This window comes from Betaproteobacteria bacterium, from assembly GCA_009377585.1.
Lineage (GTDB): Bacteria > Pseudomonadota > Gammaproteobacteria > Burkholderiales > WYBJ01 > WYBJ01.
The window spans coordinates 1-41317 of the sequence record WHTS01000051.1; the positions used below are offsets into that span (position 1 = coordinate 1).

The 41317-nt window shown below is 64.4% G+C and carries 35 protein-coding genes, 1 tRNA gene and 3 pseudogenes; 16 read left to right on the top strand and 23 right to left on the bottom strand.

What is annotated here, in order from left to right; translation table 11 throughout:
* Positions 1–180 precede the first annotated feature (180 nt).
* The 4 genes from GEV05_16495 to GEV05_16510 all read right to left on the bottom strand — a co-directional run bounded on the left by GEV05_16495 (position 181) and on the right by GEV05_16510 (position 3984).
* Positions 181–1017 carry an amidohydrolase family protein gene (locus GEV05_16495; protein MPZ44964.1) on the bottom strand — a complete coding sequence of 279 codons (837 nt, stop codon included), beginning with the start codon at positions 1015–1017 and terminating at the stop codon, positions 181–183.
* Between the two features lie 139 nt (positions 1018–1156).
* Positions 1157–2341 (bottom strand): hypothetical protein, encoded by a 1185-nt coding sequence (locus GEV05_16500; GenBank protein ID MPZ44965.1) that lies wholly within the window; start codon positions 2339–2341, stop codon positions 1157–1159.
* A 125-nt stretch (positions 2342–2466) separates the two neighbouring features.
* A complete protein-coding gene (locus tag GEV05_16505; GenBank protein ID MPZ44966.1) occupies positions 2467–2907 on the bottom strand; it encodes a hypothetical protein in 441 nt (146 codons plus the stop codon).
* Positions 2908–2967: 60 nt separating this feature from the next.
* Positions 2968–3984, bottom strand: a complete 1017-nt coding sequence (locus GEV05_16510; protein ID MPZ44967.1) for a tripartite tricarboxylate transporter substrate binding protein — start codon at positions 3982–3984, stop codon at positions 2968–2970.
* Between the two features lie 86 nt (positions 3985–4070).
* Here GEV05_16510 and GEV05_16515 point away from each other — a divergent pair, with 86 nt between their 5' ends.
* The 3 genes from GEV05_16515 (at position 4071) to GEV05_16525 (ending at position 6630) form a co-directional block, all read left to right on the top strand.
* Positions 4071–4730, top strand: coding sequence for a peroxidase-related enzyme (locus GEV05_16515; GenBank protein MPZ44968.1), 660 nt, complete (start codon positions 4071–4073; stop codon positions 4728–4730).
* A 198-nt stretch (positions 4731–4928) separates the two neighbouring features.
* Positions 4929–5822: a TauD/TfdA family dioxygenase gene (locus tag GEV05_16520; protein MPZ44969.1), complete on the top strand. Its 894-nt coding sequence runs from the start codon at positions 4929–4931 to the stop codon at positions 5820–5822.
* A 112-nt stretch (positions 5823–5934) separates the two neighbouring features.
* The gene (locus GEV05_16525) at positions 5935–6630 is read left to right on the top strand and encodes a hypothetical protein (GenBank protein ID MPZ44970.1); all 696 of its coding nucleotides are present in this window, start codon (positions 5935–5937) and stop codon (positions 6628–6630) included.
* Positions 6631–6775: 145 nt separating this feature from the next.
* On the opposite strand, the gene GEV05_16530 is transcribed toward GEV05_16525, so the two are convergent.
* Positions 6776–6985, bottom strand: coding sequence for a hypothetical protein (locus GEV05_16530; GenBank protein ID MPZ44971.1), 210 nt, complete (start codon positions 6983–6985; stop codon positions 6776–6778).
* A 305-nt stretch (positions 6986–7290) separates the two neighbouring features.
* Entirely contained in the window at positions 7291–8547 is a 1257-nt protein-coding gene (locus GEV05_16535) for an amidohydrolase family protein (protein MPZ44972.1), read from the bottom strand.
* A gap of 294 nt (positions 8548–8841) precedes the next feature.
* On the opposite strand from GEV05_16535, the gene GEV05_16540 reads away from it, so the two are divergent.
* The gene (locus GEV05_16540) at positions 8842–9936 is read left to right on the top strand and encodes an extradiol ring-cleavage dioxygenase (GenBank protein ID MPZ44973.1); all 1095 of its coding nucleotides are present in this window, start codon (positions 8842–8844) and stop codon (positions 9934–9936) included.
* Here the strand turns inward: GEV05_16540 and GEV05_16545 are convergent.
* The 6 genes and pseudogenes from GEV05_16545 to GEV05_16570 all read right to left on the bottom strand — a co-directional run bounded on the left by GEV05_16545 (position 9933) and on the right by GEV05_16570 (position 17156).
* Positions 9933–11093, bottom strand: coding sequence for a hypothetical protein (locus GEV05_16545; protein ID MPZ44974.1), 1161 nt, complete (start codon positions 11091–11093; stop codon positions 9933–9935). The genes GEV05_16540 and GEV05_16545 overlap by 4 nt on opposite strands.
* Positions 11000–11942: pseudogene (locus GEV05_16550) on the bottom strand (IS3 family transposase). The gene GEV05_16545 and the pseudogene GEV05_16550 overlap by 94 nt, the downstream one beginning before the upstream one ends.
* A 12-nt stretch (positions 11943–11954) precedes the next feature.
* Entirely contained in the window at positions 11955–13082 is a 1128-nt protein-coding gene (locus GEV05_16555) for a hypothetical protein (GenBank protein ID MPZ44975.1), read from the bottom strand.
* A 43-nt stretch (positions 13083–13125) separates the two neighbouring features.
* Positions 13126–14052 (bottom strand): hypothetical protein, encoded by a 927-nt coding sequence (locus GEV05_16560; GenBank protein MPZ44976.1) that lies wholly within the window; start codon positions 14050–14052, stop codon positions 13126–13128.
* Positions 14053–14156: 104 nt separating this feature from the next.
* Positions 14157–15494: an amidohydrolase gene (locus GEV05_16565; GenBank protein ID MPZ44977.1), complete on the bottom strand. Its 1338-nt coding sequence runs from the start codon at positions 15492–15494 to the stop codon at positions 14157–14159.
* Between the two features lie 99 nt (positions 15495–15593).
* The gene (locus tag GEV05_16570; protein MPZ44978.1) at positions 15594–17156 is read right to left on the bottom strand and encodes a hypothetical protein; all 1563 of its coding nucleotides are present in this window, start codon (positions 17154–17156) and stop codon (positions 15594–15596) included.
* Between GEV05_16570 and GEV05_16575 the strand changes: the two genes are divergently transcribed.
* The 3 genes from GEV05_16575 (at position 17155) to GEV05_16585 (ending at position 19927) form a co-directional block, all read left to right on the top strand.
* Positions 17155–17874 carry a hypothetical protein gene (locus GEV05_16575; GenBank protein MPZ44979.1) on the top strand — a complete coding sequence of 240 codons (720 nt, stop codon included), beginning with the start codon at positions 17155–17157 and terminating at the stop codon, positions 17872–17874. The two genes, GEV05_16570 and GEV05_16575, sit on opposite strands and share 2 nt — an antisense overlap.
* Positions 17875–17999: 125 nt before the next feature.
* A complete protein-coding gene (locus tag GEV05_16580) occupies positions 18000–18986 on the top strand; it encodes a hypothetical protein (GenBank protein ID MPZ44980.1) in 987 nt (328 codons plus the stop codon).
* Entirely contained in the window at positions 18983–19927 is a 945-nt protein-coding gene (locus GEV05_16585) for a hypothetical protein (protein ID MPZ44981.1), read from the top strand. The genes GEV05_16580 and GEV05_16585 overlap by 4 nt, the downstream gene beginning before the upstream one ends.
* A 108-nt stretch (positions 19928–20035) precedes the next feature.
* On the opposite strand, the gene GEV05_16590 is transcribed toward GEV05_16585, so the two are convergent.
* A complete protein-coding gene (locus GEV05_16590; GenBank protein MPZ44982.1) occupies positions 20036–21121 on the bottom strand; it encodes an amidohydrolase family protein in 1086 nt (361 codons plus the stop codon).
* Here GEV05_16590 and GEV05_16595 point away from each other — a divergent pair.
* Positions 21120–22055: a hypothetical protein gene (locus GEV05_16595; protein ID MPZ44983.1), complete on the top strand. Its 936-nt coding sequence runs from the start codon at positions 21120–21122 to the stop codon at positions 22053–22055. The genes GEV05_16590 and GEV05_16595 overlap by 2 nt on opposite strands.
* A 362-nt stretch (positions 22056–22417) precedes the next feature.
* On the opposite strand, the gene GEV05_16600 is transcribed toward GEV05_16595, so the two are convergent.
* Both GEV05_16600 and GEV05_16605 read right to left on the bottom strand, forming a co-directional pair.
* Entirely contained in the window at positions 22418–23353 is a 936-nt protein-coding gene (locus GEV05_16600) for an LLM class flavin-dependent oxidoreductase (protein ID MPZ44984.1), read from the bottom strand.
* A 149-nt stretch (positions 23354–23502) separates the two neighbouring features.
* Complete coding sequence (locus GEV05_16605; GenBank protein MPZ44985.1) at positions 23503–24471, bottom strand: tripartite tricarboxylate transporter substrate binding protein; 969 nt, start codon at positions 24469–24471, stop codon at positions 23503–23505.
* Positions 24472–24690: 219 nt separating this feature from the next.
* Here GEV05_16605 and GEV05_16610 point away from each other — a divergent pair, with 219 nt between their 5' ends.
* Positions 24691–25653 carry a tripartite tricarboxylate transporter substrate binding protein gene (locus tag GEV05_16610; GenBank protein ID MPZ44986.1) on the top strand — a complete coding sequence of 321 codons (963 nt, stop codon included), beginning with the start codon at positions 24691–24693 and terminating at the stop codon, positions 25651–25653.
* Between the two features lie 63 nt (positions 25654–25716).
* Positions 25717–26628, top strand: a complete 912-nt coding sequence (locus GEV05_16615; protein MPZ44987.1) for a hypothetical protein — start codon at positions 25717–25719, stop codon at positions 26626–26628.
* A gap of 129 nt (positions 26629–26757) precedes the next feature.
* Here GEV05_16615 and GEV05_16620 read toward each other — a convergent pair whose 3' ends face one another.
* From GEV05_16620 to GEV05_16630, 3 genes are read right to left on the bottom strand one after another with little or no spacing between them, the layout of a single operon-like run.
* Positions 26758–27876 carry a tripartite tricarboxylate transporter substrate binding protein gene (locus GEV05_16620; GenBank protein MPZ44988.1) on the bottom strand — a complete coding sequence of 373 codons (1119 nt, stop codon included), beginning with the start codon at positions 27874–27876 and terminating at the stop codon, positions 26758–26760.
* Entirely contained in the window at positions 27848–29122 is a 1275-nt protein-coding gene (locus tag GEV05_16625; protein ID MPZ44989.1) for a hypothetical protein, read from the bottom strand. The genes GEV05_16620 and GEV05_16625 overlap by 29 nt, the downstream gene beginning before the upstream one ends.
* Positions 29123–29140: 18 nt before the next feature.
* Complete coding sequence (locus tag GEV05_16630; GenBank protein ID MPZ44990.1) at positions 29141–30298, bottom strand: patatin; 1158 nt, start codon at positions 30296–30298, stop codon at positions 29141–29143.
* Between the two features lie 246 nt (positions 30299–30544).
* Between GEV05_16630 and GEV05_16635 the strand changes: the two genes are divergently transcribed.
* On the top strand, positions 30545–31336 hold the full coding sequence (locus GEV05_16635; GenBank protein ID MPZ44991.1) for a chitinase: 792 nt from the start codon (positions 30545–30547) through the stop codon (positions 31334–31336).
* A gap of 6 nt (positions 31337–31342) precedes the next feature.
* Here the strand turns inward: GEV05_16635 and GEV05_16640 are convergent, their stop codons facing one another.
* The 4 genes from GEV05_16640 to GEV05_16655 form a co-directional block, all read right to left on the bottom strand.
* Positions 31343–31924: a hypothetical protein gene (locus tag GEV05_16640; protein ID MPZ44992.1), complete on the bottom strand. Its 582-nt coding sequence runs from the start codon at positions 31922–31924 to the stop codon at positions 31343–31345.
* Between the two features lie 185 nt (positions 31925–32109).
* Positions 32110–34113, bottom strand: a complete 2004-nt coding sequence (locus tag GEV05_16645) for a response regulator (GenBank protein ID MPZ44993.1) — start codon at positions 34111–34113, stop codon at positions 32110–32112.
* Positions 34114–34293: 180 nt separating this feature from the next.
* Positions 34294–36267 (bottom strand): alpha-amylase, encoded by a 1974-nt coding sequence (locus tag GEV05_16650; GenBank protein ID MPZ44994.1) that lies wholly within the window; start codon positions 36265–36267, stop codon positions 34294–34296.
* A gap of 136 nt (positions 36268–36403) precedes the next feature.
* On the bottom strand, positions 36404–37054 hold the full coding sequence (locus tag GEV05_16655) for a hypothetical protein (GenBank protein ID MPZ44995.1): 651 nt from the start codon (positions 37052–37054) through the stop codon (positions 36404–36406).
* A gap of 152 nt (positions 37055–37206) precedes the next feature.
* Here GEV05_16655 and GEV05_16660 point away from each other — a divergent pair.
* A tRNA-Arg gene (locus GEV05_16660) sits at positions 37207–37283 on the top strand.
* Between the two features lie 12 nt (positions 37284–37295).
* Here the strand turns inward: GEV05_16660 and GEV05_16665 are convergent.
* Positions 37296–38066 (bottom strand): annotated as a pseudogene (locus GEV05_16665) (tyrosine-type recombinase/integrase).
* A gap of 1089 nt (positions 38067–39155) precedes the next feature.
* Between GEV05_16665 and GEV05_16670 the strand changes: the two are divergent.
* The 4 genes and pseudogenes from GEV05_16670 to GEV05_16685 all read left to right on the top strand — a co-directional run bounded on the left by GEV05_16670 (position 39156) and on the right by GEV05_16685 (position 41229).
* A complete protein-coding gene (locus GEV05_16670) occupies positions 39156–39413 on the top strand; it encodes a ribbon-helix-helix protein, CopG family (protein ID MPZ44996.1) in 258 nt (85 codons plus the stop codon).
* Entirely contained in the window at positions 39343–39795 is a 453-nt protein-coding gene (locus tag GEV05_16675; GenBank protein MPZ44997.1) for a PIN domain-containing protein, read from the top strand. The genes GEV05_16670 and GEV05_16675 overlap by 71 nt, the downstream gene beginning before the upstream one ends.
* 492 nt (positions 39796–40287) lie before the next feature.
* A pseudogene (locus tag GEV05_16680) lies at positions 40288–40508 on the top strand (cupin domain-containing protein).
* Positions 40509–40773: 265 nt separating this feature from the next.
* Complete coding sequence (locus tag GEV05_16685; GenBank protein MPZ44998.1) at positions 40774–41229, top strand: hypothetical protein; 456 nt, start codon at positions 40774–40776, stop codon at positions 41227–41229.
* The last annotated feature ends 88 nt before the right edge of the window (positions 41230–41317 follow it).

Below are 41317 nucleotides of genomic sequence, written 5' to 3' on the forward strand. Positions count from 1 at the left end.
AATAGATCGAAGCGCCGTTGTGTTCGAGGGTTGGCATGGCGTGCTCCTTCGTTGCAATGTTAGTCGAGTAAAGCTGGACCACCCCGTCCGCGACTCAGTCGCGTCCCGCCCTTCCTTGTCAGGAGGGGAAACTCTTGCTCTCCGCGCTGCGTTCGTGACGCAAGCATCAATGCATCCGGCTCAGGCTTGCGCCGGGCGCTTCCAGCCGAGCCAATCCACCACCGCCCCGCCCATCACCCGCTCCAGGTCGCGGCCCTTGAGCCACGGCAGCTCCTCGGTGAACATCGTCACGCACTGCCGGTACGTGCAGGGCATGCGCGTGATGTCCGTTCCCCAGAAACAGCGGTCGGGCCCGAATGCCTCGAAGATCCGTTGCAAGTGCTTGTGAATGTTCTTGTAGGGATACGGGTCGGACGAATAGCTCGGGGCGCCCGACATCTTCACGGCGATATTGGGATGCTTCGCCAGCGCCAGCATGGCGTCCAGATTCGCGAACACCGCGTCGTCCTTGACGCCGCGCCCGCCGCCGCCGCGCCCAAGGTGATCGATATGGAGCTTCAGCCCCGGATGGCGCTCGGCGATCTTCGCCAGCGCGGCCATGTTGTCGCCGCCCGCGAGCAAGCCGACCCGCAGCTCCTCCTTCTCGCACGCGGGCCAGAACCAGTCGAGCGAGCCGTCGGTCCACCGCGCCTTCTCGTGCGGTTGGTTGAAGGTGAAGCGAAAGCCGAGCATGCCCGGCCGCTGCCGCCAGTTGGCGACGATGCGCTCGCGCTCCAGGCTCTGCAAATCGAAATGGCCGAGGATGCAGAACTTGTTCGGATGCAGCCGCACCGCTTCGACGGCATATGCATTGACGGCCTCGCCCAGGCTGCTCGGCGGATGGATGACGGCGCAATCGACGCCGGCTTCACGCATCTCCGCGAGCGCATCGTCGATCGAATAGGTCGGCACCTGGCGATGGTGCGCGCTCATCTTGCCGTTCTGCCAGATGTGGATCTGCGAGTCGACGATCAGCATGAAGCCTCCTTGCAATACAGAGAGAACGGCGGCGTCGGGCGAATCAGGATTCGGAAATCAGAATACTCTGGCATCGATTCCCGGCTCACGTCGCAGTCTACGAGGGATTCTATCCGGAGCGGGAACGACGTCGCTTCAGTCAGTACGGCTCCCTCGCGAAGATGAACGTGGTCCCGGTCACGATCGGAGCGCTCGCGCCGACGAAGGAGACGTTCGCGTCCTTCACCTGCCGCTCGCCCGCGCGGCCCGCAGCCTGCAGCGCGCCCTCGATGATATGCCAAAGCCCGTGGATGCGGCCGGTGCCGAGGCTGCCGCCGAAGGTATTGAGCGGCAGCTCGCCGTCGAGCTCGATGCGGCCATCCTGTATGAAGTCGAGCGCCTCGCCTTCCTTGCAGAAGCCGTACGACTCGAGCCCGTAGATGACGGAAGCCGAGAACCCGTCGTAGATCTGCGCAACGTCGACGTCCTTGGGACCGAAGCCGGAGCGCTCCCAGGTGAGCTGCGCGGAGCTGCGCCCGCCCAGCATGTAGTCGGCGAGGCTGCCGATGCGACCCGCCACTTCGAAGTGCAGGCGCTGGCCGTAGCCCGCGAGATACGCGGGCCGGGGCTTCAGATCGCGCGCACGCTCGGCGGTCGTGAGCACGATCGCGACCGCGCCCTGCACCGGAAGATCGCAGTCGTACAGGCAGAACGGATAGGCCACCATGCGCGAATTCAGGTAGTCCTCGCGCGTCAGCGGAATCTGGTAGAAGAACGCATGCGGATTCATGTGTGCGTGGCGGCGCTGGGTCACGGCGAGTGTCGCCATCTTCTCGCGGCTCTGATTGTGCCGCTCCAGCCAGCGCGTGTAGGCGACCGCCATGCCCTGGCCCGGGCCGCCGAACCCATAGGGTGCGGTGAACTGGGTTGCGCCCTGAGCCTGCATGCCCGGAAGGTTCTGATAGGTGCCCTTGGGGTTGTGCATCGCGCGCCAGACCACCGCGTATTTGCACACCCCAGCGAGCAGCGCATTGACGGCCTGCTGGACCGCACCGCCGATATTGACCGACCCGGTCTGGATATGCCAGGCGAGATTCGGCAGCGCGAGCATCGCCATCATGCAGTTGACCGACACGACCGAGATGCCGTCGACTTCGGCGTGCCCCGTCGCCGGCAGCTCGGGATAGGTGGCGAGCCCGTCGATGTCGGCCAGCGTAAGGCCGGAGTCCTCGACCGCGCCTTTGACCGCCGCCAGCGCATGTGCCGCCAGCGGCACATCGGCCGATCGCGTGACTTTCGAATAGCCCATGCCGCTCACGGCAACCTTGCAGCGGTTCTCCCACATGATCGTTCCCTATTGATGAGCCGGAAAGTGGCTGACAAGCCGCTTTCCGCACGACGCTCCCCTCTCCCTTTGGGAGAGGGGTTGGGGGTGAGGGAGCGAGCGGTCAGCCATCGGGCGATAGCTCGCTAATTCCGAGGCGAATCGCCCGCCAGCCGGAACTGCGGCAGCGTGATCTCGTCGTTCAGAGGCTCGAACACCACCTCGACCCGGCGGCCGACCTTCGCTTCGGTGTACGGCGCATCGAGCAGATTGCCGGCGAGAAAGGCGTCGGGCGCGTCGTCGAGCTCGACGATGATGCTCGCGTAGGGCACCGCGGGCGCGAAACGCTTGTCCCCGGTGTGGTACATGATCGTGTACGCGTAGATCGCGCCCTGCCCGCGCACGGGCTCGAACGCGAGCTCGGTCGATATGCAGTTGACGCAGGTGGCGTAGGGCGGATGCTGGAAGTGCCCGCAGCGCTGACAGCGCTGCAATGCCAGCTCGCCGCGCTTGGCCGCTTCCCAGAACGGACGGGTCCATTCGTTCGGCACGGGAATGGGACGGGTCACCTTGCTCCAGTCGCTCATCGCTTGCGCTCTCGTCGGACGGTTTCGGTCGTGGCGGAACGTGCCATTCGCGCGTTGCGGCTACTGCTCGGACTTGAGGCTGCTTGCCACCTTGCCCCAGACGTTCACCTCGGTCTTGACCACGCGCGCGAGCTCCTCCGGTGAGCTCGCCAGGATCTCGGTGCCCTGCGTCGTCGCCATGCGCACGAAGTCGGAGCGCGCGAGCCCGCGCTTCACCTCCGCATTGAGCTTCTCGACGATCGCCATCGGCGTGCCTGCGGGTGCGAACATGCCGAACCATCCGAGCACCTCGTAGCCCGGCACGCCGCTCTCGGCCACGGTCGGCAGATCGGGCAGCGCTTTGCTGCGCTGTGCCGACGTGATCGCAATCGCGCGCAGGCGCCCCGCCTTGACCAGCGGCATGGAAGAAATCGTGGCGCCGATCATCCAGTTCACCTCGCCGCTCGCCACCGCCGGATAGGCATCCGCCACGCCCTTGTAAGGGATCATCACCATGCGCGTTTCGGTGAGCAGCGGCAGCAGCGACGCGCCGAAATGCGTGATGGCGCCGACGCCCGAAGTCGCGTAGGTGACGATGCCCGGTTTGGCTTTGGCCAGTGCGATGAGCTCCTTCACCGAATGCACCGGAAGCGAAGGCGACACCACGACGATGTAAGGGGTCGCCGTGAGATTGCTGACCGGCTGGAAATCGCGCACCGGATCGTAGTTCTGCGGTTTGTACGCGGCATTGGTGACGATGCCGCTGCTGCACACCAGCAGCGTGTAGCCGTCGGGTGCCGCCTTGGCCACCAGGTTGATGCCGATCGTGCCGCCCGCGCCGGTTCGGTTGTCGACCACGACCGGCTGCTTGAATACCGAATTGAGTTGCTGAGCGACGACGCGTGCCGTGGTGTCGACCCCGCCGCCCGCGCTCACGTTGACGACGATCCGAACCGGCCGCTGCGGATAAAACTGCACGGCGTCGGCTGCCGCGAGTGCGCCCGACCCGGCGCAGCAGCCGGCCATCAACGCACATTGCCATCGAACTACGGACATTCCTCCTCCTGTCGATCTTTTGTAAGCACCTGACATGCTCATTCCCTCACCCCTTACCCCTTGTTTGTCCCAATGGGTGGCTTGTCTTCCCTCTCCCTCCGGGAGAGGGATCGAGGGTGAGGGAAAACATGCGTCGTGCTCCGACTTCCCTCTCCCCCCACCCCCAGGGGGAGGGGAGCTTCCACATACTGACTACAATGGCCGTTCAGCATAACGCAGATTGGAGTGATCGCCCCATGCCGAACGCACCCTGGATCGGAATCTCACCCGCGGAAGAAGCCACCGGCGATCTGAAGCGAGCTTACGACAAGATTCTCGCCACGCGCGGCGGGCGCGTTCCGACGATACGCTCGGTGATGGCAGGCGAGCCGCTGGTGGTCGAAGGTTTCGCCTGGTTCTATCCGGACGACAACTATGCCTGCCGTTCCATCGACCGGCGGCTGGCCGAGATGATCGCCACCGTGGCGGGCGTTGCCAATGGGTCGAAGTTCGGCGGGCCCGCGCATGCGAGGCTGCTGGCGGAGGTGACCGGCGACGCGGCGTTCGCCGAGGCGATCTTGCGCGACTACGGCCAGGCCGGATTGTCCTCGAAGGAACGCGCGCTCCTCGACTACGCCTGGAAGCTGAGCCGCAATCCGGGCGAGATGACCGAAGCCGACATCGCGGGCTTGCGCGCACACGGCTGGACCGATCCGCAGATCGTCGCGACCGTGCACGTCACCGCGTTCTTCGCCTACATGAACCGGGTGGCGGAAGCGTTCGGACTGAGCCAGGCGGGCGGGCGCTGAAGCCGTGCGTTCGCGGGCGTATCGCGTCTGGAATCGGATACGACTCCGGAATCGGATACGACTCGCGGGCGCGTGCGCCCTGTTGGCTCACGTAAGAACCGAAGAACGCTGGCCTGCTACGCGCCTGCGTGCGTTTGACCATCGCGGTCCCCTGGCGCGATACTTCAAAGCTCTCCCGCCGCAACCGAGCCGCAGCCCATGATCTCCGTGCAACGAATCGGCCAGCGCTTCGCCGCCGAAATCTCCGGTGTCGACCTCTCCGCCCCGCTCGACGACGATACCTTCGCCCAGGTCGCGAAGGCGTTCTTCGACAACGAAGTGGTCGTCTTCCGCGATCAGCGCCTGACGCCGGCGCAGCAGATCGCGTTCACCCGCCGTTTCGGCCCGCTCGAAGCGCACGTGCGCAAGGAAAGCCGCCTGGCCGACCACGACGAGATTCTCATCCTGTCGAACCAGCTGGATGCGAGCGGAAAAGCGATCGGCGCCCAGGATGCCGGCCGCTACTGGCACAGCGATCTGTCGTACAAGCGCGAGCCGAGCCTGCTCTCGGCGCTGTACGCCATCGAGGTCCCCGTGAAGGACGGCGTCGCGCTGGGCAACACCTATTTCGCGAGCACGCCGACCGCTTATGATGCGCTCTCGCCTGCAATGAAGGCGCGGGTCGGGCGCTGGCGCAATGTCCACAGCTATCGCGAATACCGCCTCAAGAACTACGCCGCACAGCAGGAGGACATGCGCCGCGGCATCCGCACCGTGCAGGAGTTCGCGCCCACGCCCGAACAACTCGCCAGCGTCCCCGACATGGAAGTGCCGGTCGTTCGCGTGCACCCCGTGACCGGGCGCAATTGCCTGTTCGTCAACGAGGGCCACACCTCGCACCTGGCCGGCATGCCGCGCGCCGAGAGCGATGCGTTGCTCGCCGAGCTGTATGCGCACATCGCCCAGCCCGAATTCGTCTACGGGCACAGCTGGCGCCCGGGCGACCTGCTGATGTGGGACAACGTCGCCGTACAGCACAAGGCAACCTTCGATTACGATCCGCTGCCGCGACGGATGTATCGCACCACGGTGCGCGGTCCGGCGGTGGTTTGAGCGCAAGCGCGGCTGCAACGCCCAGGGAACTTCCGTCAAATGGCAGACGGCCTGCTCCTGCGCCGTGCGGAAAGCGGTTCGATATGAACAAGTGGTATACGGGACGATTGCGATGGACCAGGCGAACGGATTGATCACGGTCAGGCTGCACACCGCGCCCGAGCACGAGGACGAGTTCAACGACTGGTACAACCTCGAGCACGTGCCGCAACTGACCGCGCTGCCCGGGTTCGTGCGCACGCGCCGCTACTACTGCGCAGCCGCTGACATCCGCTATCTCGCCTGGTATGAAACGAAGGACGACTCGGTCGAGGGCGGACCTTACTTCCAGGGCATCGTATCCAACCCCACGCCTTGGTCGCTACGGATCCGCAAGCACTACGGCGAGAACCGTGAGCGCATGAACTTCAGGCTGATGTGCGAAGTCGGCACGGCGCCGCAGCCCGATGCGCCCTGGATGTATATCGTGCACACCGACATCCCGGAGCACATCGTGAAGGAGTACAACGCCTGGTACGACTCGGAGCACCTGCCGCGCTGCGTCGGCATTCCCGGCGTACTGCGTGCGCGGCGGTACATGGCGGTTACGTGCACCTCGGGCCACTCTGGCCCGAGGTATCTGACGGCTTACGAGCTCACTGGACCCGACGTGTGGGAAAGCCCCGCGGCGCTGCAGGCGCGCAAGACGCCGTGGACCGAGAAGATGCGCTCGCTATTCAGCAACACGCGGCGCGCGCTCTACCAGCTGGTTGCGCCGAGCGTTGCACACGACCAGGCGGTGAAGGCGCAATATCGGCCGACGCATTGAACCGTCGAACGGCACGTTACCGCCGGCCGCCACTGTGAATGGATCGCCAGGTGCTCGGCGCGACATGCCCGGCACATTCCGCGTCATTCCGGGGCAGCGGGAATCCAGGGTAGGTCAATTTTGGTCCCCGCTTGCACCGCGGTGATCAACGCCGATGTCCACGACGATGGCCGTGGCGATGCCGATTCCCGTGCCGATGGCCGCGGTCGCTATGGAAGTAGCCGAACGAAAAAGTTGCCGCGGGCGGGCCGTAGTAATCGTAACCATACCCGGGTCCCGAGTCGTAGGCCGGAACGGCCACGCAGCCCCCGAGCCCAAGCAAGGCAAGCGCGGCAACGAGCAGACTTTTCTTCATGTCTTTCTCCTTCGGATTGCAGTAGCCGAAGGGTGCCTGCTGTCGCGAACGGCAGGTGTAAAACGTTGTAATCACTTGTAACCAGAGGGGCGAAGTCTGACCACCCAGTCCGCGACATTGTCGCGTCCCGCCCCTCCTTGCCAGGAGGGGAACGAAAGGTTCTCCCCGCCTCTCACAAGGCGGGGTGCGCAAAGCGCCGGGGTGGTGTGGTTTCCCCTCCTCTCATGAGGAGGGGTGGCGGCGAAGCCGACGGGGTGGTGTGGTTTCCCCTCTAGTCTAGCCTCGCCTCTCTTTGCGAGCTCGCCTCACGCGCTGAGGGCGGCTTCGCGCACCTTGCCGACTTCCTTGCCGTTCAGTAATTCCGCATCCGCACGCGCCGCCTTGTCGGCTTTCTGGAAATCGGCCTCGGTGAAGCCGTACAGATGCGCACCGCCCATGAAGATTTTCGCAGCCGTGTCGCGCGAGCAGGTCCTGAGCAGGTTGTTCGACACGTTCGGAAAGTTGGAATCGAAGTGCGGGTAGTCGCTCGAGATGCACATGCGATCGGCGCCGATGAGCCCCGCGGTCGCTTCGATCTCGGGCTCGCTGCCCTCGACCGCCGCCCAGCAGTTGCGCTGGAAATATTCCTTCGGCGTGAGCGTCAAGTACGGCGCGTGCGAATCGCGATATTGCGGATAGTCCCATTCGATGCGCGACAGCAATCCCGGCGCCCAGGAGTTCTGCGCCTCCAGGAATCCCACGCGCAGCTTGGGATGGAACTCGAATACGCCGCCCACCATCATCGCCACCAAGGCCTGTTGCATCTCGATCCAGTGGCTCGCGACGTGGCGGTAGAAGCGGTTCTCGCCGTAGAGCGCATACATGTGCGAGTTCCACGCACCCGTACCCTCATGGAAGCCCCAGGTGACGCCGAGCTCCTCGTGCAGGCTGTAGAGCGGATCCCAGTAGTTGGAGTGCCAATAGTGGCCGTTGAGCAGGTTCGGGCGCACGAACGACCCGACGGCACCCAGCTCGCGTACGCAGCGCAGCAGCTCGCGGCATGCCAGATTGACGTCGTGCATAGGGAGCATCGCCACGAACTTCAGGCGCTCGGGGCTGTGGCTGGCAAACTCGTGTATCCAGTTGTTATAGGCTTGGCACAGGGCAAGCGACAGCTGCGGGTCCATGTTGTCGCGCGCGATCAGGGAGAGGCCCGCGGTCGGGTAGAGCACCGCGATGTCGATGCCCTCGATCGCCATGCCCATGACCTGCGCCTGCGCGTTGTACTTGCGCGCGATGGCGAAATCGAGCCGGTCGGTGGACTGCAGGCGCGAGCCCGAAAGCGGCTGTGACGCGTACTCCGAGACCGCGCCGCTGCGGCTGCGCTTGCGGTATTGCTGCATCTCCGCGTCCCTCGTCGTCGGCAGCCCATCGATCACGATGGTGCCGCGCTTCGGTCGTCCGTCCGCCCCGATCGGCAAGATCACCCGCTCGCGAAAGCGCGGCTCCAGGTAGCGCTCGAACAGGTCGGGCGGCTCCATGACGTGCATGTCGGAATCGACGAAGCGCAGATTGTCTTTCATGCCCCTCTCCTCCAGTCGTGGACGCGAAACGCCTGGCAAACGCTACGCCCCGCCCGGAATGCTGTCAATTCGCGACCGTGGGAACCGCCGCTGCGCCATGGCCGCACCGCCGCTGAGCTGCAGCACGCGCCGCACCGCGGGTTCCAGGAGCTACCTTGCGCCCCGTCCGCACGGCGCCATTCTTCCGCGGAGCAAAGCGGCTTAGCTTTCGCAAGCCCGGATTTCGGAGCGTACAATGCGCCCAGCCAGCCTTACCTGCACCAAGCGCGACGTTATCCGACGGAGGAGACGAACATGGGGCAAGTCCTGGGACTCGGCATCACGCACTATCCCCCACTCACGACCAAAGGCAACATGTGCCTGCGGATCCGCAAGTGCCTGCAAGATCCCGCACTGCCGGAGAAATTCCGCGACCTCGACAACTGGCACCCGACCATGCGGCTGCAATGGGGCGAGGACGAGGGCCAGGCGCATTCCGACAAGCATCGCGCTGACCTGATCGAGCAGTTCCGGTTCATCCGGGAGACGCTGGATGCGTTCGCGCCCGACTTCGTCCTGCTCTGGGGCGACGATCAGTACGAGAACTTCCGCGAGGATTGCGTGCCGCCGTACTCTGTGCTCGCCTACGACTCGGTCGAAGTTCACCCCTGGCAGCACAATACGCGCGGGCGTAACGCCTGGGACGAGCCCGACGACAAGGCCTTCACCATCAAGGGCCACCGGGCGGCGGGCAAGTACCTCGCGAGCGCCCTGTTGAAGCAGGGCATCGACGCCGCCTATGCCTACAAACCGTTGCACGAACCGCTCGGGCACGCATTCACCAACTCCGTGCTCTATCTCGACTACGATCGCAAGGGATTTCCCTACCCGGTCGTGCCGTTCGCGGTCAACGCGTATGGGCGCTGGGTCGTCTCGGCACACGGTGCGCCGATGTATCCCTCTGAAGCGGCGAGCCTCGGGGCGAACGAGGACAATCTCGATCCGCCCGCGCCGCAACCATGGCGCTGCTTCGATGTCGGCTCGGCCATAGGCCGAGCGCTGCAGGCAAGCCCCTGGCGCGTCGCCGTCATTGCCTCGTCGAGCTGGAGTCACTCGTTCCTGGTGAAAAAGCACGCGCACATGTTTCCCGACGTCGAGTCGGACAAGCGCTATTACGAGGCGCTATGCGCCGGCGACTGGGAATTCTGGCGCGACACGAACATCGAGCAGCTGGAAGATCGCGGCCACCACGAGCTGCTCAACTGGTTCTGCCTCACCGGCGCGATGCATGGCCTGGGCATTCGCAAGCCCAAACACGCGGTGTTTCTGGAGTCCTGGATCTCGAACTCCGACAAGGTGTTCGCGGTGTTTCCGCCGAGCGGCGAGAGCCGCGGCAAGCTGGCAAACTAGGCCTGGTCCGAGATCTTCGCGGCAGACTCGGTGCCGCGCGAGTCGAGCGATGCTTCGGCTGTATAGCCGTAGATCTCGCGCGCAGCTTCGGCACTGACGAGACCGGCGCGCAAATCGGCCGCAACCGCCGCATGCGCTCGTTTGCGCGGATCGCCGTATCCGCCGCCGCCGGGCGTCTCGATGATGACCCGATCGCCCGCTGGAACGAGTTGCCGGCCCTTCCCGGCCAGCACCTTGCCGGATGCGAGCCGCACCGATCCCGCGCCGCCGTCCAGTCCGCCGAGCGCACCGCGCGCGGGATACTTGATGCGATCGAAGCTCGCGCCCAGGATCATCGGCGCGCCGTCGCCGTTCTCGATCTCGATGGTTTGACCGAGCCCGCCGCGCCGCTCGCCCGGGCCGCCCGAATCGGTGCGGTATTCCTTGCGCCGGAAGACCAGCGGGCTCAGCGTCTCGATGATCTCGACCGCGACGTTCTTGATGCCGCTCGGAAACGAGGTGGTGGAAAGTCCATCCTTGCCGGGACGCGCCCCAGTACCGCCGGTGGTGAAGCAGATGACGTTGAACCGGCGGCTGCGCAGAAACGTCTCGGCCGCCATGCCGGCCACTGGCTGCCCGCCCGCGAGGCGGATGTTCCACAAGCCTGACGACCCCTCGGCCGGCACGCCATCGGGCCGCGCCTGGCGCAGGCAGCCGAACACGACATCGGGCAGCATCAGGCCGATATTCGCCCGCGCCGCAACCGCGAGCGGCGGCTGCGCGTTCAGGATGCAGTTCTCGGGCGCCGTGATGCGAACGACTTCGAGCGAACCGGCGTTGTTCGGCACGTCCGCACCGATGATGCAGCGAACGCCGAACGAGGTGTACGCATCCGTGTACGACTTCGGTACGTTGATGCCGCGCGCGACCACGGGACTCGTGCCGGTGAAATCGATCGCAATGCCCTTGCGCGAGATGGTGAGGCTTGCCACCAGCTCCACCGGGGTCTCGTAGCCATCGACCATCATTCGATTGCGGTATGTCCCGACTGGACTTACCCCGATTTCGTAGAGGGTTGGCAGTCTCAGTGTAGCGGGTGTTGTGCGGTGTATCTCCTTTCGAAGTTGACGGGTGACAGGTATCCCAACGCAGAGTGGAGGCGATGCGGGTTGTACCATCCCTCGATGTATTCGAATACGGCAAGCTTCGCTTCGGTTTGGTTCCTGAAACGTCGCTTGGCCAACAGCTCGCACTCCAGGCTGGCGAAGAAACTCTCCGCCATGGCGTTGTCGTAGCAGTCGCCCACCGAACCCATCGAAAGATGGATGCCCATCGCTTCGCAGCGATTGCCGAAGGCCACGGAGGTGTACTGCGTGCCGTGGTCGGAGTGGTGGATCGGCTCGCGCGGCTGACGCTGCGCAAAGGCCATCTCCAGGGCTGCCAGCACGAGCTCGGTGCGAAGGTGCATCTCCATCGCCCAGCCCACGATGCGCCGGCTGAACACGTCGAGCACGATCGCCAGGTACAGGAACCCCGTCCAGGTCGGGATGTAGGTGATATCGGCCACGTAGAGCCGATCGGGGGCGTCGCTTTCGAAGCGGCGTTTCACCAGGTCCGGCGCTGCGCTTGCATCGCGATCGCGCTGCGTAGTGATGACGAACCGCCGCCGGCTTGCCCCTTGCAGTCCCGCCTTGCGCATCAGACGGGCGACGCGATTGTGCCCGATGCTTATTCGTCGCGCTCTCCTGTGCGAACCAGGCCGCGGCTTTTGACAAGATCTCCCGCTCAACACGCAGCTGTCGGTTCTCCCGTCGCAGCCGGGTCAACTCCTCGCGTTCAACCGTGGTCAATCCGCCGTCGCCACGGCCAACATCACGTTCAGCCTGCTTGACCCAACGGTTGATCGACCAGCTAGTGCAGCCAAACTCTCTCGATAGCTGCGACGGCGAACGGCCCGAACGCACCAGCGCCACCATCTGGCGGCGAAACTCCGCAGTGTAGCGTTTTGCAAATTTGGACTTCGACATCGTAGTGCCCTCCTAACGTGCACTTTGAAGGCTCCACGAAACTAGGGCAAGTCCACCGCAACCGTTGTTGTTGATATGGTGCGTGATCTCGTCGGGCGACTCGCGGCTCTTCGCACGCCCGTTGAGGATATCGCCCAACTCCACCATACTTTCCCAATCGAAGCGCGACGACTGCTTGTTGATGAGCTGGCCGAACGTCGGCTCGTTACGGCTTCCCATGACGAAGTTCTGGACGAAGTCCGAGCTGCCGCCGAAGGGACGCAGGCTCACGACGATCGAGCGGCTCAGCGGAAACGTCTCGACTTCTTCTTCGAGCAGTGTGCCGATGCCCAGATGCATGCCTGGCCGCAGCCATTGCGGCTGGTACACGGGCTCGTACGAGCTCGTTGCGGTCAGTACGATGTCGGCGTCCTCGAATGCCTTCTCGGCCGAGTCGACCGCGATCACGTCCAGGTGGAGCTTTCGACGCATCGATTCGGCAAAGCGGGCGCGGTTCGACGCCGTGGGACTGTAGATGCGCACGCGCTCGAGCTTGCGCACCGCGGCCACGCATTCGAGCGCCGCTTGCGCCTGGGCGCCGCTGCCCAGCAGGGCCACGCGGCTCGCGTCTTCGCGCGCCATGTGTTTCACGCCCAGCGCCGTGGTGCCACCGACGCGCATGCGCTGGATGTGAGAATCGGGTATGAGACCCAGCACTTCGCCTGTCTCCAGACTCAGCAGCACCACCATGCTCATGAACTGCCAGCCGGGCGCCAAGGGCAGCTTCACGCGCCGCAGCGTATCGTCGAGCCGGGTCTGGGTATCGAAGTGCGTCGAGATGCGAACCGCGGCCACGCCGCATTGCGGATAGCCGCCCGAGATGGTCTTGAGCCGATACACGACTTCGCCCGCGCGCTTGGCTGCTGCGATCGTTTCCGGGGCATAGACGGGGTCGGCATCCAGCGGCAGATCCTCGATGAGGCGCTGCACACGTCCCCGGACCTCGGGGGTGTACCGATCGACCGGCAGGCAGGCATCCGCCCGCAGCGAATTCACCGCGGCGCCTGCGCCGTAGGCGCGAAACGCTTCCTCCATCGCATCGACATATTCCGCGGCGTCCATCGCCTGCGCGACTTCGCGATTGGTCAGTATGAGGGCCATGCATTGCCTCGAAGGTTACGGTGCATACGCTCGAATGCGTGCATCAGCGCAGCTTGATGTTCGCTTCCTTGATGAGACGGGCGAGCATCTTCGTGTCCTGTTCGACCGATCGGCGCAAATCCTCGGGGCTGCTGTGTCCGCCCACCAAACCGGCGGCCAGGAGCTTTTGCCGAACGTCCGGATTCGACAGCGCCTGCCCCATGGCCTCGTTGATTCGAGCAACCACGTTTGCCGGTGTGCCCGCCGGAGCGAACAGCGCGTACCAGGTGTCCCAGTCGTAGCCGGGAAGGCCGGATTCGTGGATGGGCGGGATTTCGGGGTGGGGCTCATAGCGCTTCTTGCTGGAAACGCCCAGCGCACGCAGCTTCCCAGCCTTCACTTGCGGTAATACCGCGGGATCGAGAAAGCCGAGATCGGCGTGTCCGCCGATGAGATCGATCGTCGCCGGCCCCGTGCCCTTGTACGGGATATGCGTCATCTTCGTGTGGGCCATGTGCTGTTGAAGAGCTCGCCCGCGATGTGCTGCCCGCCGCCGGCGCCGCCCGAGGCCATGTTGAGCTTTCCCGGGCTCGCCTTGGCCAAGGCGATCAGCTCCCGCGCATTGCGCGCCGGAACGAGTGGATGCACGACCAGGATATAGGGAAAGGTAACGACGCGCGTGACCGTAACGAGATCCTTGGCCGGCGCATAGGCCAGATTCGGATACGTAAACGGCGCGGCGGCGATCGGGCCGCGTCCCGCAAGCAGCAGCGTGTAGCCGTCGCCCGGCGACTTCGTGACATGCTCGCTGCCGAGGGTGCCGCCGGCGCCTGGACGGTTGTCGACGATGACGTTCTGTCGCAGCAGCTCCGAAAGCTTCGGTGCGACGATGCGTGCGGTGACATCCAACCCGCCCCCCGGCGAGTACGGCACGACGATGCGCACGGGACGTGTCGGATAATTTTGCGCTGCTGCGCCTAGCGCCCAGCATGCAAGCGCAGCGCCAAGCAATAGCCGCGAGGATCCATCGAACCAGGTCTTCATAGTGCTTCCTCCCACACGGGCGTCAAAGCAGGGCGTCAAGCAAACAGCAGACTATGCCGCCCCGTCATAACGCTCGGTCTTGTTGATGCCGCGCTGGAACGCGAGGTATTCGGCGCGCGTCATCGGCGCCTTGTAATCGCGCAGGACGTCGTTTGCGACCGCCGCATCGCCGTACAGCAGATCGACCGCCGTCATGGCAAGCGCCTGCGCTTGCCCCAGGTAGGCGAAGCGGGGATCGGTGATCATGTAGTCCGCGCCGTGTCCCGCGCCCGAGGCACCGCTCATGTAGCCTTGCACCGCGGGCATGATCTGGCTCAGGTCGCCCATGTCGGTGGAGCCGGTACGATGGCCTTGCGTGACGTAGCGTTCCGCACCCACGAGCATCTCCGCGTTACGCCGGAACACCTGTCCCAAAGCCGGATGGTTCGTCAACGGCATGTAGCCGGGCAGCGTGGTGATCTCGACTTGCGCCCCCATCGCGAGCGCCCCGGCCCGCAGCGCGCGATCGACCTTCGTATTGGCATCCATGATCGCCTGCACCGACTTGCCGCGCACATAGGTCTCGAGATGCACTTCGCCCGGGATCACGTTCACCTGCCTGCCGCCTTGCGTGATCACCGGATGCACGCGAATGGTGTCGCGCTCCTGAAAGGTTTCGCGCAGCGCGTTGATCGCCATCAGCGCGAGGTTGGCCGCATACAGCGCATTGATGCCGAGGTGCGGTGAGCTGCCCGCGTGCGCCGCGCGCCCGAGGTAGCGCACGGTCTTGACGACGCAGCCGTTGTTCGAAACCCCCGTGCCGGCGGACTTGTCCTCCGAGCGGCTGGTCGTATGGATGAGCAGCGCCATGTCGATGTCGTCGAAGTGGCCGTGGCGAATCAGCTCGGGCTTGCCGCCGAGAAACTCGAGCTGGCCGGCACGCACCTGCTCCAGGCGCCAGGCGATGTCGCCGTATTCTTCCGCCGGCACCGCGAACGGCACGATGCGCCCGGCCAGGTGCTGCATGGCACCCGTGTCGATCAGCGCCATGGTCGCACCGACGACTGCGGTAACCTGCGCGTTGTGTCCGCAGGCATGTGCCGCGCCGGTGATCGGATCGGCCAGCGGATGTCCGCTCACCACCAGCGCGTCGAGCTCGCCGATCAACGCGACGGTCGGCCCCGGCTTGGTACCCTTCAACTCGGCCTTCACCCCCGTGATTGCCAGACCGGTTCGATGCGCTACCTCCACCGCTTCGAACATCTTCGCCACCCGCGCGGCAGTCTTGAACTCCTTGAAGCCGAGCTCCGGCTGATGGCGAATGGTCTCGCCCATCTCGATCAGCGCTTCGGCGCGCCGTTCGATCGCCTCGCACACCTGCCGTTGCAGCGCTTCCTTGCCGGTCGTCATTGGGTACCTCCGATCATTTGTCCCGGGCTCCCTGCTCGGGAGCGACGACGCTCGTCATTCCCGTAGGCGGGCCCCCGAATAATCATTGCCGCACCGGGCTCAGGCGTGCAACAAGTCCGCCAGCTCGGATATCTGCTGCACGCGCTCGAAGCGATGCACGACCTCGAGGGCACGTTCTATTCGATCTGTAGGGAGCGCGCTCAACGGCATGAGCGCGCGGTACTTGGCATCGATGTCGGACCATTCGATTCCGCGCGGTCCGGAGCCGCGCGGGAAGTCGACATGGCTCGAAAACTCGCGGCCGTCTTTCAGCGTGATCGTCACGGTGGCGCCATGGTGATGCGGGAAGCGGTCGGGATACGCCTTGGGGTTCGGGTCGGTTTCGATCTTGTCGATCAGCGCGGCAATCACCGGGCTCGAGACTTTGTCCGGCGACGCATGGATCCAGCCGTAGCCCCGGTCGGCGATGGCGGCGGCCACGATGTACGCGGGGCTGTGCGCGACGCCGATGAGATCGGTCGGGTGCGCGGGTCCCGGCAACGTGCGGTATTTCGGCGCGGAAATCGTGATTTTCAACACCGACGCGGGCTCTGCGTCGGCTGCAATCGCGGCATTGGCGGCCGCCTCGGCGGCGGCGTGATGCGGATGGCCGCCGGGAACGAGCTTGACCGCCATGTTGGTCACGATGTCCCATTCCTTGCCGAGGTCCCTGGTGACGTCTTCCAGATGCGCGCCGCCGTAGGCCGAGAAGAAGCCGCGCGGCGTTTCGAGAATGTCCGCTTCGGCGATGAATCCCTTCTGCGCGGCCGCGGCAGCGTTCATGCCCAGCATGGCCGACAGTCCCGCGTGATACTCGCGTGCGGTGCTCGTGGTCGCCGCCGCATGCAATCCGCCGATCGACGTGGCGGCCAGCGCGATGGCCTGGGTCATCTGCTCGGCGGAAAGCTCAAGCAGCCGGCCGGTCGCCACCGCGCCCGCAAAAATGGTGGAGATCGAACTGTGGAAGCCGCGCTCGCTGCGTCCCGGGGTGAGCGCCTCGTCGATGCGGCCGGCCACCTCGTAGCCCAGCACCATGGCGGCCAGCACCTCGCGCCCGGAGGCGCCGGTGCGTTCTGCCGTCGCGATCGAAGTCGAGGTGATGATGGTGCCGATGTGGGCGATGTTGCGCAGGTCGCTGTCGTCGGAGGCGGCGGCATCGCTCATCACTGCGTTGACCCGCGCCGCTTCGGTGGTCGGAAGTTTCGGGACGGCATCGAACCAGACGGTGGCTTGCGCCGTGCCGCCGCGTTCTCTCGCCAGCTCACGAATGATGCTCGAAGACGCGATATCGCGCCCCATCGCGGCGCTCGCGAGGGTGCTGGCGATCACCATGCGCGCCCGCTCCAGGGCGAGCGGCGGAAGTGCCTCGGTCTTCGCGCCGACGACGAATTGCGCCAACTCGCTTGCAATGCTCATGGCGTGTCGCTCTTTGATGTCGGCTCGGCTGCACGCACGACCCTGACCGAGCAAGTAGCGCGAATTCCCTGACGCGTCGATCGATCGACCACAACGGCCATTACCTGGACTCCCCCTGGCTTCATGGCGAAGTATTGCATGTTCGAGGGTAGAATGCCTCGACGTTCCTCGACCGAAGTCGAGACGGCAAGACACGAGACACGACATGAATCGAAGGCGTTCCTGGCTGATCGCCCCTGCCCACGATCCCGAGGCGGTGAAGAACTGCCTCGGCTGCGATGCGGACGTGCTGGTGCTCGATCTCGAATATTCGGTGCCGCCGAAGCATAAGGAAGCGGCGCGCTCGGGATTGAACGATCTGGTGCGCACCCTGGGCCCGATCCAGCGCGAGCTGTTCGTTCGCATCGATCGCGCTACGCGCTGGGCCGATGCGGCGGCCGCGGTCGTGCGGGGCGTGAGCGGCATCGTGTTACCGGGAGCCGAGCAAGCCGACGAAATCGCCGAGCTCGATCAGCTCGTCGCCACGCTGGAGAAGGAGCGCGGGCTGGAGCTCGGCGCAACGCAGTTGGTATTGATACTGGAATCCGCACCGGGATTCTGGAATGCCGGCTCGCTCGCGCAAGCGAGTCCTCGGGTGACGGCACTGGGCGTCGGGCGCGTAGACCTCACCATGCAACTGGGCCCGGTCCCGCAGGACGAGTTTCGGCTTTACCGCTATCTGATGACACGGGCTGTCGTGGCGGCAAGAACATTCGGCAAACAGCCCTTGGGCGCCCATTGGCGGCCCGGCTCGCGCGGCGGCCTGGCCGATGCCCGGCACACGGCGCGGGCGGCGCGCGAGGCGCGCCTGATGGGATTCGAAGGTTGCCTGTGCGCCGCAGCCGACCAGGTCGCCGCGGTGAACACGGGCTTCGCGCCCGGCTAGTGTGGTGAATCGTAAATTCGTCGTAATTCGTCATTCCCGCGCAAGCGGGAATCCAGAACGAGACCCTGCCTGGACCCCCGCGTTCGCGGGGGTGACGAACTCTGACTCAGGAAACTAGGCGGAACATGCATATCTCCTTCGAGGCGAAACCAGCGAGCGGCGAGCGGCCGATGCCGAAATACATCCGCCGTTCGGTGCTCGCCCTGTCCATCGACGATCCGGACCTCGAAGCGAAGGCGTTCGCCTCGTGGGCCGATGCGATCGTGCTGGATTTCGACAAGCCGATCGGGCTCGACTGGCAGGCGAGCGTCCGCGCGCGCATGCCTGCTGCCATCGGCTCGGCGGCCCGGGGTGGCGCTAGAGTGTTCGTGCGCGCGAATTGCAACTCGGCGCGCGCCGAGCTCGACGCCACCGTGTTCCGCGGAATCGCCGGCGTCGTGCTGCAGCAGGTGCGAGATGCCCAGGGCGTGGTCCGCGCCGCCGAACATTTGGCCGAACTGGAGACGGCCCGCGGAATCGATTCCGGGTCGCTCGAGATCGATGTCGAGATCGATAACGCCGCGGCCGTCTGGCACGCGCTCGAGATCGCCCGTGCCAGCGACCGCTTCGGCGCGTTCCTGCTGAACGAGCCGGCACTGTGCCGCGCGCTCGGCATCCAGACAAGCCCCGAGCTCGATTTCGATCCGCTGGACTACGTCAAGTCGCAGCTCATCACGGCGGCGATCTCCGTAGGGGGTCAGGCGCTGGGCATGAGCTACCCGCTGGGGTTGACCGGAGAGCGGGCAAGCGACGAGGTGCTGCGCGCCGCCGTGGGACGGGCCAGGGACACCGGGTTCAAGGGCGCGCTCTGTCCCGACCCATCGTGGATCGCCGCCTGCAACGAGGGCTTTCGACCGAGCGTTGACGAGGCCGCATACTACGAAAAAGTCATCGAGGTCTTCGCCGAAGGGCTCGCGCGCGGGATGGCATCCGTGCCGCTCGACGGCAAGATGATCGACGTGCCGGTGGACCTGCGCGCCAAGGTCTATCTCGCCTGGGCGAACCGTGCCAACGCTCGGGACGAGCAGAAAGCCGCGGCGCATCGTGCGCCGGCCGGAAGGAGCGTGCCATGAACAACCGCGTCGCGCGCTGCTCGATGTTCGTCACGCCGACCAATCCGCGCTTCATCGACCGCGCCTGGACCCGCGGCGGCGACGTGTACATCCTCGACATGGAAGACTCGATAGCGCCGGCCGAGAAGGCGCGCTGCCGCACGCTCATCCGCGAGTCGATCGCCAAGGCATCGAGGGCGGGCGCTTCGATCTACGTGCGCATCAACAAGCCGTTCGTCGACGCCGACCTGCCCTACGCCGTCTGGCCCGGGGTCGATCGCATCATGCTGCCGAAGACAGAATCGGCAGCCGAGGTGCGGCATGCGCACGAGATCATCCTGCGCCTGGAGAAGGAACGCGGCATCCCGCCGTTGAGCATCGAGCTCTACCCGATGATCGAATCCGCCTTGGGCGCGGTCAACATCGGCGAGATCCTGACGGCAACGCCGCGCAGGATCTGGTCGATGGGCGGCGGTGGCGGCTACGACATGGCGGTCAGCCTCGGCATCGAAATGTTCGCGGATTTCGACCAATACGCGTTTCCGGTGAATCACGTCGCGCTGGCGGCGATGGCGCTCGGCATCGAAGCCACGGGCGGGGTGTTCGTGCCCAACCCGTCGGGCCGAGTCGACCAGGCGGATCAGGCTGTGACCCAGGCCGCGGCGCTGCATGTCGCAGGCATTCATCACGCTGGCGCGCTGCACCCGGCATTCATTGCACCGCTCGTCTCCGGGCTATCGCCGAGTGCGGACGAAGTCGCCTGGGCGCACAAGGTCGTGGACGAGTTCGATCGTCTGAGCGGCGAGGGAGAGTCGGTCGGGACGCTCGACGGAAGCATGATCGACAAGTACGAGCATGAGAAGGCGCAGCGGACGCTCGCATGGGCAGCCGCCTGCGCAGCCAAGGATGGGTACAAGGCCCGGGCGCTCGAGCGTGCGCAGGCTGCGGAAGCTGGGCGTTGACTCGGCGACCGGCGTCGCTCTTCCCTCACCCTCGGTGCCTCTCCCGGAGGGAGAGGGAAGGCAGGAAGCTCCCCTCTCCCCCTGGGAGAGGGGCTGGGGGTGAGGGATTTACCCTTCCGACCTCAACCGATATGCCTTGACCGCCGTGTCGTGGAAAAGCGCCCGCTTCTCCTCGGCCGAGTATCTCGCCGCAATACGCTTGAACGCATTCCAAAGGACATGGAAGTCGGCCGAAGCGCGATCGGGCGGGAAGTTGCTCTCGAACATGCAACGGCTCGGGCCGAACGCCTGGATGCAATGCTCGATGCACGGACCCCACGCCTGCGCGAGCTGATCGGAAGACGCGGGCGCTTCCAGCGTGTCGAAGCCGAACCCGAGGTAAGGCATCCCCAGCCCGCCGAGCTTGACGTACACGTTCGGGCAGCGCGCGAGCTCGACCATCCCGGCCTGCCAGCTCGCGACGGCTTCGTCCTTGCGCGCCAAGTAGGCGCGCGTGCCGGCAAGCGGACCGCCGACATGATTGAGCACGATGGTGGTATCGGAGAACGCTCGCGCGAGATCCGCGAGCTCCGGCAGCTGAGGGTGATACACCATGGCATCGAAGCTCAGCTTGCGCGGCGCGAGCAGGGCGAAACCGGCGCGAAAATCGCGATCGAGCATGAGACTTCGCGGAATCACGTAACGGCCGTTGTTCAATTGCTCGTCGGCATCCCACTTCACGATGAGGCGGATGCCACGGAACCGATCCGGCGCCACCGCCATGTGGGCATCGAGCACCCGCGCCGCTTCCGCACCGACGGTGAGATCAGCCGTGCCCACGATTGCGGCAGCGACCCGCGTGCTCCCGAAACTCTCGCTTGCCGCCATCGCCGCGATGCCATTGGCGAACTCGACCTCGCCCACCGGCGCCATCAGCTCGGATGCACGAGCGCGGTAGAACGACCCGCACTCGACGTACACCGAGGCGCGGATGGCGTGACCGCCTTCGGCCTCCGCCAGGTACTCGTCGATGAGGTAGCGGCTACGCCCGCGCTGCCACAGGTGATGGTGCGCATCGACGATCGGAAGCGCGGGTTCGAGAATCTCCTCGCGGCGCCGTGCGCGCCATTGCGCGTTGTCGCCATGGTGCGAAGCGACTACGGCGCCGCGCGCTGCCTGGTTGTCGGCGGTTCGAAGTATCAGCTTGCTCGGCATGGCGTTCTCGCGCATCGTTGCGGACAATACGGAAAAGCCTAACAGAGGCTGCAGCGCGCGGGCAAACCGTATGGCCTCGAATACGCGGGATTTCTCGATAAAGGGTAAGGAACGCATGCATCCATTCGATGCCTCACTGGAGCTGGAAGCGGTTGGCAGCGGCGCCGACAACACAGCCGTCTATCGTGCTCGCACCAGCGATCGCTACCGCAACGCCATCGGCCCCTTCGGCGGCTGGACCGCGGCATTGCTGCTCCGAAGCGTGCTGCACATGCCGACCGCGCGCGGCGCACCACTCGCGCTCGATGCGGTCTTCATGGGCCCGATCGACGACGGCGAGCTCGAGACTCGCGTCTTTCTCCTGCGTCAGAACCGCACGGTCGGCTTCTGGCGCAGCGAGCTGTGGCAGCGGGGTCGCATCTGCGCGCATGCGCAGGTGACGCTCTCCGTAGCGCGATCCGGCGCGGCGATGCAGGATGCGCGATTTCCGACGGTTCCGGGCCCCGACTCGCTGACCGAGTACGTCAATCCGCGCACGCCGGTCGCCTGGATCCAGCAGTACGTTTTCAAGCCGGCGAGCGGGCTGCTGTTCTCGCGTGCCGAGTCGATGGATGCGCGCTTGTGGCTGCGCGATGTCCAACCGCGGCCGCTCGATGCGGTTTCGCTCACCGCGATTTGCGACACGCCGTTTCCGTCGCCGTGGATACGGCTCGCCGACCAGATCCCGGTCTCGACCGTCGCCTTTTCCGTCTACTACCGAGGGAGCCAGGATGATTACGCGCAGGCCGGCGCCGGCTTCAACCTGCTGGATTCGCGAGCGGCCGTCATGGAGAACGGCTACGTGGATCAGTTCACCCACGTGTGGAGCGCTTCGGGCCGACTGCTCGCGCAGACGCAGCAGATGTTGTGGGTTGCGAGCACGCCGAGCACTTAGCCTTTGCTCCCGCGCACTTTGCCGAACCACCCCGTCCGCGACATTGTCGCGTCCCGCCCCTCCTTGACAAGGAGGGGAAGAGCTAAAGCATTCCCCTCCTCTCCCGAGAGTGAGTCGGGGTTTCGAAGGATAGCTCGGAAGCCGGGCCGTCCCACGGAGCGGACGGCCGTCGCGCGGCGCAAGTGTGCGCAGGCACACTTCGCGAATTCCCGCGCGACCCTGCGCACATCCGAGCCGGCGAACGCCCGATGCGCTGCATCGCATCGGGCCACGTGCCCGCGAATGCGGGCGGGGTGGTGTGGTTTCCCCTCCTCTCACGAGGAGGGGTGTCGGCGTAGCCGACGGGGTGGTGTGGTTCAGGGCTAAGCGAGCGACGCTCGAACCTTCGCGAAGATGTCCAGATGCCGCTCGTGTTCCCCGGCGAAGCGCAGGATCAGGTGCTGCGCGCCCTCACGCACATAGCCGTCGATCCATTCGGCGGCCGCTTCCGCGGAGCCTGCGAAGCAGGCTTGCCGTTTCCGCAACACGTCGGGACGCTGCCCATAGTAAGCCGACAAGAAATCGTCGATGCGCTGTTCGGCCTTGGCCGCATCCTCGTCGACCGCGAGCGTTAAGTAGATCGCCGCCTGCACCTCGTCAGGATTGCGTCCGGCCTCGCGTGCAACCGCCTGCACTTGCCGCCATTGCGCCCCCCAGCCCTTCGCATCGGGCCCGGTCGGAAACCAGCCGTCGAAATGCTTGCCTGCGCGCGCGAGCGCCGCGGGCACCGAGCCGCCGCCCCAGATCGGAGGACCGCCGGGCTGATGCGGCGTCGGTCCGATGACGCCCTGCTCGACGTGCCAGCGTCCGTCCCAGTCGACTGGCTTGCCGCTCCACAGCGCCTTGCACAGCCGTAGGCCTTCCATCATGGTGCCGACGCGCTTCTCGAACGGCACGCCGGCGGCGCGAAACTCCGCGCGGATGTTCGGCACGTCGGTCGCGATGCCGACGCCGAGAATCACCCGCCCGGCGCTCACCTGATCGAGCGTGGCGACCTGGTGGGCCAGCAGCACGGGATTGCGCAGGGCGGGCAGGAGTACTGCCGTGCCCACCTTCACACGCTTGGTTCGTGCGGCAACACCGGCCAGCAGCGTGATCGGTTCGTGCCGCGGACGCGCAAGCAGCGAATCGCCGATCCACACCGAGTCGTAACCGAGACGCTCGGCGCGTTCGGCAAGCCCGAGCAGCGGCTCGGCCTCGGGCCGGCCTTCCATGATCGATTCGCGGGTGGGCAGCAGATATCCGATGCGCGCGGCCATGACAATATCCTCGATCGCGTTTCTGGTAGCACTATTGTTGCACCATACGGCGCGCCGCGCGACTTGCTGCAAGTTGCCTGGCCTTCGGTCAGCGGCCTGCAGGCGGCCGCCACAACCTGAGAGCGCACTGCGAGCGAAGGCCAGTACTGCTATTGCCGCATGATGCCGGCCTGCTGGATCGCCTTCGTCCACTTCGCATACTGATCGGCGTAGAGCTTCGCCGTCTCCGCGGGACTGGACACGAGTGCCTCGACCCCTTCGTGCGCGAGTCGCTTCTTCACTTCCTCGGTCGGAAACCGCTGCATCATTTCCTGGTTGAGCCTTTGCACGATCTCGGGCGGCGTGCCCGCCGGGGCCACCAGCGAATAGTACTGTTGCAGCTCGAAGCCGCGCCGCCCCGACTCGTCGATGGTGGCGATGTCCGGGGCGAGCGACGTGCGCTTGAGGCTGGTAACGCCCAGAGCGCGCACGCGTTTCGAACGCACGACCGGCAGCGAGGTCAGGAAATTCGCCACCATCGCAAAGGTCTCGCCCTGAAGCAGCGACAGCATCGCCGGCGCACCGCCCTTGTACGGCACGTGCACCAGCTTCACCTGCGCCATCGCCTGAAAAAGCTCCATCCCAAGGTGCCCAGGGCTTCCCTGACCAGTGGTCGAGTAGGCGATGCTGTCCGCCTTGCCCTTGGCGAGCGCGATGAATTCGCGCACGTTCTTCACCGGCAGCGATGGGTGCACGACCAGCATGTAAGCCGTGGTGCCGGCGAGGGATACAGGCGCAAAATCCTTGACCGGGTCGTACTTGCGGTCGGCTACGAGCGCGGGGCCGGTGATGAGGGTCGCAGCGCTCCCGAGCATGAGCGTATAGCCGTCCTTGGGCGAGCGCGCGACCAATTCGGCCGCGATGCGTCCACCGGCGCCGCCGCGATTGTCGACCAGGATCTGCTGCCCGAGCGTCGGAGACAGCTTTTCGGCGATGAGCCGCGCCACCGTATCGGTTCCACCACCGGGCGCATTCGGCACGATCAATCGGATCGGTTTCACAGGGTAGGTCTGCCCTTGGGCCGCGGTGCAGAACGCAGCCGATGCGATCAGGACGCTGCCAACGAACCGGTTCGACATGACGCTCCTCCAGCGTTAAAGCCGCGCACGAAACTTTCTGGTCATCAATCGATCCGCACCCCGGCAGACTTGACCATCTTGGCTTACGATTGAACTATACGTTTCGCGTCCTATGTCGACAACGATGAAACGTTATATTGTCCAAGCCAGTGGTTATGGACGAAGCGACCCGGCACAGCCCGCCCGCATCGTTCCCGCATCGTTCTGAAGGAGAATCTCTTGATGCTTGCACGGATCGCCCTGGCCGCCATCGCATTTTCGACGAGTCTCACCGTGAACGCGCAACACTATCCCGAGCGCCCGCTGCGATTCGTGATTCCCTTTCCGCCGGGCGGCGGCGCCGACAACCTCGCACGCATTGTCGTTACGGCGGCTAACGAGAAATTGGGCCAGCCGATCGTCGTCGACAACCGTGCAGGCGCCGGCGGCAACATCGCGGCCGAGGTCGTTGCGAAGGCCGCGCCCGACGGCTACACGCTGCTGCAGGCGAACGTGGCGCACGCCATCAGCGCGTCGCTCTATCGCAAGCTCAACTACGACCTGCTGCGCGATTTCGCGCCGGTCACGCAGCTCGCCTCGATTCCGTTCGTGCTTGCCGTCAGTCCACAACTGGGCGCCAGTTCGGTAAAGGAGGTCATCGCGCGTGCCAGGGCGAAGCCGGACGCGCTTTCCTACGCCTCGTCGGGCAACGGCGGTCCAAGCCACCTCGCCATGGAACTGTTCAAGTCCATGGCGCGTGTCGACATCCGCCACATTCCGTACAAGGGTGCGGCACCAGGTTCAGCAGCATTGATGGCAAACAACGTGCAGCTCATGTTCTTCACCGTATCGGCCGCCTTGCCGTTGATGGCGGGCGGGCGCGTGCAATGCCTGGCGATCGCAAGTACCCGGCGCTCCGCGCTCGCACCCGATCTGCCGACGGTATCCGAAGCGGGCCTGCCGGGATTCGAGGCGACCACGTGGTTCGGCGTCATGGTTCCGAGTGGCACGGCGCGGCCGATAGTCACGACGCTTCACCAGGCTTTCACCGGCGCGCTGAAGATCGCGAGCATGCGAGATCGCATTCTCAAGCAAGGATTCGAGATCGTGGGGAGCGACCCGGAAGCATTCGGTGCCTACGTGCGAACGGAAATTCCCAAGTGGGCGACGGTCGTGCAGGCTTCCGGCGCAGGGGTGGATTAGACGAACGGTGCACTTCGACTGGTTTGCCCAAACCCATCGCGCACTGCGTTTGAAGACGAATGCATGGAGCTCTCTCGCCACATCCGGATCGTGATCGGCTTTTCCCCCGGTAGCGCCTCCGAGCAGGTCGCTCGCACGATCGCGCCGGCGCTTTCGGGTGCACTGGGGCGGGAGGTTACGGTCTCGCTGCGTCCTGGAAGCAACGGCGCCGACGCCGCCTGCGAGGTTGCGGGTTCCCCGTCGGACGGTGCGACGCTTTTCGTGGCAACGCTCGGCACGCACGCCCTCGCGGCGCACCTCGACGCACGCTTGCCCTACGACCCGTTGCGTGACTTCGCCCCGGTTTCGCTGCTCACGAAATCGCCGCTCGTGCTCGGCGCTCACGCTGCGCTCGGCATACCCAGCGTGCGTACCCTGGTCGAGCGGGCGCGTGCGCATCCCGGCGAACTGACCTACGGCACATCCGCCATCGGCGGAGCTCCGCACCTCGCGGCGGAGCTTTTCCAGGCGTTGACGGGTGTCGAGATGCGCCACGTCCGCTATGAGCATACCGAGCGGCTATATGACGATCTACGCACCGGAAGCCTCGCGCTCAGCTTCAACAACATGATGTCGATGCTGCCGCGGTGCCTCGACGGGACGATTCGCGCGCTCGCCGTGACGACCTCGAGACGAAGCCGTGCTGCCGAGGATCTGCCCACGCTTGCGCAATGCGGCATCCCTGGCTATGACATGTCGAACTGGCTGGCGCTGGTTGCGCCGCAGGGGACTGCGGAAGCGGCGATCCAGGAAATACGGCAGGCCATCGTCACAGCGCTCGCAGACCCCGAAGTTGGGGCTGCCTTGCGCCGAGGCGGTGTAGACCCGATCGGCAGTACACCCCACGAGCTCGCGCAATTCATGGCAGCAGAGCTCGCACGCTGGCGCCCGGTCGTCGCCCGCTTTCGCGACACTGCGCTTTCGCCGCCACCCTGATCCGTGTTCCGACGCACTGCGATACCCCGCAACACGATCCTCCACGGGTTCGAACCATGAGCACGACTGTCATACTCGAACCCACCGCACGCAGCAGCAACGGAGCGTGTGTCCCGTGGCGGGCGCTCCCTAGTTGAGGCGCAAGCCCGTGTCGCGGATCACTTTCGACATCACCTCGATGTCGTTCTTGATGCGGGCGGCGAAATGCTCCGGCGTGCCGCCCACGGGCTCCATGCCCCGGGTCTCGAGCCACTCCCGGATCTCGCGCCGCTGCAACACCGACACCGTCTCCTTGTTCAAGCGCGCCACGATGTCGCGCGGCAGGCCTGCGGGGCCCATCAATCCGAGGAAGAAGGTCGAATTGAATCCTGGCAGACCGGATTCGGCGAGGGTGGGCACGTCCGGGAACGCCGCCAGACGGCGCGGGCTGCTTACGGCGAGCGGCCGCAGACGTCCGGCGTCGACCAGGGGCTTGGAGCCCATCGGATTACTGAGCAGCATGGTCACCTGTCCGCCAGCGAGCTCGGTCAACGCCGGCCCCGCGCCCTTGTAGGGGACGTGAACCATATCGAGCCCGGCGCGGGCACGGAACATCTCGGTGACGAGGTGGCCTGCCGATCCAATGCCGGCCGTGCCGTAGTTGAGCGCTCCGGGACGCGCTTTCGCGAACGCGATGAGCTCGCGCACGCTTTTCACCGGCAGCGACGGATGCACCACGAGGAGCGAGGCGTATTCGCCAATCACCGCGACGGGCTCGAGATCCTTTTGCAGGTCGAGCTTGCGATGCGCGAGCGTGACGACCAGGAGCCCCGAGCCGGCCACGACCAGCGTATAGCCGTCCGGCGCGGCGCGTGCGACGAATTCGCCGCCGATGAGGCCGCCCCCGCCCGGCCGGTTCTCCACCACCATCTGCTGGCCCAGCGCCTCGGCGAGCGGCTTGGCCATGAAGCGGGCGAGCGTATCGTTGCCGCCACCCGGCGCGAGCGGGACGATCACGCGAATGGGCTTTGTCGGGTAAGCCTGAGCGTTCGTTTCGCCTGCGTGTGCAAGGGAAACTGCAAGCGTCGCGATCAGGATGGGGACAACACGGGTACGTTCCGCGCGCGGGATGCTCTTCAAAGGAACCTCGGCTTTGTCTGCGCTATCGCATGGCACATTGGAGAACCTCTCGTCTGGCTCGAGATATGAAATCCCGCCTGCACGGGAAATGACGGCACGGCTAACCGAGCAGCTTCTCGCGCACGGCATCGACGTCGTTCACCACGTCGCCCAGCTTGCCGAGCGCGTTCTCGACCGAAGCCGAGATACGTTCCACACCGAGCCGCGCGCCATCGGGATACATCATGAGGCGCAGAACCGGCGCGCTACCCGGCATCGATACGGCACCGATGGTGAGAATGCCGTCCTCACCGAGCATCTCCATCGCTGCCAGACCTGCCGCTTCCACGGCGACGATCTTCGGCTTGCCTTTGGCTCCGGACTGCTCCATCGCAATCTGCAGCACGTCGTCGCCCGAGATCGAAACGCCCGGGCCGCCCTGATAGGCGCGCGCGCCGAACTGGCGCTGCATCACTTCCAGCAGTTGCTTCGCGACCTCGCCCGCCCGGCGGATCACTTCGGGATCGAAGTCTCGCAGCGCGTTGGCGACCCCGACGTACTGGCCCGCCTGCGCTTCCAACCCGAGCTCGTAGATGCGCGAGCCGATCGCATCGACGAGATCGGGGCGCCCGACGAACACGCCTGCCCGGGGACCGGCGACGTGTTTGTCCGCCGAGCAGACGGCCAGGTCGATCTCGCCGACCTGGAAGGTGCGCGGCTCCTGAAAAAACCCGACGCGTGAAGCCATGTGCGCATCGTCCATGTAGGCCAACGTGTGCGCCGCGCGCGGGAGCGCGAGCGCACGCTTGACGTCGGCCAGATCGATGTGGCGCTTCGACGCGCTGATCGGCGTGATCAGGAGCAGTCGCGGCGGACCTTGCGTCTGCCACGCCCGCTCGAGCTCGTCGATGGCATGGAATTGCTGAAAATCCGCGCCCGCCATCGCGATCGGACGCACCGTGGACGGATGCGAGGTTCCGCCGGCCGGCGCCAGGGCGAACACCTTGTCGCCCGATTCGAGAATCGTGGTGAGCGCGATGAAGTTGGCGGCCGAAACACGGTTCACGATGAGCGCCTTGTGGCGTTGCGGATCCGCCCCCATGTGCTTCAGCGCAAGCGGCTCGGTCTTGCCCTCGAAGCGTTCGAAATACGGCACATGGCTCGTGAGATGTGGCACTTCCGCTTCCGTGAGCCCCGCCCCGCGGTTCATGCCCGACAAGTCGTAAACGCTGTCCACGCCTTGGCTCCGCACGCGCGCGCCGACCATGTGACGCGCCTTGAGCATGCGCCGCACTTCCTCGTCGGTACTCGCGAGAATGGGACCTCGCGCGTAGCCCACGATCGGGTCGATGGGATGACCGAACCGGTCGGTGGCGGACTTTGCTGCATCGGACATGATGGCTCCAGGCAATGATCAACAATCGAAGCCGGCGAAGTGAGAAGACTTCACCTTCGCTTGGGCAACCGCTTTGCCAACGCGTACCAGTTGCGCCTTGTATTTCACCGAGTCGAGCTTTTGCACGTGCTCGGGCTCGATATCCGTGATGCCGAGCGCGGCCAGCCCCGGGCGCGTCAGCTCGACGTTATAACGCAGATAGGTGAAGAGCTTCGGATCGACCGGCCCGCGGTGTCCGTGTTTGCCGGTGGATTCCACCATGCTGTCGAGCTCGCGATCGAGTAGATCCCCGACCAGGCAGCGACCGAACACGCGGCACAGGAAGTCCTGCTCGTTGAGCGCCGCGAACATCAGCGCCGAGGGAACCGTGCTTGCATTGAAGAGCAGGTTCATGCGATCGGGATCGAGAGCGCCGTTTGCTTCAGGGCTCGTTCCGGTTCCGATCGACACCAGCAGCATATCCTCGGGCCGTTTGGGCTTCCAGTTCAGGTTGTACGGCTCTACCGTCGCCATCATGAACAACTGGAAGGCCGGGTTGTTGAAAGTCGTGATGCCGCCGTCGACGAATACGAACCGATTCGTGCCGACCGAAATCTGCTCCGGCGGGAAGTAGGTCGGTGCCGCCGTGCTCGCGCGTACGACTTGCCACAAGGGAAGGTTCAGATTGCAACCCGGACGGTCTTCGGGACAGTTGTATTTCGCCTTCGGATTGTTCGAAAGCGGCCAGGGTGAATCGGTGCTGGCATTTCGCAGCACGACCATCAGCAGCGTGCGCAAGCTGGAGGAACCGAGCGTCGTTTCTTCCTCACCCGTCTTTTCCTTGAAAACACTGCGCAACTTCTGTGCAATCGGCTCGTCCTCGAACTTGTAGTTGAGCCGTTTCAGTATCGACGCCTTCTCGAACATGAGCTCGGCGCTGTCGAAGTAGAACGAGCGGATCTCGTCGAGCCTCAGGCCCAGAGCGATGCAGGTTGCAATGACGCCACCGGTACTGGTGCCCGCAACATAATCGAAGTAATCGGCGAGCACGAAATCATCCCCGCGTCCGAGCCGTTGCTGAAGCAGGCGCTCCATCTCGGCGAGCACTTCGATGGTAATCAGTCCACGGATGCCGCCGCCGTCCAGCGCCAGCAGCTTGTATGGCGGCTTCTTGGTCAACTTGTCAGCGAGGTTCATGGCTGCTCCAGGTGGTTGCGGCGACCAGCTGATTCATGCCGCTGATGCTCCGTCCAAATCACTATGCCGGATTCGCGTACCTTACGGCAACGCCCCGCCCGTCACTAGACATCGTTGCGACTTCATGTTCGCTGCAGTCGCCGTCGTGATCGCGGGAGGTCTTGAGCCAGGAGGAGACGATTGTCCTGGCCTGGGGCATCTTCGTGAGACATACTGATTGCTCCTCTTTGCCGTCAGGAGGCTCTCATGTGTTTTGCCAAGAGCGTAGGCCAGAGCGGCCACAACGACTTGACCGATGTCATGGTGGCTCAGATTCTGTTCAACCTGAACATTGCGCGCTTCCCGAATCCCAAGCCGGAGAAGCTCGACCCGGACGGCCGCATTGGTCCGAGGACCATCGAAGCGATCAAGCACTTCGAAACGACGATCATGAAGATTCCGCACTCGGATGGCTTGCTGGCTCCCGGAGATGCCACCGTTAGTGCACTTCTCGCGGGATTACCGCCGGGGCCGTCGAAAGAGAAGCTTTCCGTAGTCATGCCTCGTGCGTTGCCCGCGAAGATCGAGCTCTATTTCGAGCCGCTGGTTGCCGGCATGAAGAAGTACAGTATCACTACGCCGCTGCGCATGGCGCATTTCGTGGCTCAGATCGCTCACGAGACCGCTTCCTTCCTCTATGCCGAAGAGATCGCCGACGGGTCGGCTTACGAAGAACGCCGCGACCTCGGCAACACCGTACCGGGCGACGGGAAGTTCTTCAAGGGCCGCGGTCTGATACAACTCACCGGAAGGGCCAACTATGCGCAGTACGGCAAGGACTGCGGAATCGATTGTGTCGCCGATCCCGATCGGGTGGCCTCGGATCCGTTCGTGGCCGTGGATGTTGCCTGCTGGTACTGGAACAAGCGGCAGATCAACCGGCTGGCGGATGCCGACGACGCCAAGGCGGTGACCAAGGCGATCAACGGCGGCTACAACGGTCTCGACGATCGCATGGAGTATCTGGCACGAGCCAAAGGGGTGCTCGGCATCAAGTAGGCCGGCTCACCACAGCTTCCTCACGTCGAGCCAGCGCACTTCGCCGCCACGGGAACGCACGGCCTCCACCATGTGTCTGGTTCCGCCCGGCCCGTCGCCATCCTCGCCGTCCCACAGACAGATGAAGCGGACCTTGCGGGCACCCTTGGCCAACGCCTCGTCGAGCATCCATAGATTGCACCGCTGGAAAGGACTTTCGCCTTCCGGGGTCGGACCCAGCACGTCGGTCATCACGCGCACATTTGCACGAGCCTTTGCCGCCATGAAGCGCTCAAGCCAAAGATCCGGATCGGATGAAGGGGGCTTCTCGAAGTCGACCGACTCCCGCAGGAACGCCGCCTCATCGAAGGGCAGAAACAATTCCAGCCGTCCTCCTCGTTCGAGCAGGGCTTCGACGAAAAGCAGATCGCCACCGCACGCGCCTTCGGTCATGCCGAGATCGGCGGCGCCCGCTCCCAGTTCATCCAGCACCGTTGCGATCGCACGGGCTGCGATCGGCTCCTTGTCCGGCGGAAAACGGGGCGCAGCGCGGTTTTTCGCGTCGATCATATGCCCGCTGAAAAGAAACACCAGGCGCGGCTCGCTCATGGTGGCCACCTTGGGTTGGGTTTGAATCGAGAGTCCGCGCCACGCGGTCGCAGCGCCTGTACTCCAAGTTTACCGATTCGTCGTCCCGGTTCGTTCGCAGCAGTCGTGGCTTCGTCCTGGCGCGGAGCATTTTCGTCGGTCAGGGTGCGCAAGGCGAAGGGTGGCTGAAACCCACACCTTTCGCCTTAGAGCAGCAGGTTTCGCACGGCCTCCGGATCGATCGGTTTCGCGATATGCTGCTCGAACCCGGCTTTCTTCGCGGCTGCGATGTCTTCGGGCTGCGCATAGCCGCTGATCGCCACCAGTCGAATCCCGCTTCGCTCGGCACACAATGCGCGCGCGACGTCGTAGCCCGTGAGGCCGGGAAGACCCAAGTCGCACAGCACGACATCCGGAGGATTCGCGCGCGCCCTTGCAAGTGCCGTAGCGCCGTCGTAGGCGACTTCCGCGGCATGGCCGAACATCGATACCAGCTGAGCCAACGAGTCGGCCGCATCCTTGTTGTCGTCCACGATCAAGGCACGGCGCGCTTGCGCGGCACGATGACGTGCGGGACTCGGCGCTGCCGGAACATCGTCGAAGGCAAGCAGCGCTAGGCGCACGGTGAAGGCCGATCCCTGGCCCAATCCCGCGCTCTCGGCCGCGACGCTCCCCTGATGCAATTCGACGATGCCCTTCACCAGCGCCAGGCCCAGCCCGAGCCCGCCCTCGGTTCGAGCCAGCGATTGCTTGCCTTGCATGAACGGCTCGAACAAGCTCGGCAGCAGGTCGGACGGAATCCCGGCGCCGGTGTCGCTGATGCGGATCTCGGCCCAGCCATCCACGCTGCGCAGCGAAAGCTCGACCGTGCCTGCCGCGGGCGTGAATTTGGCTGCGTTCTGCAGCAGGTTGCCGACGAGCTGTGCGATGCGGGTTGCATCCACGCTCGCCCAAATCGGCCGCTCGGGTAGTTGCGCCGACACCGCAATGCCGAACTGCTGGAAAACCGGCGCATAGTCCTGCATGGTGCGTTGGACCAGCTCGGTCAGATCGGCACGTTCGCGCCGCAGCTCGATCTTGCCGCGCGCGATGCGAGTCACGTCGAGCAGATCGTCGACCAGGCGGGCGATGTGCTGGGTCTGGCGCTCGATGATCTCGCGCGCGTGGCGGGCTTGCTCGCTGCCCGCGTCGAAGTGATTGAGGATGTAGATCGAATTGCGTATCGGTGCGAGCGGATTTCTCAGCTCGTGTGAGAGCATTGCGAGGAACTCGTCCTTGCGCTGGTCGGCCGCCTGCAGCGCGGCCGTGCGTTCCGCAACCCGGCTCTCGAGCGCTTCGTTGGCTTTGGTCAACTTGTCCTGCGCGGCCAGCAGGTCGGCGTTGACGGCCACGAGGTGTTTTCTGCTGCCGGACAGAAACGCGATCAAGTCCCGATTCTCGAATCGCAGCTGCAGCGATGCGGTCATCGTGTCGTGTATGCGCTTGCCCAGCACCAGCATCGCAACCAGAAAGATCGCCCCCATGGCGGCCATTGCATGGTGGACGTTATCTCCGCCGAAGGAATAACGCGCTATGTTGGGCAGCAGCGCCGACAACGCGAACAGTACAAACGTCGCGAACATCGGCGTCATTGCAATGATCGCTCCGATCACCATGCCGCCCACGACGAAGGCGATGAAAACCTGGTGGATGATCGATTCGGGCGGATACAGCACGAGCGCGGTCGAGCCCCACGCGAGCCCGGATGCAGCTGCGCCGGCCAGCAGGAACACGCGCCATGAAGGCGCGGCCTTGGCCGTCGGTGATGCCTTCCGATAGAGCATGGCGATCACCATGCGCGCGACCGTCACGGCCACCAGGCCCGCAAGCCAACCGGCCGCCCGCGCCGTCCCGACCGCGAAGGAAAGCACGAACGCCAGCACGAGACCGTTCAACAGCGCCACGACTTGCGAGACCGGCAGGTTGGCGTAGGCCAGCCGGATCTGCTCCTGGATTACTTCGGCGCTGCTGTCGCGGCGGTGTGACGCCTCGTACGTCTCGGTAGACAGGTCGGATGACCGCGGGGCGACTTCGTCCATGGGTTTGCGCATCCGTTCAGCGGTCCGCAGTATCGGTTGACGACAGAGTACCCTGACGATCGCCGGAAGAGCACCCGGAGCGGACCGACGCAAGCTTTGTTGCGTCGATTGGTTTTGCCCTGGTCGCAGCATACCCGACCGTCGAATCGCCTCGGCGGACGAGTCGATTCATCACGATAAGAAAGGCGCAGTCTGCACCCGCAACGCGGTCAAGCGCTTGATACGGATCAAGCGAAACGCGACTTCTCACACGGATATTCCTGGGGGGATGAATGCGCAGCAATCGATCGCGATCATCCGGCTCGCATCGCTTCAAGGTCCGGCTTCCGAGCCGTGATTGACCAGTACGAGGACCTCGGAAGCAGGCACGTCTCGGATCGGCACGTAGGCCGCACCGTCTTGCGACCGCTCTACGGGGATGCGCGAGCCGACGGGATGGGCCACGTTTGCAGACGATCCTCGCGCCGCCTGGGTCGTATTGACGATCACCGTGAGCGCCGTTGCGGGCGCATTGAGACTCGCGTCGATCAGCACATCACCGCCGCGCGTTTGCGTCCCGTGCGCATTGACGACACACAATGCTTCCTCGTCGCTCAGGATTCGCGACCAGGCGACGAGCTCGCCGGGTCCGTGGAACACGAACGGCGCGCCGAACAGCGAGATCGGCCGCAAATATTGCCTTCCCTTGCGCAGCACGGGAAAGCGCCTGCGCACGGCGGCGAGAGCCGCGATACGATGGTAGGTCGTAAACTCCGGATCGAAGCAATGCGCGCCCGCCGTGCCGAACGCTCCGAAGCCCGGCAAGAGCCGATCGAGCGCTCCGTCCGGCGGCAAACCATTCAGCCCCGCTGCCCGCGGATGCCGAGGACCGAACATGGCCTCGCGCAGATAGCGATCCGCGTGATCGCCGCCTTTCCAGCCCGGAAGGTACGCGCGCTCTGACGCTTCCGGCCCCGCGAACGACTGTTCGGTTCCGTAGTAGATGCAGGGAATGCCGAGCGTAAATAGCTGCAGGGCGACGGCGGCTGCGACCTGATGCTCGGACGCCGCCTCGGCCGAGAAGCGGATCTTCGCGCCGAACACATGGTCGTGGTCGTCGAGGATGGAGACGTGCCGCTGGCCGAGATTACGATGCGAGCCCATTTCCGCGCTTCCGGCATCGAAGCCGTCGAAGTAGCTGCGGGGATGACCGAGTCCCTTCGCGACGTCGTGCAGGGTGGGCCGCATGGCGCCGATGTCGAGCGCCGCATCGAGATTGCGTCCCAGCACATCGAGATAGCGATCCTGCGCGAAATCGCCGCCGGCGACCTCCCCTACCAGCAGGAAACCGGACTTGCCGAGGTTGGCCGCGAACTCCTTGATCGCGCCGCAGAAGTTCCTGCCCTCTTCGAACGACACGTGCTTGAGCGTGTCGATGCGAAAGCCGTCGCAGTCAGTCAGCGCGATCCAGTAACTGTAGCAGGCAGCGAGGTGATCGAGCACGCCGGGATTGTCCAGCGCCAGATCACGCAGCGTGAAGAAATCGGTGCGCTTGTGCTCGGCGTGCGGATCCTCGAGGCTACCCGCGCCGAGATCGCCGCTGCCCGCGCGCGTATAGCATCCGGCGTTCTGCAGCTCCTGCGGCCAGACGCCCTCCTCTTCGTTGCCGACTTCGGGACCGATCCGCTCGCCGTTGCGGCCGAGCCAGGAACCGAAATCGTAGTAGCCCGGAAAGTGGCGGAAGGCAGGCTCGGCGATTCCGCCGGGATATACCCAATTGAATCCGGTGTGATTGAAAATGATGTCGAGGATGATGCGAATGCCTTTGCGATGCGCCGCATCCACCAGCTCGACCAGATCCGCGCGCGTGCCGAAGCGCGCATCGACATCGAGAAAATGCTGGATGCCGTAGCCATGGAAGGTATCCAAGTGCCCGCGCTGCCTGAAGACGGGGCTCAACCAGATCGCCGTCACACCGAGATCATCGAGGTAGTCGAGCTTCGATTGCACGCCCTTGATCGTGCCGCCCTGCCAGCGATGCGCGCCGGATTCGGCCCATAGGTCCCAACGCCACTCGCCACCGTCGATGCTCCCGGGGCGGGCCGCGCGGCGGTTGCGCCGATCGAGCAAAGGCCGGGTGCTTTCCTGGCCATCGCTGAACCGATCGACCAGCAGGAAATAGAGGACTTCGTCACGCCAATCGACCGGCGAAGGAAAGAAGCTTTGCCTGCGCGGGAACGCGAACTCGCCACGCACGCGCCGCGGAACCGCTTGCGCGAGAACGCTTGCCGCGAACGAGGTCGTCATGGCGTTCAACTCCTGCCTCGCACCTACGCAGTTCGAGTGCAGGGGCGAGATCGTGACGCGCCTGGCATGGGCAAGTGACGCGTGCACCGCGAGCATACTCTCACCGCACACCGCGACGGCACGGGTCTCCCGGCGATCAGGCGCGCCTAGTGTAGCGCCGGAGCGCCAGAGGCAGGATGTCTTTCATGTGACGACGCATCTCGTGCATGCCCTCGCCCTCCAAGGCGGCCCCCCAGGCCGGGGAGTCGCATATCGACGGCGAATCGAGATGACAAGTCACGACATGCTTGTGCGAGCTGCTGCCGGGCGAATCGGCCGGGGTCTTGAACCAGCGCGCGCGCAGCACGCCCGGAACGGCAGCCAGCCGAGGAAGGTGCTCGGTTTCGATCCATCGATCGAGGCCGGGCTCGAATTCGGCTGCCGAGTTGAACGCGACGACGAACAGACCCGTGCCTTTCTCGGGCGCCACCTGGTCGCCCGCGCCCATCTGCACGCAGTTGAACCGGCAAAGCCGCGTGCACTTCCCGAGCAGAATGCGCTTCGACCAGGGCGAGAAATTCTCCGGCGAAACCGCGCGGTACTCCGGCTTCTTCAGCACGTCGAGGCTTTCGAGGTCGTAGATCGCAAGCGAGATGCGCGGATTGGAAACGCCGATCCAGCGCACCGCGTTGAGGAAGCCTGGAATGCGCATCCGCTCCGGGATGTGCTCGGTGTCGTACCAATCGTCGAATTCATCCGCGGCCGCACCCGAGGAATCGAAGCCGCCTCCGAGCAGTCCCAGTGGCATTGATGGATCCGTCCATTGCGCGTTGCCCGGGGCTCGAGATCAGTCGCCGGAGATGCCCCTTGGGGCCGATCATACCGCTCGATCGCCCCGCCGCCGGCCCGGACCGTAGGCTTTCGGGCCGCAAAGGCAATCTGCTAGAATCGCTGCCTCAAGCGCCCGTAGCTCAGTTGGATAGAGTACCTGGCTACGAACCAGGGGGTCGTGGGTTCGAATCCTGCCGGGCGCGCCAAAAATCAAGCACTTAGGCCATTTTCGAGTGGCCTAATTTTTTCGCTGCAACGCTTTGCAACGCTTTGGGCGTTGCATTGCGTTTGGCAGCGAAGGTTGTGCTCGGAACCCTCAACGTAGTGAGCACCGGCGTCGAACGTGACGCGTCGATTCTGTTCACTCCGTCGATCAACTCCCCGATTTCGGCCGCGCTGTAGTGCGTAGTGATGCTTCCGTTCGTGTGGCCGAGAAGCACCTGTCGCGTTTCGAAAGGGACGCCTGCCGCACGTAGCCGCCGACCGAAGGTGTGCTTCAGGTCGTGGATACGCAGGCGCTGAAATCCCCAAGGCGCATCCTTCCCGAACCGATCGCGATACTTCCCAGCTGCTCGGGTACGGGCGCTTTGCCATGCGGTGTTGTTCATGCAATCGAGCTTCCTTCCCCGATAGGTGAAAACGAATTCGGGATGTCTTCCCCGACGTGCGTCGATCACCGATCTTGCCACCGCATTCAGAACGACCAGACGGTCTTCCCGGTTCTTCACCCCGCTTCGTCCATCCTCGCTGAAGATCGCAGGGATGACGAATACACTGGTTTACAGTTCCTGCACCTCCGCCTCCCAGTCCCACCGGAGAGTGCACACCTCTTGTTCCCTCAGCCCGGTATTGACCTTGAAGAGCGCCATCTGGGCGTTGGGATCGGATCGGAGCTCGCCGAAGAGCAGCGTCTGCTCATCCCACGACAAGGGGTAGGGCTTCCTCGCCTGGCGATTCCGTTCCATCTCGATCAGTGGCACGGTCTCCATCCCAGGCTGGGTGGTATGTTCATGTGAGGGCGTGCGGCATGGATGTAACTCGCGTTGAGCAGGACCCACTTCTGGCGTCTATTGCCCGACGAACTGTTTGATGCAAGCGTGTGGTTGCTCGTCGGCTCCGCAACAACACGGCGCAAGGCACGTATTGTCCCGTCCGTCCCGACCCGCCACATTCGCCCATCCCCCCTTCAAATCGGTACAGATGGACGAGAAAGGGCTACAAGGCTTGCCCAGTCACACCCATCCCTATGTGTTCCGAATCTCCTAGCGCGCGAGCCGGCGCGTCTTAACGTTCGATGAGTTTCCAGCGTTAACAGCCTTTTGAGTGCGAGCGCCAGGAGGAATGCTCAGCGGAGCGGGCAGGACCTTGGAGAAGACCGCGTCCAACCACCTGCAAACATAGTAGGTACGCGGGAAACGACTATGCTCGAATCATGCATCGCCCGCAAAGCAAGTACTCATGCGGGTTCGCAAGCGAGAGGAGCTTTTCGAACAGCCGTGACGCAGCCGCCATGACGCCTGATTGAAATCGGCAGCACTACGTGAAGAGGAGGAAACAACTACTTGAGTCCGCGGGAACGAGAGGATTTTGAACCTCCGACCACCTGCTCCCCATGCAGCAAATGAAAGCATTGCATATTGATCAAATGGCACAACACTCGCTGCAACCGTGCATCACTGTGTAGGACGATGCAAGACTTATTCCCGCAAAGCTCCCGCACGCTATTGGTTGAGGCTGCGGACCTTTAGCGGATCGTGGTGGAGAGAGACCTCCATCCAAGGAATTGTCCGTCACAGCTGGTCAATGGAGGCGTTCTGGGGGATTCAAACGCATAATCCCTCGGACTGCTGCGTCGGGGTTGGCGTCCCCACGGGAAGCCGAAGCTATTCCGATCGTAAATTCAACGACTACGAGCCTGCAGTAGGGGAAAATCGATCGCCGGCCTAGCCGCCCGCGGCACGCCGTCGGGCGCACCTTTCGCAGGTTGTCTTTTATCTATCCAGGACGCTCGCCTCGAAATTGACCGCGCGGCCCTAGATTTGTAATATGGCCGCGTATGACAATCCACAGGGCTGGCGATGAAGGTGCTTTCCGTCAGGCTGACCGACAGCGACCAAGCGGTGCTCGAAAAGGTCAGCGCAGCCACTGGCAAGAGCCAGAGCGAGGTCATCAAGGAGGCGTTGCACCTTTACGCCGAGCGGGCCCCAACCAAGTCCCCAGCAGAGCTGGCGCGCGAGTTCGGGCTGATCGGCGGATTCGCAGGGCCTGCCGATCTCGCCGAGAACGCTCGCGGCCACCTGCGCAAGCGCATCCGTGCCCGGCGCAATCGTCGATAGCGGCGCCCTCGTCGCCTGGTTCAACCGGCGCGACCGGCATCATGCACGGGTTCGCGCCTACCTCGACGGTTTTCGCGGCGAGCTCGTCACCACTTGGCCGGTTCTGGTCGAAACCGTGCACTTGTTGCCGACGAGGCTGGGGGTGGCATTCCTGCAGTGGGTCAACGCGGGCGGCGTCACGATCCACGAAATGCCGCCGGATTCCATCGCCACCATTGCCACCCTGGTTGCCAAGTATGCCGATAACGCGATGGACGTGACCGATGCTTCGCTGCTCTGGCTGGCTGACCGGTCTGGCGTGTCGGACATGATTACGATCGACGACGCCCATTTCGCGGCCTACCGCACGCCTGGCGGCAAAGCTTTGCGCAACCTGATTTGACCTCGCATCAGGTTAAAGGCCGGCACAGCATCCAGTCCGCCGAATCCCTGCTCTCGGCAGCAACTGCATCGTCAAGCCAAACGTCAGCTTTCCTGGTGTTCAACGGTTCAACGGTCGCGGTCTGTGAACCGCGACGGGCTCTGGCCGACCCGTTGCAGAAATGGCGGTTCACCCGAAGCGGCCGCACAAATCAGGGCGTCGATGCACCCAGCCTGAGAAGGTCATCAGTAGAAATGTCAGCAGTGGCGGCGCGGAACCCATGCCAGGAGTCTACCGTCAGCTGTCGTCCGAGTTTCTGGACCACGCGGGTGAGTTGAAATTGTCGATGTCCGAGGTCCAGGTGACCGATTTCGTTCACTCGGCCGCCCGCGCGTCACGGTGCGCTTTACGCTCGCGCCCGGTGCAGCCTCGCGGGTGACATCGGATGCCTGATGTCACCACTCTTCGATAGAGGCGTATGACGTATATCCGATCGATGGAGGCCCGGAACCCATGAAGACCCAACCGTTTGTTGTAAGCCCCAGGACTACGATCGACCACTGAGCGTGCTGGGCACAAAGATCACCGTGCTTGCATCGAATGCCGCGACTCACGGTTACGAGATCACGCTGCAGGAAGGCGAAGAAGGGTCCTGGCCGCCGCCGCATAGCCACGACTGGGATGAGTCATTCTACGTGCTCAGAGGCAATGTCGAGATCAGCTTCGAAGACGAATCGATGAAGACGAATCGATCCGGTGCGGCACTGGTACGCTCGTGCATTTTCCGGCCGACACCAGGCTCACTCCGGTTTCACGCACGATCGGGACAGACGAGATCCGTGGATGAGATGATTTTCTCGTTCACACACACCCAGCCGATGCCATCTCATGCGGTTCAGTTCAACAGGTTTTGTCTGCCGTGCAGAGCCACGACAGATAAAACACTATTCGTTAAGCCGCATCCGGCTGGCGTGGTCTGGATGAGTTAGGAGGTTGAAGATGCCAGATCCACAAACGAGCGTCCTGGACATCATTTTCGGTCGATGGCGGAGCCAAATCCTCTATACCGGCGTGAAGCTGGGCATCTTCGACGCCCTCGCCGATGCCCCCAAAGCCGCCCCGGCAATCGCTGAGCACCTGGGTCTCGATCCGGCCCTCTGCTACCGACTGCTGAGAGCGCTTGGTTCCCTCGATCTGCTGCAGGAAGACAGCCATCGCACGTTTGCTCTCACCGCTGCTGGCGATCGCCTCCGTCAGGACCACGCGCAAACGTTGCGCGGCGTCACCTTGCTCGAGGAAGGTCCAGAGCACTACGCCTTATGGAAGCACCTGCCGGCGATGATTCGCGACGGCAAGCAGAATGGGTTCATCCGGGAGTTCGGGCGGATGGCGTTTGAGCATGCCGCTCACAACCCTGGGTACGCTGGCGCGTTTACTCACCAGTCGCCAATATAGGCGACAGACGGAGCATTGAAAAATGAGCGGATCAAGCTGGGCAGCTTCTGAAGTTTCGCGAGTTGCTCCTCAATTTTCTCGCGCAGCT

Coding starts and splice junctions, on each gene's coding strand:
- GEV05_16495 (MPZ44964.1), bottom strand. CDS start 1,017: ATGCTGATCGTCGACTCGCAGATCCACATCTGGCAGAACGGCAAGATG.
- GEV05_16500 (MPZ44965.1), bottom strand. CDS start 2,341: ATGTGGGAGAACCGCTGCAAGGTTGCCGTGAGCGGCATGGGCTATTCG.
- GEV05_16505 (MPZ44966.1), bottom strand. CDS start 2,907: ATGAGCGACTGGAGCAAGGTGACCCGTCCCATTCCCGTGCCGAACGAA.
- GEV05_16510 (MPZ44967.1), bottom strand. CDS start 3,984: ATGAGCATGTCAGGTGCTTACAAAAGATCGACAGGAGGAGGAATGTCC.
- GEV05_16515 (MPZ44968.1), top strand. CDS start 4,071: ATGCGTCGTGCTCCGACTTCCCTCTCCCCCCACCCCCAGGGGGAGGGG.
- GEV05_16520 (MPZ44969.1), top strand. CDS start 4,929: ATGATCTCCGTGCAACGAATCGGCCAGCGCTTCGCCGCCGAAATCTCC.
- GEV05_16525 (MPZ44970.1), top strand. CDS start 5,935: ATGGACCAGGCGAACGGATTGATCACGGTCAGGCTGCACACCGCGCCC.
- GEV05_16530 (MPZ44971.1), bottom strand. CDS start 6,985: ATGAAGAAAAGTCTGCTCGTTGCCGCGCTTGCCTTGCTTGGGCTCGGG.
- GEV05_16535 (MPZ44972.1), bottom strand. CDS start 8,547: ATGAAAGACAATCTGCGCTTCGTCGATTCCGACATGCACGTCATGGAG.
- GEV05_16540 (MPZ44973.1), top strand. CDS start 8,842: ATGGGGCAAGTCCTGGGACTCGGCATCACGCACTATCCCCCACTCACG.
- GEV05_16545 (MPZ44974.1), bottom strand. CDS start 11,093: ATGGTACAACCCGCATCGCCTCCACTCTGCGTTGGGATACCTGTCACC.
- GEV05_16555 (MPZ44975.1), bottom strand. CDS start 13,082: ATGGCCCTCATACTGACCAATCGCGAAGTCGCGCAGGCGATGGACGCC.
- GEV05_16560 (MPZ44976.1), bottom strand. CDS start 14,052: ATGCTGGGCGCTAGGCGCAGCAGCGCAAAATTATCCGACACGTCCCGT.
- GEV05_16565 (MPZ44977.1), bottom strand. CDS start 15,494: ATGACGACCGGCAAGGAAGCGCTGCAACGGCAGGTGTGCGAGGCGATC.
- GEV05_16575 (MPZ44979.1), top strand. CDS start 17,155: ATGAATCGAAGGCGTTCCTGGCTGATCGCCCCTGCCCACGATCCCGAG.
- GEV05_16570 (MPZ44978.1), bottom strand. CDS start 17,156: ATGTCGTGTCTCGTGTCTTGCCGTCTCGACTTCGGTCGAGGAACGTCG.
- GEV05_16580 (MPZ44980.1), top strand. CDS start 18,000: ATGCATATCTCCTTCGAGGCGAAACCAGCGAGCGGCGAGCGGCCGATG.
- GEV05_16585 (MPZ44981.1), top strand. CDS start 18,983: ATGAACAACCGCGTCGCGCGCTGCTCGATGTTCGTCACGCCGACCAAT.
- GEV05_16595 (MPZ44983.1), top strand. CDS start 21,120: ATGGCGTTCTCGCGCATCGTTGCGGACAATACGGAAAAGCCTAACAGA.
- GEV05_16590 (MPZ44982.1), bottom strand. CDS start 21,121: ATGCCGAGCAAGCTGATACTTCGAACCGCCGACAACCAGGCAGCGCGC.
- GEV05_16600 (MPZ44984.1), bottom strand. CDS start 23,353: ATGGCCGCGCGCATCGGATATCTGCTGCCCACCCGCGAATCGATCATG.
- GEV05_16605 (MPZ44985.1), bottom strand. CDS start 24,471: ATGTCGAACCGGTTCGTTGGCAGCGTCCTGATCGCATCGGCTGCGTTC.
- GEV05_16615 (MPZ44987.1), top strand. CDS start 25,717: ATGGAGCTCTCTCGCCACATCCGGATCGTGATCGGCTTTTCCCCCGGT.
- GEV05_16620 (MPZ44988.1), bottom strand. CDS start 27,876: ATGCCGTGCGCGAGAAGCTGCTCGGTTAGCCGTGCCGTCATTTCCCGT.
- GEV05_16625 (MPZ44989.1), bottom strand. CDS start 29,122: ATGTCCGATGCAGCAAAGTCCGCCACCGACCGGTTCGGTCATCCCATC.
- GEV05_16630 (MPZ44990.1), bottom strand. CDS start 30,298: ATGAACCTCGCTGACAAGTTGACCAAGAAGCCGCCATACAAGCTGCTG.
- GEV05_16635 (MPZ44991.1), top strand. CDS start 30,545: ATGTGTTTTGCCAAGAGCGTAGGCCAGAGCGGCCACAACGACTTGACC.
- GEV05_16640 (MPZ44992.1), bottom strand. CDS start 31,924: ATGAGCGAGCCGCGCCTGGTGTTTCTTTTCAGCGGGCATATGATCGAC.
- GEV05_16645 (MPZ44993.1), bottom strand. CDS start 34,113: ATGCTGCGACCAGGGCAAAACCAATCGACGCAACAAAGCTTGCGTCGG.
- GEV05_16650 (MPZ44994.1), bottom strand. CDS start 36,267: ATGACGACCTCGTTCGCGGCAAGCGTTCTCGCGCAAGCGGTTCCGCGG.
- GEV05_16655 (MPZ44995.1), bottom strand. CDS start 37,054: ATGCCACTGGGACTGCTCGGAGGCGGCTTCGATTCCTCGGGTGCGGCC.
- GEV05_16670 (MPZ44996.1), top strand. CDS start 39,156: ATGAAGGTGCTTTCCGTCAGGCTGACCGACAGCGACCAAGCGGTGCTC.
- GEV05_16685 (MPZ44998.1), top strand. CDS start 40,774: ATGCCAGATCCACAAACGAGCGTCCTGGACATCATTTTCGGTCGATGG.